Below are 56,221 nucleotides of genomic sequence, written 5' to 3'. Positions count from 1 at the left end.
ACCGCTCCGCCCGGGGCCAGCGTGCCGTGGAGCACCGCCAGGCTTCCCGCCTCGCCGAGCGGGTCGTCCAGCGGGCGGATCGTGGTCTGCCAGTCCTCGCGGGCGGGGCTGTCGGCGATCAGCTCGCTGAGTGGCCTGCCGGAGACGCCGACGGTCTCCTGCTCCAGTAGCGGCCCGAGGACCTTGAGCAGGGCGGGCACGCCGCCCGACCGGTGAAAGTCCTCCAGATATCCCGACCCGGCCGGCTTGCAGTCCACCAGGAGCGGCACGTCGGCGCCGATCACGTCGAAGTCCTTGAGCGTGAGCTCCACTCCGGCCCGCCGCGCGACGGCGACGAGGTGGATCAGCGCGTTCGTGGACCCGCTCATCGCCGCGAGCACCCGGATGGCGTTGCGGAAGGCGGCCGGGGTGAGGATGTCGCGGGGGACGGGGCCGCCCGACCGGGCGAGCTCGACGGCGCGGCGGCCGGTCTCGGTGCCGTGCCGCAGGCGGGCGCCGGTGGCGGCCGGAGGGGTGGCGCCGCCGGGCAGCATCATGCCGAGGGTCTCGGTGAGGCAGGCCATCGTGGAGGCGGTGCCCATGACGGCGCAGGTGCCCGCGGTCGACACCAGTTCGTTGCGGACGCTGGTGATCTCGGTGGTGTCGAGCTCGCCGCCGCGGTGCCTGCCCCAGAAGCGCCGGCAGTCGGTGCAGGCGCCCAGCCGCTCGCCCTTCCAGCTGCCAGTCATCATCGGCCCGACCACTTCGAGCAGGACCGGCTTGTCGGAGGAGGCGGCGGCCATGAGCTGGGCCGGCACCGTCTTGTCGCACCCGCCGAGGAGGATCGCGGCGTCCATCGGCAGGGCGCGGATCATCTCCTCGGTGTCCATCGCCAGCAGGTTGCGGAACAGCATCGTCGTCGGGGAGGTCAGGATCTCCCCGAGCGAGATGGTCGGGAAGTCCATGGGCAGGCCGCCGGCCTCCAGGACGCCCCGCCTGACGGCCTTCAGCAGAGCCGGCATGTCGCGGTGGCAGGTGTTGTAGTCGGACTTGGTCACCGCGATGCCGATGATCGGCTTGTCGAGCGCGTCGTCGTCGTATCCGCTGGAGGCCAGGAAGGCACGCCTTAGATAGGTGCTGAAACCGTCATCGCCGTAGGACGTATGGTTCCGGTCGATGGCCGATTCAGTCGGTCGGGCGGGCATGGGACCTCCGGGGTCGGGCTGGTGGGGAAGATGAGGGCCGGCGGTGTCACGGGCGGAACGGCATGGCCAGCGGGCGCATGGGGGCACCGGTCGCGCCGCGCAGCTTCATGGCGGCGGCGACGAAGGCGAATTCGTAGAGCCGTTGGGCCGCGATCTGCTCGCAGTCGACGACCTCCATGATGGGGACGCCCGCCTCCCCCAGCAGATAGGTGTGGACGACCTGCCAGTTCTCCTCGTCCGCGGCGGGCATCTGTTCCAGGGCGAGGGTGTCGCCGCCGATGACGGACGCGCCCATCCGGGCGAGGAACCGGGCTCCCTCCAGGTTCAGTCCCGGGCTGTTGTCGATGTAGGCGTCGATCTCGGGCCAGGCGCGCATCCGGCCGGTGCGGATCAGCGCCACGTCGCCAGGCCGGAACTCGACGTTCTGCCGGCGCATGGCCTCGCGCAGGTCGTCCTCGCCGATCCCGTAGTTGTCGGGAAGGATGTCGGTGTCGTGCAGCGCCGCGATGTCGAACAGCACGCCGCGGGCGATGAGGGGGGGCATCTTGTCGGCGCCGCACTTGGTCCAGTGCCGGGAGGTGATGTGGTCCTCGGCGGAGAAGCCGTTCCAGATCTTGCCGTTGTAGCCGAAGTGGTTGAGGGTGTCGATGTGGGTGCCGCAGTGGGTGTACATCGAGATCGCGTCACCCGAGTAGGAGACCAGCTCGTTCTGCGCCCGACCCTTGCCGGTAAGGTCGTCGAGAATCGTACCGGCGGGGGTGTGCGTCATCCACTGCTGGAAGTTCGGGTCGCCGGCCTTGGTCCATGAGGGCATGCCGACGAAGTAGTCGACCGACAGGTCGATGACGCTGCCGCCGTCGGCCCGGCTCAGCACGTCACGCGAGATCTCGGGCGTGATGAGGTTGAGCATGCCGATCTCGTCGTCGGGGCCGAAGGGGCTGCGGGTGACCTCGCGGAACTCCGCGCAGTACGCCGCGATCTTGTTCCTGGTCTCCTCGCTGATGAGCGCAGGTCCACACATGGTGTTGTCAGCCTTCCTGTGCGATCCGGTCAATGGCCCGGAGCCATCGGGCGGGTGAGCTCGCCGTACATCTCGGGGCGGCGCCCGGCGAACACGGGCAGCTCGAACTCGCCCGGCTTCCTGATGAGCCGCTTGGTGCGGGCGGCCTGGACGTCGATCGCCGCCCAGAACAGCCCTTCGTCCTGGCCCGCGTCGGCCAGCACCTCGCCGGTGGGGGCGATGATCTGGCTGCGGCCCATGAAGCGGGTGCCGGCCTCGGAGTCGGCGCGGTCGGCGACCGCGAGGTAGACGAGGTTCTCCAGCGCGCGCACCCGCGTCATGTGGTCGGCCAGCATGTCCGAGCCCATCGGCCAGTTGGTGGGCATGGCGATGAGGTCGGCGCCCTGGAGGGCGAGCTCGCGGGCCGATTCGGGGAAGCGCAAGTCGAAGCAGATCATCACCCCGACGCGGCCGAAGGGGGTGTCGGCCACCCGGGGCGCTCCGTCGGCGCCCGGGTCGACGAACCGGTCCGCGCCGAGGTAGGGCAGGTGCTGCTTACGGTAACGGCCGAGGACGCCGGTGGGCCCGAGCACCAGGGCCGAGTTGTAGACCTGCTCGCCCGCGTCCTCCAGCAGGCCCACCACCGCGTGCACGGAGTGCTCCGCGCAGGCTCGTACGATGCGGCCGATCCTGGCGTCAGCCGAGCTGATCGCGGCGGCGCGCGTCTCGGCGCGGGAGCCGAACAGGTAGCCGGTGAGCACGCACTCGGGGAAGACCACGAGCTGGTGCCCGCTCGCCGCGGCGGCCCGCAGGGTCTCGATGACCCGGTCGACGTTCGCGTCCACATCCGTCCGGTCGACGCTGATCTGAGCGACCCCGACCTGGACGCCGCTCGCGGTAGGTGAGCAGGTCAAAACGTGCCATCCCTTATGTCCGGTGGTGGGTGAATTACCCGGCAGAGTGGCATGCTGCATGCTGCACGTCAAGTCATTGACATGCTGCACGCTGCATGCAAGTGTAGCCCCCCAGAATCGGACATTCCGTGGGAGAGGGGCTCAGTTGTGCCCGAAATAGTGATCGTCAGCGGCGCCGGAGGCGGCATTGGCGCCGCGACAGCGCGCGAGTGCGCGGCTGCCGGCGCGTCCGTCCTCCTGACGGATCAGCGCGCCGACCGCGTGGAAGAGCTCGCCGCCGAACTCCGGTCCAGCGGACACGACGCTCTGGCACTCGGACTGGACGTCACCGACGAGGACGCCGTCGCCGAGGCCGTCAAGACGGCCGTCGACCGATGGGGCCGCATCGACGGCCTGGTCAACTGCGCCGCCACGATCGTGGCGAAACCGCTGGTCGACACCACCTTGGACGACTGGAACCGGGTCATGACGGTCAACGCGACCGGGACCTTCCTGCTGTGCAAGCACGTGGTGAGCGCGATGCTCGCCCAGGGGACGCCTGGGTCGATCGTCAACCTCTCCTCGATCTCCGGCAGGGTCGGCCTGCCCGGCCAGTCCGCCTACTGCGCCTCCAAGGGAGCGGTGTTGCAGCTGTCCCGCCAGATCGCTGTCGACTACGCCGCCGCGGGGATCCGGTGCAACGTGGTCAGCCCCGGATCGGTCGTCACCGAGCAGCTGGCCACCTACCTCGGGTCCCAGCCGGACCCCGAGGCCGCCCGGCAGCGGCTCGTCGCCGGTCACCCGATCGCCCGCCTGGCGGACCCCCACGAGGTGGCCAAGGTGGTCGCCTTCCTGCTGAGCCCCGCCGCCAGCTTCGTCACCGGCGCGGACATGGCCGTGGACGGCGGCTACACCGCCATCTGACCGCCCCGCGGTCCCCCGCAGATTTCCAGGAAGGTACTCGTAAATGTCTCGGCGAACGTCCTTGCCCCCGGCCGAGCACGCCGGACCTGGCGGACTGCTCGACCTGCGGCGTCTGAAGGCCAGTCGCTTCACCTCCATCTGGCTGATCACGCTGCTGCTCTTCGCCGCCAGCCCACTCATCTCGCCCGGCAGCCTGTCCGCCTCCGCGGTGCTGTCCATGCTTCCGTTCGCGGCGGTGATGGCGATCGCCGCGCTCGGGCAGACCCTCGTCGTCGCCCACGGCGGCATCGACCTGTCGGTGCCCGGCGGGATGGCGCTGGCCGCGGTGCTCGCCACCAAGCTGCCCGCCGGGTCGGGAGTCCCGGTCTGGGCGGCCGTCGGGCTCGCGCTGGTCGCGGGGGCGCTGGGCGGCCTGGTCATCGGTTTCGCCGTGGTCCGGCTGTCCATCGCGGCGTTCGTGGCGTCGCTGGCGGTCAACTCCATCCTCATCGGCGTCGTCCTGCAGGTCTCCAGCGGCTTCCCTGCCTCGGCCAGCCCCGCACTGAGCGCGTTCGCGGTCGGGTCGGTCGCCGGCATCCCGAACCTGCTGCTGGTCGCGGTCGTGGTGGTCGGGCTCGCGCACTGGACCGTCCGGCACACGGTGCTCGGCCGGCGGTTCATCGCCGTCGGCGCCGGGCGACCAGCCGCGCGGCTGCTCGGCCTGCCCACCGGCGCCTACGAGATGGGCGCGTACGTGGCGGCGGGCATCTGCTACGCGCTGGCCGGAGTCCTGCTCGCCGGCTACCTGCGGACCCCGGACATCCTGCTCGGCAACACCTACCTGCTCCCGACCATCGCGGCGGTCGTGCTCGGCGGAAGCCTGCTGTCCGGCGGCATCACCAACCTGGCCGCCACCGCCGTCGCCGCGCTCTTCCTCACCCAGCTGGACCAGGTGGTCCTCGCCGCCGGCGCGTCCACCGCCACCCAGCTGCTCGTCCAGGCGGTCGTCCTCGCGCTGAGCGTGGTGGCCCGCGGCGTGTCCTGGGGCTCGCTTCGTACGCGACTGAGATCTCGCGCCCCCGACCCCGCGTGACCGCCGCGCGGCGAGGCTCCGCCCCCAGAGGCCCTGCCTATCAGTAACCCCCAGACAGGAGAACCCCCATGAAGTCCACCAGAGCCCGGCTCCGGGCCCGCGGCACGGCCGCGTTCCTGGCCCTCGCCCTCGGTGTGACGGCCTGCGCCGGCGGGCCGGGCACGCCGGAAAGTGGCACCGCGAGTGCTGTCGAGGCCGTCTACGACAACGAAGCCAAGATCGGTGACGTTTCCCAGCTCCGTCCCATGTCCGACTTCTGCGGCACCAAGCCGGTGAAGGTCGCGCTCGCGGACGGCACTGGCGACAACGCCTTCCGCAAGACGGCCCGCGCCGAGTTCGAGGACGAGGCGAGCAAGTGCCCGAACATCACCGTGCTGCCCTACGCCGACGGCCAGAACAACCCGCAGAAGGCGATCAGTGACATCAAGGCCCTGGTCGCGCAGGGTGTGGACGCCCTCGTGGTCTTCCCCGACGCGGGCGAGGCGCTGCTGCCGACGCTGCGTGAGGCGTACAAGGCGGGCGTGCAAGTGGTGCCGTGGACGGCGAACCCCGGCGGCAAGCCCGGCGAGGACTACACCACGTTCGTCGGCCACAACACCGTCAACGACGGGGTGACCTGGACCCGCTGGATGTGCGAGGCGCTCGGCGAGGAGGGCGGCAACGTCGTCTTCCTCGGCGGCACCCCGGGCAACACGCAGAGCATCACCGAGATGATCGGCATCGAGAAGGAGCTCAAGGAGAACTCCGACTGCGCGAACGTCAAGCTCCTGAACGAGCCGGGCAAGCCGATCGACACCAACTGGAACCCCGCCCAGATGCAGAAGGTCGTGGCCGGGCTGCTCACCAAGTACCCGACCATCGACGGCGTCATCACCGACTCGGGCGACGCGTCCCTGGGCGGCATCCGCGCCTTCCTCCAGGCCGGCCGGCCGCTGCCGAAATGGACCGCCAACGACAACAACGGCTTCGCGTGCACGTGGAAGGAGCACGCGGAGAAGCACCCGACCTTCCAGGCCGTGACCGTGTCGGCGCGTACCTGGATCATCCGTCTCGCGCTGCGCAAGGCCGTCGCCGCGTTCCAGGGGATCGAGAACGACGAGCCGGAGATCATCAACATCCCGATTTTCGAGGACACGCTCGACGAGAGCAAGCCCATGAAGTGTGACCCAGACCTTCCCGCCAGCGCTGTCCTGTCCTCCGAGCTCACGCCGGAGCAGCTCAAGCAGGCCTACAGCTGATCGCTTGTCGTCTTCCGCCGGGCGTACGCCCGGCGGAAGCGATGAGCCGAGTGAGGAGTGATCCTTCGCATGGTCGATTCGACAGCGGGCCTGGTGCTCCGCGGAGTGACCAAGCGCTTCCCAGGCGTCGTCGCGCTCGACGCGGTCGACTTCGAAGTGCGCCCCGGCGAGATTCATGCCCTGGTGGGAGGTAACGGCGCCGGGAAGTCCACGCTCATGGCGGTGGCGTCAGGGGCGCTGGTGCCCGACGCGGGCACCGTCGAGATCGCGGGCGAGCCGATGCGGCAGTCGTCCCCGATCGCCGCCCGGGAGCAGGGCCTCGCCATCGCCTTCCAGCATCCGGCGATTCTCCCCGACCTCACGGTCACTGAGAACCTGCTGCTGAGCGTGCCGGAGCGGCTGCGGCCGTCGTTCGGCGAGGCCCAGGAGTGGGCCCGGGAACGGCTGCGCCCGATGGGGATGGACATCGACCCCGCCGCCGTGGCCGGGCGGCTGACCCTGGCCGAGAAGCAGGCGCTAGAGATCTGCGGGGCCCTGGCCTGCGATCCCAAGGTCCTGATCCTGGACGAGCCGACCGAGCCGTTCATGGCGGCCGAGATCGAACGGCTTTTCGAGGAGATGCGCAAGGCCGCCGCCGGCGGCATGGCCGTGGTCTACATCAGCCACCGGCTCCCCGACGTGATGTCCCTGGCGGACCGTCTCACCGTGCTCCGCGACGGGCAGATCCGCGGCACCTTCCTCGCCTCGGAAGTGACCGAGGAGGAGATCGTCACCCGCATCGCGGGCCGCGAGATCGACGCGCTGTTCCCGCCGCGCCCCTCCTCGGTCGGCGACATCGTGATGGAGGTCCGCGACCTGCGCTCGGACCGGCTCCGGGGGATCACCACCACCCTCTCCCGCAACGAGGTCCTCGGCCTAGCCGGCGTGGAAGGCAACGGGCAGCGCGAGTTCATCCGCGCTCTCGGCGGCGCCGACCCGGTCACCGGCGGCACCGTCACCGTCGACGGCCAGCCCGTGGATCTCCGCAGCCCCCGGCGTGCCCGCCGGGCAGGCGTGGTGCTCATGCCCCAGGAACGGCACATCGAAGGCGTCGCGACCAAGCTCTCGGTCAAGGAGAACCTCGGCGTCGCCGCCACGGACCAGACCGCGACCGCCGGAGTGGTCAAGGGATCGGCCGAGAACACGCTGGTGGCCGAGGAGATCAAGCAGCTCGGCATCAAGGCGGCCTCGCCCGACTCCGCGGTGGAGCACTTGTCGGGAGGCAACCAGCAGAAGGTGGTGCTCGGCCGGTCGCTGCTGTCGGAGCCCAAGGTGCTGCTCTGCGACGAGCCCACCCAGGGCATCGACGTCGGCGTACGGTCCGACATCTATCACCGGCTCCGCGCCACCGCCGAGTCGGGGACGCCGGTGGTCGTGCTCAGCTCCGACAACGTCGAGCTCGCCGGGCTGTGCGACCGGGTGCTAGTGTTCTCCCGCGGGCGGGTCGTCCGCGAGTTGACCGGCGACGAGATCACCGAGCACGCCATCACCGAGGCGTCGCTGACCGCGGCGAACTCCGGCCAGGGCCCGGCGTCGGCCCCGTCGGCCCGGCGCGCGGGCCCGTTCGACAAATTCCGCCGCCTGCTCTCCAGTGAGCAGGCGCCCAGCGTGTTCCTCGCGACGGCGATCGTGCTGCTGGCCCTGGTGAGCGCGACCAGGAGCGACCGCTTCCTGTCCGAGTTCAACATCGCCAGCATGCTGGGCCTGGCGGGGCCCGTGCTCTTCCTCGCCGCCGGGCAGCTCATCGTCATGCTCACCGGCGGCATCGACCTGTCCGTCGGCCCGCTGAGCGGAACCCTCGTGGTCATCGCCTCGTTCTACGTCCTCGACGGGTACGGGGCGGGGTGGTGGATCCTCGGGCTGGTGCTGATGATCCTCGCGGCGGCGGCCGTGGGCGTGAGCAACGGCATGATGGTCAGATACGCGCGGGTGACACCGGTGGTGGCCACCTTGGTCACCTATACCGCGCTCCAGGGGTTCTCCCTGGTCATGCGGGACTCGCCCGGCGGCACGATCTCCAGCGCCGTCACCGAGGCCCTCGGGGCGCGCATCGGCCCGATCCCCTACGCGGTGATCGCCGGCGCGGCCGTCCTCATCCTGCTGGAGGTGATGTCCCGGCGTTCGATGATGGGGCTCCGGCTGCGGGGCACCGGCTCCTCCGAGCAGGCCGCGCGGAACCGGGGCATCCCGGTGGCCCGCGTCCACCTCGTCGTCTACATCGCCAGCGCGCTGCTCACCATGCTCGGCGCGCTGCTGCTGATGGCGCAGATCGGCGTGGGCGACCCCACCGCGGGCGTCAGCTACACGATGGCCAGCATCACCGCCGTCGTGCTCGGCGGGGCCTCGATCTTCGGCGGCCGGGGCAGCTTCATCGGCGTCCTGTTCGGCGTCGTACTCCTGCAGCTCATCCAGAACACCACGGTGTTCCTCGGGATGTCACAGGCGTGGCAGTACTGGATGCTCGGCCTGATGGCGCTGGCCGCGACGGCCGTCTACTCGCAGGTCCGCGTGGCCCGGGCGGCGTAAGGAGGATCTCCTCCCGCGAGGGTGACCTGCTTCTGGTGTGACCTTGGAAAGGACGATGTGATCATGGCTGGGACTGTGGACGCCACGCTTCGCGAACGGGCGCGCCGGGTCATTCCAGGAGGGATGTACGGGCATCAGCGGGCGGGCCTGTTCCCGGAGAACTTCCCGCAGTACCTCGCCCACGGCGAAGGGGCCCTGATCCGGGACGTCGACGGGCGCGAGTTCGTCGACCTGCTCTGCGGATACGGGCCCATCGTCCTCGGCTACCAGCACGCCGGGGTCGAGGCCGCGGCGGCGGCCCAGCGACGGCAGGCCGACTGCCAGAACGCCCCCTCGCCCAGAATGGTGGAGCTGGCCGAACTGCTGGTGGACGTCGTCGACCACGCCGACTGGGCCTACCTGGCCAAGAACGGCACCGACGCGACGACCACCTGCCTGACCATCGCCCGGGCCGCCACCGGCCGGTCCATCATCCTGGTGGCCCGGGGCAGCTATCACGGGGCCGCCCCCTGGTGCACTCCCGGACTGGCGGGGGTGCTGCCGTCGGACCGCGCCGCCCTGCGGTACTTCGAGTACAACGACCTCGCGAGCCTGCGGGCGGCCGTGGACGAGGCCGGCGACGACCTGGCCGGCATCATCGTCACCCCGTTCAAGCACAACGACGGGGAAGATCAGGAGCTGGTCGACCCGGCCTTCGCCCGCGAGCTCCGGCAGGTGTGCGACGCCAGAAACGCGGTGCTGATCCTGGACGACGTCCGCTGCGGCTTCCGGCTGAACTACGGCGGGAGCTGGGAGTATCTGGGCATCCAGCCCGATCTGAGCGCCTGGGGCAAGGCGGTCAGCAACGGCTACACGGTCTCGGCGGTCCTCGGCATCGAGTCCCTGCGGGACGCCGCCACCCGCATCTTCAGTACGGGAACGTACTGGTTCGCGGCTGTGCCCATGGCCGCCGCCATCGCGACGATCCACGCGATCCGCGACGAGGACGGCATCGCCAGGATGGAACGAGCGGGCGAACGGTTCAGGACCGGCATCGTGGAGCAGGCCGAGGCGCATGGCCTCGCCATCTCCTACACCGGGCCCGCGCAGATGCCCTACTTCCGGTTCCTGGCCGACACGGACTTTGAGCGGATGATGCACTTCGCCCGGGTGGCGCTCGACAGCGGCGTCTACCTGCACCCGAGGCACAACTGGTTCGTCAGCGTGGCGCACACGGACGAGATCGTGGACCGGGCGCTCACCGGCACCGAGGCGGCCTTCCGCGCGGTCCGCGGCCGGTTCGGCGAGGGGTGAGAAGCCGGTTTACCGGCTGCGGCGGCGGGACCAGAGGGTGATCGCGGCCGCCGCGATCGCCAGGACCGCGAGGATGTCCACGAGCGGGTGGGCGAGCAGGGTGCTGCGCTCCTGCAGCCACGCCTGGGCCGCGACGGGGAGGAGTGCGGGGGCGTCGACGAGGCCGTTCGTGGTCCAGAACAGCACGCCGGCGCCGAGGATGAGCGCCCCCGTGAGCATGGACGTGGTGTGGAGTTCCCGGCCGAGGACGGTGAAGGCCCGGCCGCGCAGGAGGCGGCGCCGCGCGCCGAGGCGGCGCCACCCGGCGGCGATCAGCAGCAGCGGCACCACCATGCCGGCGCCGTAGACGGCCAGCAGCGCTCCGGCGGAGACCGCGTCTCCGCGGGCGGCGGCGAGGGTGAGCACCGCGCCGAGGATGGGGCCCGCGCAGAACCCGGCGACCCCGCTGGCCGCGCCGAGCAGCAGGGTCTTCAGAATGCCGGTCGCTCCGGCGGCACGGCTGCGGAGCTCGCCCGCGCCCGGCAGCAGGCGTGCCGGGTCGAAACCGAACCCGAGCAGCTGCGCGCTCCCCAGGACGACCAGCAGCACGGAGGCGGCGAGCACGATCTCCTGCCGGTGGGTGGCGAACAGGGCGCCCAGCGCACCCGCCCCCACGCCCAGCGGCACCAGGACCAGCAGCAGGCCCGTGAAGAAGACGGCGCCGTGGGCGAGCAGGCGGGGGCCGCTCCCGGCGGTGGAGGCGAAGAAGGCGGGCATCAGCAGGGCCGCGCAGGGGCTCAGCAGCGCGAGCGCGCCGCCGAGGAACGCGGTGACCAGGCCGACGTCCATCCTCGTCACCGCGCCTTGGCGAGAGCCTGCTCGAAGGCGTCGGTGAACACCTGCTTGGGCTGGGCGCCGGCGATGGGCTGCCCGCCCATCAGGAACACCGGCGTCGAGGGGACCCCCAGTTCCAGGCCGAGCCGTTCGTTCTCGCCGATCTGCTGGGCGGTCTTGTCCGCGGCCAGGTCGGTGCCGAAGCGGCCGGTGTCCAGGCCGAGCTCGCCGGCCAGCGCGATGAGGGCGTCCTCGCTGAGGTCGGACTTGGCGCGTTTCTTGCCGTCCTTGAAGAGCGCCCTGTGGTACTCCCAGAACTTGCCCTGGAGCGCGGCGGCGTAGGAGGCCCGGGCGGCGCGTTCGGACTCCGGGCCGAGGATGTTCACGTCGCGCCATTCGATCCGCAGGTCACCGGCCTCGGCGTGCTTCATCATCGCGGGCAGGGTCTCGTGGCTCCACTGGGCGCAGAACGGGCACTGGTAGTCGGAGAAGACGATCAGCGTCACGGGCGCGTCGGCCGGGCCCGCGGCCAGGGGGTCGTCCGGGTCGCGGCGTTCGACGGAGGTGAGGTCCGGCTGGCCGGAGGCCTGGGTGGGCGCGGGGGACGGCTCGGCCGTCGCGACGGGGGCGGGCCTCTGGGCCATGGCGACCACCAGCGCGATGAGCAGTGCCGCCATGGCGACGATGACGACCGGCACGATCCACGGCCGCTTGGCCGCCTGCCCGGTTCCCGTACTCACTGATTTTTCTCCATCTTCGGCGTGACATCAGTCCGATCGACTATGCCACATAGTCGACTATGCAAGATAGTAGGTCTCGTGCATGATGGGGGTCATGGCGTTTCTCACCCTCTCGTCGTGGCCGCAGACCGTCCGGCTGGCGGTGCGCGGGCTGCGGGGCTGGACGGCCCGCCAGGTGTGGGTCGCGGCGGGTACGGCGGCGGGCTTCGGGCTCCTCCTCGGCCTGGCGACGGTGCTGATCCCCAACGCGTTCTTCGGCCGCGACATCCCGCCGGTGTGGTGGAACTATCCGGTGTGGGTGCTCACGTCCGTCCTCGTCGGCATGCTGGTGGCCACCTACGTGCAGGACAGCGGGCAGGAGAGGGACCGGCGGACGAGCCGGCTCGGCGTCCTGGGAGGGGTGCTCGCGTGGTTCGCGGTCGGCTGCCCGGTGTGCAACAAGCTCGCGCTGCTCGCCCTGGGCTACTCGGGCGCGATCACCTGGTTCGCCCCCGTGCAGCCGTTCCTCGCGCTCGGGGGGCTCGCCCTGACCGGGGTCGCGCTCGTGTGGCGGTTGCGGGGACAGGTCGCCTGCCCCGTGCCGGGCGAGGAGGCCGTACGGTGAGCGAGCCGCCCCGCCTGGGCGCCCTGGAGACCCAGGTGATGGACGTGCTGTGGGATCACGGACCCCGCACCATCCGGGGCATCATCGACCAGCTCCCCAAGCAGCCCGCCTACACCACGATCGCCACCGTACTGACCAACCTCGGCCGCAAGGGCCTGGTCACCGCGCGCCGGGAGCAGCACTCCACCTGGTACGAGGCCCGGATACGCCGCGAGGAGCACGTGGCGTCCGTGATGCGGCACGCGCTGGAGACCAGCCGCGACCGCGCCGGGACGATCCTGCACTTCATCGACACAATCCCCGCCGACGACCTCGACCTGCTCCGCGACTACCTGCGGCGGCGCGACGACGGAGACACCTCGTGACCGCGGGGGCCCTCGTCGTGCTCCTGGTGGCGGCCCTGGCCGTGTCCGCGCTGGCCGGGCCCCGGCTGCTGCGGCACGCCGCCCCCGCCCTCACCCGCCTGCCGCGGGTCGCGGCCGGGCTGCTGGCGGGCGGCACCCTGGCGTGGGTGTTCACCGCGCTGGCGCTCGGGCCGCTGCTGGCCTGGGTGGTCTCCGGCCCGGCTCTGCTGCCCGGCCACGCCGCCGAGGTCTGCCGGCGGTGCCTCGCCGCGGCGAACCCGTTCTCCGGCACGCCCCTCTACACCGCCGTGCCCGCCCTTCTGCTGCTCGTCCTGCCCGCGCTCGCGGCCACGGTCCTGGGGGTGGCGGTCGTACGGGAGATCCGGCGGCGCCGCCGGGCGACCGCGCACACCGGGCGGCGGCTGCGTGACCGGGGCGAGCCCCGCACGGTCCTCGGCCATCGGGTCCTCGTGATCGACGACCCGCGCCCGTTCGCGCTGACCCTGCCCCGGCGCCACGGCGGCATCACCGCGTCCACCGGCGCCCTGCGCGCGCTCGCGCCCGACGAGCTGGCCGCGGTCCTCGCGCACGAACACGCGCATCTGAGCCAGCGCCACCACCTCATCACCACGGTCATGGCCAGTGTCTCCCGGCATCTGAGCTGGGTGCCTCTCATAGCCGCCGGTCAGGCGGCGCTGGGCCACTACCTGGAGATCGCCGCCGACGACGCCGCCCGCCGACGGGCCGGGACCCCCGCGCTGGCCAGGGCGCTGCTCACCCTCGGGGAACACGCGCCCGCCCCGCTGGACGGCGCCCTGCACATGCTCGGGCCGGACCGCATCCGGCACCTCGTGCGGCCGTCCACCGGCGCGTCCGGCGTGCTTCCCGCCCTCGCCGCCACCGCCTACCTGACCGGCCTCGTGCTGCTGGCGGGCATCGTGCACGTGCCGTACGTCGTCGCCGCGCTGCAAGGATGCGCCTGAAGAGGCGGCGGGTGACGTGCGGGGGGTGTTCTCCCGTAGGCTGCCAGCACGCTCTCGGTGCAGGAACCCGGTGAGATTCCGGGGCGGTTCCGCCACTGTGATCAGGCCCGTACGGGTCTGCAGCCAGATACTGGCCGAGGGCGATCCGACCGCTATACGGGGCGAGAACCCCGGAGGAGGAGCCTGGCCATGGCCGCGTCCGCACGTCTGTGCCTGTTGTCGACGTCCGACACCGATCTGCTCTCCGCGCGGGCCAGCGGGGCCGCATACGCGCTGGCCAATCCGGCGCGCGACGGCGACGCCGCTCTCGAAGCCTGTGTGGCGGGCGCCGATCTCGTCGTCGTGCGGCTGCTCGGGTCGCCGCACGACCTGTGGCCGGGGCTGGCGGACGTCCGCGCCGCCGGGACGCCGGTCGTCGTGCTGGGCGGGGAGCAGCAGCCGAACGCGGAGCTGATGGAGCTGTCCACCGTGCCCATCGGGGTCGCGGCGCAGGCCCACCGCTACCTGGCCGAGGGCGGGCCGGTCAACCTGTCCCAGCTGCACGCCTTCCTGTCGGACACGGTGCTCCTGACCGGGGAGGGGTTCGAGCCGCCGGCGGCGATTCCCGCCTGGGGGTTCGCCGAGCGTGCCGCGCCGGTCGACGCCTCCCTGCCGCGGGTCGGCGTCCTCTACTACCGGGCCCACGAGGCCAGCGGCAACACGGCCTTCGCCCACGCGCTGGCCGACGCCGTGGACGCGACCGGCGAGGCCGTCGGGGTGCCGATCTTCGCCGGTTCGCTGCGCAGCGCGCCCGACGACCTGTTCGAGGCGCTCGGGACTCTCGACGCGCTGGTCGTCACCGTGCTCGCCGCGGGGGGCAGCGTCCCCGCGTCGGTGAGCGCGGGCGGTGAGGACGAGACCTGGGACGTGGAGCGGATCGCCGCCCTCGACATCCCGGTGCTGCAGGGCCTCTGCCTGACCGGCGGCCGGGCGGAGTGGGAGGCGAGCGACGACGGCGTCACCCCGCTCGACTCCGCCAGCCAGATCGCGATCCCGGAGTTCGACGGGCGGATCATCACCGTGCCGTTCTCCTTCAAGGAGATCGACGCCGACGGTCTCCCCCGCTACGTCGCCGACCCGGAGCGCTGCCGCCGGGTGGCCGCGATCGCGGTCAACCACGCCCGGCTGCGCCGGGTGCCCAACGGCGAGAAGAAGGTGGCGCTGGTCCTGTCGGCCTACCCGACCAAGCACGCGCGGATCGGCAACGCGGTCGGCCTCGACACCCCGGTCTCCACGGTCCGCCTGCTGCGCCGGCTGCGCGACGCCGGCTACGACCTGGGCCCGCCGGGCGCGGTGCCGGGCCTCGACCTCGGCGACGACACCGAGGCGGGCGACGCGCTGATCCACGCGCTGATCGCGGCGGGCGGCCAGGACGAGGAGTGGCTGACCGCGGGGCACCTCACCGGCGCCCACGTGCGGATCGGCGCCGGGCAGTACGCCCGCTGGACGGCGGATCTCCCCGCCGCGCTGCGCGAGAGGATGGCCGAGGCGTGGGGTGAGCCGCCCGGCGGCCTGTTCGTCAACGACGCGGGCGAGATCGTGCTGGCCACGCTGGTCGCCGGGAACGTGGCGCTGCTCATCCAGCCGCCCCGGGGCTTCGGCGAGAACCCCGTCGCCGTCTACCACGACCCTGACCTGCCGCCGACCCACCACTACCTGGCCGCCTACCGCTGGCTGGAGTCCCCCGAGGCCGACGGCGGCTTCGGCGCGCACGCGGTGGTGCACGTCGGCAAGCACGGGTCGCTGGAGTGGCTGCCCGGCAAGAACGCCGCGCTCTCCGCCGCGTGCGGCCCCGACGCGGTGCTGGGGAGCCTGCCGCTCTTCTACCCGTTCCTCGTCAACGACCCCGGTGAGGGCGCCCAGGCCAAGCGCCGGGCCCACGCCACGATCATCGACCACCTCGTCCCGCCGATGGCGCGCGCCGAGACGTACGGCGACATCGCCCGGCTGGAGCAGCTGCTCGACGAGTACGGCAACATCGCCGCGATGGACCCGGCGAAGCTGCCGGCCATCCGCGGCGAGATCTGGTCCCTTCTGCGGGCCGCGGAGATGCACCGCGATCTCGGCCTGGACGACCGCCCCGAGGACGACGCGTTCGACGACTTCGTGCTGCACGTCGACGGCTGGCTCTGCGAGATCAAGGACGTGCAGATCCGCGACGGCCTGCACGTGCTCGGCCAGGCGCCCACCGGTGAGGCCCGGGTCAACCTGGTGCTCGCGATCCTGCGGGCGTCCCAGGTGTGGGGCGGGGTGGGCGACGCGATCCCCGGCCTGCGCGCCGCGCTCGGCCTGCCCGACGACGCCCCGACGGCCACCGTCGACCTGTACGAGGAGCGGGCCCGCTCGCTCGTCACCGCGATGGAGGCGGCCAACTGGGACCTTTCCGCCGTGGACGCCCTGCACGACGACCCGGTGGTCCGTCAGGTGCTGGCCTTCGCCGCGGCCGAGGTGGTGCCGCGCCTGGACCGTACCGCCGACGAGCTGGACGCGCTGCTGCACGCCCTGGACGGCGGCTACGTCGCGGCGGGCCCGTCGGGGTCGCCGCTGCGCGGCCTGGTGAACGTGCTGCCGACCGGCCGCAACTTCTACACGGTCGACCCGCGCGCCATCCCGTCGCGGCTGGCGTGGCAGACCGGCCAGGCGATGGCCGAGTCGCTGGTGCGGCGCTACCTCGACGAGACCGGCGGCTATCCGGCCTCGGTGGGGCTGTCGGTCTGGGGCACCAGCGCGATGCGCACCGCGGGCGACGACATCGCCGAGGTGCTGGCCCTGCTGGGGGTGCGTCCCGAATGGGATGACATGTCGCGGCGGGTCAGCGACCTGAAGGTCATCGACCTGGCCGAGCTGAGCCGCCCGCGCATCGACGTGACCGTGCGGATCTCCGGTTTCTTCCGCGACGCCTTCCCGCACGTGGTGGCGATGCTGGACGACGCGGTGCAGCTGGTGGCCGGGCTGGACGAGCCCGACGAGATGAACTACGTCCGCGCGCACGCCCGCGCCGACCTGGCCGGGCACGGCGACGCGCGCCGGGCGACCACGCGGATCTTCGGCTCGAAGCCGGGCTCCTACGGCGCCGGGATCCTGCAGGCCGTCGAGTCGGGCACCTGGCGCGACGACCGCGACCTGGCGGAGGTCTACACGGTGTGGGGCGGGTTCGCGTACGGGCGCGGCCTGGACGGGGTGCCCGCTGCGGACGACATGCGCACCGCCTACCGGCGGATCAAGGTCGCCGCGAAGAACGTCGACAGCACCGAGCACGACATCGCGGACTCCGACGACTACTTCCAGTACCACGGCGGCATGATCGCCACCGTGCGCGCGCTGACCGGGTCCGATCCGAAGGCGTACGTGGGCGGCTCGACCTCGCCGGACGCGGTGCGGACCCGCACCCTCCAGGAGGAGACCAACCGGGTCTTCCGGGCGCGCGTGGTCAACCCGCGCTGGATCGGGGCGATGCGGCGTCACGGCTACAAGGGCGCGTTCGAGCTGGCCGCGACCGTGGACTATCTGTTCGGGTTCGACGCCACCGCCGGGGTCGTCCACGACTGGATGTACGAGTCGCTGGCCCGGTCGTACGTGCTCGACGCGACCACCCAGGAGTTCCTGCGCAGGTCGAACCCCTGGGCGCTGCGCGGCATCGTGGAGCGCCTGCACGAGGCCGCCGAGCGCGGCCTGTGGGCGGAGCCGGACGAAGAGACGATGAAGGCGCTGCAGCGGGTCTACCTGGAGGTCGAGGGTGACCTCGAAGACGGCGCGTGACGATCGGGGGACGGCGGTGACCACCCACGTGCACGTGGTGGGCTTCGGCATGGGCCCGCACCACCTGACGGGCGAGGGCGCTCAGGCCCTGGCGGCGGCCGATTACGTGCTCGCCGCGCGCAAGGGCGACGGCGACGCGCTGCTGGACGTGCGCCGCCGGATCTGCGCCGAGCACGGGCTGGACCTGGTCGAGGTCGCCGACCCGGAACGCGACCGCGACGACCCGGCCGACTATCCCGCCGCGGTGCGCGCCTGGCATGCCGCGCGCGTGGACGCGTACGCCCGGGAGCTGGCCGCCCGCGGCGGGACGGCGGCGTTCCTGGTGTGGGGCGACCCTTCGCTGTACGACTCGACGCTGCGGATCCTCGACCGGCTCGGCGAGCGGATGGACCTGACCTGGGACGTGATCCCCGGCATCAGCGCCCCGCAGGTGCTGGCCGCGCGGCACCGGATCGTGCTGCACGAGGTGGGCAGGCCGGTGCACATCACCACGGCGCGCCGGCTGCCGGAGGCGGTCGCGGACGGCCGGCGCGACATCGTGGTGATGCTCGGCTCCGAGCGGAACCTGGACGGCCTCCGGGAGTTGCCCGGCTGGCGGATCTGGTGGGGCGCCAACCTCGGCGCGGCCGGTGAGCGGCTGCTCTCCGGGCGGGTGGGCGACGTGCTGCCCGGCCTCCACGCGGCCAGGGAAGCCGCCCGTGAGGAGGCGGGCTGGGTGATGGAGATCTGTCTCCTGCGCGCTCCGGAGAGGGGGTCCGCGCCGTGAGCGGTCTGCTCGTCGCCGGGACCACCTCCGACGCCGGGAAGTCGGTCGTGGTCACCGGGCTGTGCCGGGCGTTCGCCCGCCGCGGCGTGTCAGTGGCGCCGTACAAGGCGCAGAACATGTCCAACAACTCGATGGTCTGCCACTCCCGCGACGGCTCGGCCGCCGAGATCGGGCGCGCCCAGTGGGTGCAGGCGCTGGCCGCCCGGGTGACGCCGGAGCCCGCTATGAACCCCGTCCTGCTCAAGCCCGGCTCCGACCGCCGCAGCCACGTCGTGGTGATGGGCCGGCCGGCAGGCGAGGTCGCGGCGACCGACTTCACCACCGGCCGCCGCCACCTCGCGGCGGCCGCGCACGCGGCCTACGACGACCTGGCCGCCCGGTTCGACGTGATCGTGGCGGAGGGGGCGGGCAGTCCCGCCGAGATCAACCTGCGTTCCAGCGACTACGTGAACATGGGGCTCGCCCGGCACGCGGACCTTCCCGTCGTCGTGGTCGGCGACATCGACCGCGGCGGCCTGTTCGCCTCCCTGTTCGGGACGGTGGCGCTGCTGGAACCCGCCGACCAGGCGCTGATCTCGGGCTTCGTCGTCAACAAGTTCCGCGGCGACCTCTCCCTGCTACGGCCCGGCCTCGACCGGCTGGAGTCCCTGACCGGGCGGCCCGTCCACGGCGTGCTGCCGTGGCATCCCGGCCTCTGGCTCGACTCCGAGGACGCCCTCGACCTCGACGGCCGGCGCGGCCCGGACGGCGCCCGCGTGCGGACGGCGGTCGTCCGGCTGCCGCGGATCAGCAACTTCACCGACGTCGACGCCCTCGGCCTGGAACCCGGCCTCGACGTCGTCTTCGCCTCCGCCCCGCGCGACCTGGCCGACGCCGACCTGGTGGTGCTGCCCGGCACCCGCGCCACGCTCGCCGACCTGGCGTGGCTGCGCTCACGCGGCCTGGACGCCGCGATCGAGGCGCACGCGCGGGCGGGCCGGCCGCTGCTCGGGATCTGCGGCGGCTTCCAGATGCTCGGCGCCGAGATCAGCGACCCGCACGGGGTGGAGGGCCCGGCGGGCACCCGGGTCCCCGGGCTCGGGCTGCTTCCCGTCACGACCTCGTTCCACCCCGGCAAAGTGCTGCGCCTGCCGTACGGGGAAGCGCTGGGGGCGACGGTCACCGGCTACGAGATCCACCACGGGCGGGTCACCCGCGCCGGCGACGTCGAGGAGTTCCTGGGCGGGGCCCGGTCCGGGCTGGTCTTCGGCACGATGTGGCACGGCGCCCTGGAGGGCGATGCGTTCCGGGCCGCTTTCCTCGCCGAGGTCGCCGGGCTGGAGCCCTCCGGGGCGAGTTTCGCGGCGGCGCGGGAACGCCGGATGGAGCTGCTGGCCGACCTGGTCGAGGAGCACCTCGACGTCGACGCCCTGCTCACGCTGGCCCGCACGGGAGCACCCGCCGGCCTGCCCACCCTGACCGTGGAGGCGGTGCGATGAGGGTCCTACTGCTGGGCGGCACCGCCGAAGCACGTGAACTGGCCCGTCTTCTGGTGGACGCGGGTGTGGACGTCACGTCGTCGCTCGCCGGGCGGGTGGCACGTCCCCGGCTGCCCGTGGGCCGGGTGCGGATCGGCGGGTTCGGCGGTGTGCCCGGCCTTCGCGCGGCACTCGCGGACTACGGTCTCGTGGTCGACGCGACCCACCCGTTCGCGCGCGGCATGAGCGCCAACGCGGTGGAGGCCTGTGCCGCGGAGCGGGTTCCGCTGCTCCGGTTGGAGCGGCCGGGCTGGGAGCCCGACCCGTCCTGGCGGTACGCCGCCACCCACGACGAGGCCGCCGAGCTCGCCGCCGAACTCGGGGAACGCCCCTTCCTCACCGTCGGGCGGCAGGAACTGGCCCGGTTCGTGCCGTCGCTGCGCGAGGCCGCCGTGCTGGCGCGGGTGGTGGACGCCCCCGGCATCGAGCTGCCTCCGGGCTGGCGTCTTCTCACCAGTCGCGGCCCGTACACGCTGGACGGCGACCTCGGGGTGATGCGCGGGCATGGCTCGGACGTGCTGGTCACGAAGGACTCCGGCGGCTCGTACACGTGGCCCAAGATGGAGGCCGCGGCCAGGCTCGGCGTCCCCGTCGTGGTGGTCGCCCGGCCGGAGCCGGACCCGAGGGCGCCGGTGGTCGGCGCGGTGGGCCCGGCTCTCGACTGGGTACTGTCGCACCGCTGAGCGAAAACGCGGCCGAGTGCGGTGAACAGCCGGGCACTGGTCTCGGGAGGACGCCGACCGGGCCGGAGCGCGGCGAACAACCGGGCGCTGACCTCAGGGGGACGCACCGCTGAGGTCAGTCGCGGCCGAGCGCGTCGAGGGCGGCGAACAGCCGGGCGCTGGTCTCGGGTGGGCGCACCGCGATGCGTACCCACGTGGCGTCGAGGCCCGGGAAGGTGTCCGCCCTGCGTACGGCGACGCCGCGCTCCCGTAGCGCCTCGCGGACGCCTGGGCCGGGGCGGGCCAGGACGAACGAGGTCCGTGAGGGCAGCACCTCGATGCCACGCGCGCCGAGGCCGTCCACCAGGGCCTCCCTCCACTCGGCGATCTCCTTGGCGCGGCGTGCAGCCTCGGCGGTCGCCTCCGGGGAGGTGCACGCGATGGCGGCGGCGATGGCCGGGGTCGACACCGACCACGGGATCTGCCTGGCCTCCAAGGCGGCGATGGAGCGGTCGCTGCCCACCACGTAACCGGCGCGGATGCCGGGGATCGACCAGTGCTTCGTGAGGCTCCGGATGACCAGCAGGCCGCGGCGGCGGTGACCGGCGAGCGACTCCGGCTCCCCCTCGACCGTGTCCATGAACGCCTCGTCCACGACCACCACCCGCTTGGGACGGCGCAGCCGCAGGATGTCCTCGGCCGGATGCAGGACTCCGGTCGGGTTGGTGGGGTTGCCCAGCACCACGAGGTCCGCGTCGGCGGGCACCGCGTCCGGGTCGAGCCGGTAGCCGTCCTCGGGGCGGCACTGCACCACGGTGACCTGGTGCCCGGCGCGTTCGAGGGCCGCGTGCGGCTCGGTGAACTGCGGGTGCACCACCACGGCATGGCGCCACTGCTTCCACCGGGCGATCAGTTCGAACGCCTCGGCGGCTCCGGCGGTGACCAGGACCTCGTCCGTACGGCGGCCGTGCAGTCCGGCGATCGCCTCGCGCGCGGGGGTGGCGTCCGGGTAGGAGACGGAGTCGCGCACCCCTTCGAGCAGCGCGGAGTCGAGCCACGCCGGTCGCGGCCCGGGGTAGACGTTGACGGCGAAGTCGATCAGCCCCGGCCCGGTCTCCCGGTCGCCGTGGTGGTGCAGGGGCTCGACGGGCGCGGGCTCGGGTGCCCTATCGCCCGTATGAAGCGACGCGGCTGTTTTAGCGCCGGTACGAGTCGACGCGGCCACCGGCTCAGGTGCCGTGTCGCTGGTACGAGCCGACGCGGCTTTATTGCCGGTACGAGTCGGCGGGGCAACCGGCTTGGCCACGGCCGCCGCCTCCGCGAACCGCTGGGCCAAGTGCGGGTGGCCCGCCCAGTGGACGTGCAGGTAGGAGGCGTGCAGGGTGGGCGAGGCGACGCCGATGAGCTCGCCGTCGATGTCCCAGGCCGGGGTCCAGCCGGACGGGTGGCGGGTCAGCGCGGTGCGGTGGAACTCGTGGCCGGTCACCTCCTCCCCTTCGCGCGACAGCAGGTCGTCGCCCACCGCCTTGGCCACCGGGTACCGCAGGGTGAGGCGGTCGGTCATGGTGGCGGTGGCGCCGATCGCTCCAGCCATCGGGGTGCCGTCGAGGGCGTCGAGCAGGTAGAGCAGCCCGGCGCACTCGGCCACGGTCGGCAGCCCCGCCGTGACCGCGTCGCGCACCTGGGTCAGCAGCGGCACGTTGCGGGCGAGCTGCCGGACGTGCATCTCGGGGAAGCCGCCGCCGAGCAGCAGCGCGCGGGTGCCGTCCGGCAGCGACTCGTCGGTCAGGGGGTCGAAGGGCACGACGCGGCATCCCGCCGCGGTCAGCAGTTCCGCCGTCTCCGCGTACAGGAACGTGAACGCGCGGCCCGCCGCGACCGCCACCACGGGCGCCTCCCCGCCGACGGGACGCACCTCGGCGGCCGGATCCCACGGCACGGCGTCCAGGCCGGGTGCCGTGCGGGCCGCTTCCAGTACGGCGTCGAGGTCGACGTGCCGGGCGACCCGCTCCCCCAGCCGGGCCACGGCGTCCGCGGCCCCGTGGCGCTCGGCCGCGGGCACCAGGCCGAGGTGGCGGGACGGCGCGGAGAGAGCGTCGTCGTGCGGGACGACGCCGAGCACCGGCAGCCGCAGGGAACGCTCGACCTCGGCGACGTTGCGGGCGGAACCCGCCCGGTTGAGGATCACGCCGACCACCTCCACCGCCGGGTCGTACGCCGCCGTGCCCGCGACGATGGCGCCCGCCGAGCGCGACATTCCGGCGATGTCGACGACCAGCACCACCGGCGTCCGGGTCAGGCGGGCGACGTGCGCGGTGGAGGCGAACCCGTCGGTGCCGAGCCGCCCGTCGTGCAGGCCCATCACGCCCTCGATCACGGCCACGTCGGCGTCGCGGGCGCCGTGCAGCAGCAGGGGGACGATCCGCTCCTCCCCCACCAGGTGCGGGTCGAGGTTGCGGCCGGGCCTGCCTGTGGCCAGGGCGTGGTAGCCGGGGTCGATGTAGTCGGGGCCGACCTTGTGACCGGAGACCCGCACGCCGCGGTCACGCAGCGCGGCCATGAGGCCGGTCGCCACGGTGGTCTTCCCCTGTCCGGTGGAGGGTGCGGCGACGGCCAGCCGCGGCAGGGTCACCATTCGATTCCTCTCTGTCCCTTCTGCCCGGCGTCCATGGGGTGTTTCACCTTGGTCATCTCGGTGACGAGGTCGGCGGCCTCCAGCAGTTCAGGCGCCGCCCGGCGGCCCGTGATGACGACGTGCTGGCGGCCGGGGCGGTCGCGCAGCGCGGTGACGACGTCTTCGAGGTCGATCCAGCCCCAGACGATCGGGTAGGTGAACTCGTCGAGCACGTACAGGTCGTGGGTCTCGGCGGCGAGCCGGCGCTTGATCTCCTGCCATCCTTCGGCGGCGGCGCGGGCGTGGTCCTCGTCGCCGCCCTGCTTCTTGGCCCACGACCAGCCGGAGCCCATCTTGTGCCATTCGACCGGCCCGCCCTCGCCCGTCTCCTCGTGCAGCTTGCCGAGGCGTTCGAGCACGGTCTGCTCGCCGATCCGCCACTTGGCGGACTTCACGAACTGGAAGACCCCGATGTTCCACCCCTGGTTCCACCCGCGCAGGGCGAGCCCGAAGGCGGCGGTGGACTTCCCCTTCCCGTCGCCGGTGTGGACCATCAGCAGCGGCCGGTTGCGGCGCTGCCGGGTGGTCAGGCCGTCGTCGGGCACGGTGAGCGGCTGTCCCTTGGGCATCAGGCCTCCTCTTCGAACGCTTCGGAGGCCCATCGGGCCACCTCTCCGATGACGGTGACGGCGGGCGGGCGGACTGCTCCGGCCGCGCGGGCGATGTCCCGCAGCGGCGCCTGCACCACCTCCTGGTCGGGGTGCCCGCCGCGCGCGACGACGGCCGCCGGTGTCGTCGCGTCCATGCCGTGTACGAGCAGCGCCTCGGTGATGGCGGCCAGGTTGGCGACGCCCATCAGCACCACGAGCGTCGTCCCGGAGGCGGCGAGCGCCGCGTAGTCCAGGCTGCTCTGCGGATGGCCGGGCGGGACATGGCCGGAGATCACGCTGAACCCCTGGACGAGCCCGCGGTGGGTGACCGGGACTCCGGCGAGCGCCGGAACGGCGATCGCGGAGCTGACCCCGGGCACGACGCGCACCGGCACGCCCGCCTCGGTGCAGGCGATGACCTCCTCCATGCCGCGCCCGAAAACGAACCCGTCCCCGCCCTTGAGCCGCACCACCCGCCGGCCGGCCCGCGCGTGGGTGATGAGGAGTTCGTTGATCCGCTCCTGCGGGGTGAAGGGGCCGCGGGGCATCTTGGAGACGTCCACGATCTCGGCGCCGGGGGCGGCCCACTCCAGCGCCCCGGCCGGGGCCAGATGGTCGACCAGCAGCACGTCGGCCTGTTCGACGGCGGCGCGGCCGGCGACGGTCATGAGCCCGGCGTCGCCGGGCCCGCCGCCGACGAGAACGACCGCCCCGGGGCTCAGGGCTTCGAGCGTGCCCATCAGGCGACCCGGCCGGTGACCACGTTCACGAGCCCGCCGGCGCTGACCCGGGCCATCGGCACGTGCTCGGCGCGCAAGTGGCCCGCCAGCACCTCGGCGAGGCCCAGCCTGAGCGGGCCGTCCTCGCAGTCGACGACGACGCTCGGCACCCCGAGGGCGGCCAGGCAGCCGGCGGCCTGCCGGGAGCGGGCCACCGCGTCGGCCCCTGAGGTGGCGCGGCCGTCGGTGACGAGAACCAGCAGCGGGCGCATCCGCGCGTCGCGCAGCCGTTCCCTGCGCAGCACCCGATGGGCCTCCACCAGGGCCTCGGCCAGCGGTGTGCGTCCTCCGGCGGGCAGTTCGTCCAGGAGAGCGGCGGCCACCTCCACCGACCCGGTCGGCGGCAGGGTGAGTGCGGCGCCGTCACCCCGGAAGCTGATCAGCGCCACCTTGTCGCGGCGGCGGTAGGCGTCGGTGAGCAGGGAAAGGATCGCGGTCTTGACCTGGACCATGCGACGCCGCGCCGCCATCGACCCCGAGGCGTCCACACAGAAGAGCAGCAGATTGGCCTCCCGCCCCTCCCGCACGGCGACGCGCAGGTCAGCGGGGAGCAGCACGACCCGCCTGCCGGTCCTGTCGCCGACGTCGCGGCACTCGGCGGCTGCACCCTGGGCGGCGTGCCCCTGGGCGGCGTGGCGTTCTGCGGCGGCGCGCAGCGTCTCGACCAGGTGGAGCGGGCCGGTGCCCGTGCCGCTGCCGACGCGGCGTCCGCTGGAGCCCAGGGCTCTGCTGCGGCGACCGGGGCTGCCCTGGCCTACGCCGTCGACGGTGAAGAGCCGGGGCCGGTACGCCGCCTGGGCCCGATCGACGGTCTCGCCGCCCGGGGCGGCGGGCTGTCTGGAACGCTCGGGTTCCCTCGGGGATTCGGCTTCCGTGTCGGGGGCGGTGTCGGCGGGTTTGGGGCTGGTGTCGGCGGTCTCGTAGTCGGACGCCTCGGCCTGGTTCTCGACCGATGCCCCGCCGGGCGCGTCCCCGGCCTGGTCCTCGACCGGCGTCTCCCCTGCTCGCTCCTCGCCCGGTGCGTCCTCGGTCGGTGCTGCGCCGGGTGGGTCTCCGTCCGGCGGCTGCGGGGGTTGCGGTAGTTCGTCGTCGCCGAGTACGCGGTCGAGCAGGTCCTCGTCGATGCCGGGGGCGTCGAACGGGTTCCGGCGGCGGCGGTGCGGCAGCGCCAGCAGGGCCGCCGCCCGGATGTCGTCGCGGGTGACGTGCCGGCGGCCCGTCCAGGCGGCGTGGGCGACGGCGGTGCGGGCCGTGACGATGTCGGCGCGCAGGCCGTCCACCTCGAACGCGGCGCACACTTCGGCGATCTTGAACATGGCGGCGTCGCCCAGCAGCACGCCGCCGAGCCGGGCGCGGGCGTCGGCGATCCGGCGGGTCAGGTCGTCCTGCCGGTCGGCGTAGCGGGCCGCGAAGGCCGCGGGGTCGCGGTCGTACGCGAGGCGCCGGCGCACGATCTCGACGCGCCGGCCTGGGTCGCGCGGGGCGGCCGCCTCGACGGTCAGGCCGAACCGGTCGAGCAACTGGGGGCGGAGCTCGCCCTCCTCGGGGTTCATGGTGCCGATCAGTACGAAACGAGCCGCGTGGCTCAGCGACACCCCGTCGCGCTCGACGGTGACGCGGCCCGTCGCGGCGGCGTCCAGCAGGAGGTCCACCAGGTGGTCGTGGAGCAGGTTGACCTCGTCCACGTAGAGGACGCCGCGGTGCGCGCGGGCCAGCAGCCCCGGCTCGAACTCGACGGCTCCCCTGGTGAGCGCCTTCTCCAGGTGCAGCGACCCGAGCACTCTGTCCTCGGTCGCTCCGACGGGCAGTTCGACGAGCCGCACCGGCCTGCCGGCCACCTCGGCGCCGGAGCCGAAGGGGCCGTCCGGTGACGACTCGGCCGGATCGCGCGGGTCGACGGAGAAGCGGTCTCCCTCGTACACCTCGATCCACGGAAGGACGTCGGCGAGGCCGCGGACGGTGGTGGACTTCGCGGTCCCCTTCTCGCCGCGGACGAGGACGCCGCCGATCTCCGGGCTGATCGCGGTGAGGACGAGGGCGAGGCCCATGTCGCCGAGGCCGGAGGCCGTCGAGGGGTCGTACTCGCAGCCGAGGATGGCAGAGAAGGGGTATTTCGTTGGCACGTGTGAGGCTCCCGCTCGCTAGGCCAGACGTCATCGACACGCGAGGCCGGTCTTCGGACTTGTCGAGTCGCTCACGAGGAGTGCTCGATTCACCGCAGCGGGCCTGTGCCGGAATCTCACCGGCTTCCCAGATTCTCCCCGTTGACCTTCCCCACCGTTTCCGATGGCTGGGCGCGGGGGCACCTCACGTTGACCACCACGATAGCCTCCCTTGACGTGCCAGTCTCCACAGGCCCTCTGCTGACCGTCGTCGGCGTCGGCGCGGACGGGCGGCTCGACGAGACCGCCGCCGCGCTGGTCCGCGACGCCGAGGTGCTGCTCGGCGGCCGTCGTCATCTGGCGGCCGTCCCCGAGGTGGCGGGTCAGCGGCGGCTGCCGTGGCCGTCGCCGCTGGCGGAGGGGCTGCCTGAGCTGCTGGACGGGCTGCGGGGGCGCCGCGTGGTGGCCCTGGCGTCCGGTGACCCGATGCTGTCGGGCGTCGGCACGACCCTGGTCCGTCTGCTGGGGGCCGGCGGCGTGCGGGTGCTCCCCGCGGTCTCCTCGCCCGCGCTGGCGCGGGCGCGCATGGGCTGGTCGGCCGAGGAGTCGGTGGTGGTGACCCTGGTGGGGCGGCACGAGGCCCGGCTGCTGCGGGAGGTCGCCCCGGGGCGGCGGCTGCTCCTGCTGACCTCCGGCCCCGGGACGCCGGCGGTCGTGGCCGGGCTGCTGGTGGACTCCGGCAACCCGGACGCGGTCGTCACGCTGCTCGGTGATCTGGGGAGCCCGGAGGAGTCGCGGGTGACCCGGACGGCCCGTGAGTGGGTGGACGTGCCCCCCGGCGAGGTTCCCGCCCTGCACGTGCTGGCCGTCGAGATCCCGGCGGCGAGCATCGGCTGGTCCTCGGCCTGGGTCGCGGGCCTGCCCGATGACGTCTTCGAGCATGACGGGCAGCTCACCAAGCGTGATCTGCGCGCCTCGGCGCTGGCCCGCCTCCGGCCCGCGCCCGGTCAGCATCTGTGGGACGTCGGGGCGGGGGCGGGGTCGGTCGGCATCGAGTGGCTGCGGGCGCATCCGGCGTGCCGGGCGACCGCCGTGGAGGCCGATCCGGCGCGTGCCGCGCGGATCGTGCGCAACGCCGTCCGGCTGGGTGTGCCGGACCTCCGCGTGGTCGAGGGGCGGGCGCCGGAGGCGCTCGCGGGTCTCGACGCCCCCGACGCGATCTTCGTCGGGGGCGGGGCGAGCAGGCCCGGTGTGCTCGACGTCTGCCTCTCGGCTTTGCGGCCGGGCGGGCGGCTGGTGGTGCACGGTGTCACGCTGGAGACCGAGCAGGTGCTGGCGGAGGCGTTCCGTGCCCGCGGCGGGGAGCTGACCCGGATCGCGGTGGAGACCGCCCGCCCGGTGGGGACGTTCACCGGGTGGACGCCGGCGCGCACCGTGACGCAGTGGAGTCTCAGTCTCTGAGCTTCGCCGACCGGTCCCGTCCGGCGCTGTAGAGGTAGGACTCCCCTCCGCCTCTCTGGTCGAGCGCCCGCCCGACCATGATCACTGCCGCCTGCCGGAGCCCGGCCTCCTCTACCTGGTCCGCGATCGTGCCGACCGTCCCGTGCAGGACCAGTTCCTGCGGCTGGCTGGCGCGGTACACGACGGCCACCGGGCAGTCCGGGCCGAGCACCGGCTCCAGTTCCGCCATCAGCTCGCGGGTCCGGGTGATCGCGAGGTGGAGCACGAGGGTCGCGCCGGTCGCCGCGAACGCGGTCAGCGACTCGCCCTGCCCCATCGGGGTGGAGCGGGCGCGCGTACGGGTCAGCACCACCGACTGGGCGACGAGCGGCACGGTCAGTTCGCTGCCCACCCGAGCGGCGGCCGCGGCGTACGCGGGGACGCCGGGGGTGACCTGCCAGGAGACGCCCGCCGCGGCCAGGCGGCGGGTCTGTTCGTGCAGGGCCGAGTAGAGCGACGGGTCGCCCGACGTCAGCCGCACAATCCGGCGGCCCGCCCGCGCCGCGTCCACGAGGAGTGGGGTGATCTCGTCCAGGTTCAGGTGCTGGGTGTCCACGAGTTCCGCTTGCGGGCCGCAGTGCGCCAGCACGCCGGGGTCGAGGTAGGTGCCGGGGTAGAGGACGAGGTCGGCCTCGGCGAGCAGCCGCGTGGCGCGTACGGTCAGCAGGTCGGCCGCGCCCGGCCCGGCGCCGACGAAGTGGACGGTCACCGGACGTACCTCGGGGTCCAGACCCCGGCGGCGGAGACGCGGGTGGACGAGGCGCCCACGATCAGCAGGCATCTCATGTCGATGGCCGCCGGGTCCAGTTCGCCCAGCGTGGTCACGGTCAGCGACTCCCCGGCGCGGCCCACGTCGCGGCCGACCACGACGACGGTGCCGGGGCCGCGGTGCTTCAGCAGCACGTCACGGGCGGTCGCGATCTGCCGGGTGCGGCTGCGCGAGGCCGGGTTGTAGATCGCCAGGACCAGGTCGGCCTCGGCGACGGCGCGCAGTCTCCGCTCGATGACCTCCCACGGTTTGAGCCGGTCCGACAGGCTCAGCACCGCGAAGTCGGCGCCGATCGGAGCTCCGGCGCGGGCCGCCACCGCCTGGACGGCGCTGACGCCGGGCAGGACGCGCACGGTCACCTCGGCGAAGGCCGGGTCCTCGGCCGCCTCGAAGACGGCGGCGGCCATCCCGAAGATCCCGGCGTCGCCGCCGGAGACCACCGCGACCTTCTCGCCGCGCCGGGCGAGGTCGAGGGCGAACCTGGCCCGCTCCACCTCGACGGTGTTGCCCGACGCGTGCCGGTTCAGGCCGGGGCGCTGCGGCACCCGGTCGACGTACGGGCCGTAGCCGACGACGTGGTCGACCTCGGCGAGCGCGGCTGCGGCCTCGGACGTGAGCCAGTCGCCGGGGCCGGGGCCAAGCCCGACGACAAGCAGCTCAGCCACCCCGGCGGCGGAGGTCTCAGCGGCGGAAACCCCCGCCTCGGCCGCCCCGGCGGCGGACATCTCGGGCGTCTCCGTGGTGTTCCGGGAGCGTGGGCCGTTGAGGCTGTCTCCGGTGACGACGATCAGGGAGAAGTACGGGACCTTCGTCTCGTCCACCTCGGTCACCGGCTGCCACCGCTGCTCGGGCATGGAGGCGCGCTCGACGTACAGGGCGTGGTCGAGGCGGCCGGCGGCGGTCAGGGCGCGGCGTACGGCGGGGAAGGTGCGGCCCAGCTTCATGATGATCGCGCCGTCGGTGCCGGCGAGGCGGCGGGCGAGTTCGGGTTCGGGCAGGGTGCCGGGCAGGACGGTCAGCACGTCGGTCTGGCGTACGAGCGGGCTCCCGGTCAGCGCTGTGGCGGCGAGGAAGGCGGGGACGCCGGGCACGATCTCGGTCGGGTATCTCTCGGAGAGGCGGTCGTGCATGTACATGTACGACCCGTAGAAGAGCGGATCGCCCTCGGAGAGCAGCACGACGTCCCGTCCCTGGTCGAGGTGGGCGGCGAGCCGGGCCGCGGACTCCTCGTAGAACTCCGCCAGCGCCCCGGTGTAGCCGCCGGGATGGTCGGTGGAGTCCGTGGTCACCGGGTAGACCAGCCGCTCTTCGATGACCTCGGTGGGGAACAGCCCGGCGGCGATCCGCCGCGCGTTGGACTGCCTGCCCCGGGCGGAGTGGTAGGCGATCACGTCGGCCTGCCCGATCAACCGAGCGGCTTTGAGGGTGAGGAGTTCGGGGTCTCCGGGGCCGACGCCCACCCCGGCGAACCTGCCGGTGCTCATTCCGCCTCCTGGGCGAGGGCGTTGAGCGCGGACGACGTCATCGCCGAGCCGCCGCGGCGGCCCCGCACGGTGACGAACGGGATGTCGATGCCGTGGCCGGCGGCGAAGTCCTGCAGCGCCTGCTTCGACTCGGCGGCGCCGATGAAGCCGACCGGGCAGCCCACGATCGCGGCCGGGCGGGGCGCCCCGTCGATCAGCAGCTCCAGGAGGTGGAACAGGGCGGTCGGGGCGTTGCCGATCGCGACCACGGCCCCTTCGAGGCGCGGCTCCCAGAGCGAGACGGCGGCGGCGGTGCGGGTGGTCCCCCACTCCTCGGCCAGGCCGGGCACCCGCGGGTCGCCGAGGGTGCAGATCACCTCGTTGCGGGCGGGCAGCCGGCTGCGGGTCACGCCCTTCACGACCATCGTGGCGTCGCAGAGGATCGGCGCTCCCGCGACGAGCGCGGCGCGGGCGGCGGGCACCAGGCGCGGGTGGATGACGAGGTCGTCGGTCAGGTCGATCTGGCCGCTGCCGTGGATCATCCGGACGGCCAGCTTCTCGGCGTCGGCCGGCACCGCGGACAGATCGGCCTCGCGCCGGATCGTCGCGAACGAGTCGAGGTAGATCTGGGGTCCGCGGTCGACGTACGCGTAGCGGCGGTTCGGCCGGCGCGGCAGGGTGTCGGGTATCGGGTTCATCGGGTTTCCTCGGGGATCAGGACGCCACGCCAGGGGGTGACGACGAGTTCGGGGGCTGCGGCGCAGAGCCGTGCCACGGCGGCGCGGTCCAGCCCTTCCTCCGGCACCTTCCGGTGAACGCCTCCGGGGACCGGGCCGAAGGGCAGGGGCGGGGCCGCGGCGGGGACGTCACGGGATCGGGCGACCGGTTGGATCAACGGTTCAGGTAGTTCGGCGACGTGCCAGGGAGCCTCCGGGCCCGTGCCGCGTACGTCGAGAAAGCGCCGGGCGAGGTCGGCGAGGTGCGTGTGAGCCTTCCGCAGAGGAACGACAGGGCACCACCCGTCACCGGCCCGGAGCTGGGCCGACCCGTCGCCGAGCGCCACCAGGCCCAGGTCGCACGGGCGGTCCAGCAGGTCCCCGCGGCCGTCATCCAGGACGAAGAGGAACCGGCCGGGCAGCCGCCCCAGCTCGGGGTCGCCGCAGAGCGCGGCGTCCAGAGCGGCGACCACGGGACGCAGGTCGGCCCGGCCGCCGGCCAGCCCGGTCTGCGGGGACGCCAGCACGTTGCGCGCCAGGTCGTGCGCGCGGCTGGGCAGCAAGCCGGTCGCCTCCAGGGCGGTGATCACCTCGTCGGGGAGGCGTCCGGTGCCGGGCATCGCGCGTAGTTGCAGGTTGGCGCGGGTGGTCACATGAACGTGCCCGTCCCCGTACCGCTCCGCGACCCCGGCGAGGGCGTGCAGCGCCGTCGCGGAGACCCTGCCGCCGGGGAGACGCAGCCGCACGAGCAGCCCGTCGGCGGCGGGCCAGGGGCGGAGCACGCCCGGGCAGCGGTCTGGTCGGAACCGGTTCATGTCACCTGGCCTCCCGGGCGTATATCGGGCCGGTCTCGATCCACAGCCGTCCGTCCGCCCGGCGGAGGGCGACGGGTGGGGTGGGTGCAGGAATCATGAAGGGCCTTCCTGGTCGGGGTGGACGCTGATCTGCGGGACGCCGGTGCGGGGGTGGGCGTGGACGTCCGCCGTCACCTCGTACACCTCGGCAAGTAACGCCGGGGTGAGGACCTGGGCGGGCGGGCCGTCGGCGACGACCTGACCGGCGTGCATCACGCAGATCCGGTCGCAGAAGGCGGCGGCGAGGTTGAGGTCGTGCAGGGCGATCACGGCGGTCACGCCCAGGCCGCGCACCAGCCGCAGCACGTCGAGCTGGTGGCGCAGGTCGAGGTGGTTGGTGGGCTCGTCGAGCACCAGCGTGCCGGTCTGCTGGGCCAGGGCGCGGGCGATCAGGACGCGCTGTTTCTCCCCGCCCGACAGCCGGTCGAACGGCGCCTGGGCGAGCGCGGTGACGCCGAGCGCGTCCAGGGCGTCCATGATGATCCGCCGGTCGCCGTCGTCGTCGCCTTGAAAAGCCTTCTTGTACGGGCTGCGGCCCATCGCCACGACCTCGTACCCGCTCAGCTCGAACTCCCCGGGCGGCTCCTGCACGACGGCGGCGAGGCGGCGCGCGAGCCGGCGGCCGCTCATCCGCCAGATGTCCTCGCCGTCCAGCAGCACCCGCCCCGAGGTGGGGCGCCGTGCGCGGTAGAAGGTGCGCAGCAGGGTGGACTTGCCCGCGCCGTTGGGCCCGGTCAGCGCGACGACCTCGCCGGGCGTCAGGTCGAGGACGGCGTCGCGTACGAGGTCGCGGTCCGCGACGGCGACGCCCACCCGCTCGGCGCGCAGGTGACCGGGCGTCATGAGGCCGCCTTCCGCCGCATCAGCCAGAGGAAGAACGGGCCGCCGGCGAGCGCCGTCAGGATGCCGACCGGGATCTCCTCCGGCGCGATCACCGTACGGGCCGCCAGGTCGGCGGCGATCAGGAAGGCCGCGCCCAGCAGCGCGGCGGCCGGGAGCGCCCGCCGGTGCCCGGCGCCGGTCAGCAGGCGCACGATGTGCGGGAGCATCAGCCCGACGAACCCGATGGCGCCGCTGACCGCGACGACGGCGCCGACCATCAGGGCGACGAGGACGAAGAGGCAGGCGCGGAAGCGGTGCACGTTCAGCCCCAGGGAGGCGGCCGCCTCCTCCCCCGCCAGCAGCAGGTCGAGCGGGCGGGACACGCCGAGCAGCGCCACCGTGCCGAGCAGCACCGCCGCGGCCGGGATCGGGACCAGGTCCCAGGAGGTGCCGCCGAAGCCGCCCAGCATCCAGCGCATCGCCGACTCGGTCTTGCGCGGGTCGCCGGAGGTGACGATGAGGTAGCCGGCGATCGCCGAGAGCACTTCGGCCGTCGCCACCCCGGCCAGGATGAGCCGGACCGTGGTCATCCGGCCGCCGGAGCGGGCCAGGACGTACACCAGCGTCAGCGCGCCCAGCGCCCCGATGAACGCGGCCAGCGGCAGCGAGAACGCGCCGAACACCGTGAGGTTGAGGACCAGGACGAGCACCGCGCCGACGCTCGCCCCGGACGAGACGCCCAGCAGCATCGGGTCGGCCAGCGGGTTGCGCACGAGGGCTTGCAGGGCCATCCCGCAGACCGACAGCGCCGCCCCGGCGACGCCGCACAGCAGCACGCGCGGCGCCCGCACGTCCAGCACGATCGTCTCCCTGACCGGCGGCCAGGTGGGGTCGACCAGCGCGGGCACGGCCCGGTGGGCGAGGATGCCCCACACCTCGCCGGCGGCCAGCGGGACGGACCCGGCCGCGATCCCGGCCGTGGCCGCTGCCAGGACGAGGGCGGCGAGCAGGGTCAGGACCAGCGCGTACGGCAGGCGGGGCACGGCGGCGGCGAGCGCGGTCACGAGAAGCGGTCCGGGTGGAGCTGCCCGGCCAGCGACTCGACCCCTTCCGGCACCCGGACGCCGAGCACCGTGGCCGACAGCGGCAGCACCGCGAACCGCTGCTGCTTGATCGCCGGGACGTCCTTGAGCGCCGGGCTGGACAGGAGGAACCTCTTCTTGTCCGCCACCGGCCGGTCGCCGTAGTCGTAGATGACGATCGCCTCGGGCGCGCGGTCGGCCACCTGCTCGAACGACACGTCGCCGAACGCCTTGCCCAGGTCGGCGAAGAGGTTCACGCCCCCGGCCCGGCTGATCATGTCGTTGCCGATGCCGGCCCCGCCCGCGGTGAACGCTGTCTTGTCGCCGCTGTCGTACACGAACACCTTGACCGGCTCGGCGCCCCGCACCTTCTCCTCGACGCTCTCCAGCACGGCGCGCATCTCCGCGACGCGCCGTTCGGCGCGGTCCCGCACGCCGAAGATCCGGCCGATGGTACGGATCTCCTCCTCCAGGAGATCCACGGTCACCGGGCCGTCCGGGCAGGCCTCCAGGCTGAGGTACGCGTCGATCCCGGCCTTGGCCAGCGCTTCCCTGCTGCGCCCTCCCTCGTCGAAGGCGCTGCGGAACCCGCCGTACACGAAGTCGGGCTCGGCCGACAGCAGGACCTCGTACGACGGATACTCCTCCGCGAGCACCTTCACGCTGTCGTAGGCGGCTCGGTACTCGGGCGGGATGCGGTCATCCAGGAAGGCGGTGCCGGCCATCGACCTCTCCAGCCCGAGGGCCAGCATGATCTCGGTGACGTGCTGGTTCATCGTGACCGCCCGCTGCGGGGGCCGCTGGTACGTGGTGGTCACCCCGCAGTTGGTCACCGTGACCGGGTAGCCGGCGGCGGTGGGCCGGGGCGGGGAGACCTGCGCGGTGCCGCATCCAGTCATCAGCGCGACGACCAGCAGGATCGTGAAAGGGAGCGAGCGTGAGCTCGTCATGGGCGGAGCCTTTCCTGACCGGCGTGACAGGGCGGGATCGGTCAAGCAGGCGCCCACGCCGAGCAGGGGAAATGGCGTCGTGTCGGCATCGTGGCATGGCGGCCACCGTCCTCTCTTGGGGAGATCCGCCCCAATTTCTTCGAGGAGGCGACCGCGTGAGTCTCCTGGCTCCCGGGTCAGCGCTCGCCCCGGCCTTCCCACCCGCACGGGCAGTGGCGTGTTCGGGGTCCGCTCGCCGGTCACAGTGGCGGGACCGCGCCGGATTCACACCGGCTTCCTCGTTCCGCCGTCGCCTACGTCCGGCATCGTCTCATAGATGTTCCTGCACCTTCGGAACAGCCTGGGCACATTGACGGGGACGGGGAGAAAGGATACGTTCCGGTGGATTTCACGGTTGTCCAAGGGAAATCCGGTGAGAAGCCGGTGCGGACGCGCCACTGTATCCGGGACGCAGATCCCGGGAGCCAGGTCGCTTGGCAGCCGTGACCTCGGTACATGGGACGCGTCAACCCTGAGGAGGATCGATGAGCGGGCTGTCCACCCCGTCTGCCATTCCCTTTCCACGGCTCGGCCCCTGGCTGCTCGCCGTGCCTGTGCTGCTGCTCGTGGCGTACCTCGTCCTGATGGACAACGGCGCGGTCTCGCAGACGGGCGCCTTCCTGCACGAGCTGATGCACGACGGGCGGCACCTGCTCGGCGTGCCGTGCCACTAGGGGACGGCGTGGTACGGACCTTCGTGGTCAGGGGCCTGCTCCTGGGGCTCCTGGCCGGACTGATCGCGGGCGGATTCGCCTTCGCCTTCGGGGAACCGCAGGTGGACGCGGCGATCGCGCTGGAAGAGGCCGCGGACGGGCACTCGCACGGCCACGGCTCGGAGGCCGAGGTCAGCAGGCCGGTGCAGAAGGCGGGGCTGTTCCTCGCGACCGGGCTGTACGGGGTGGCCGTGGGCGGGATCTTCGCGCTGGTGTTCGCCGGGCTGCGCGGGCGGGTCGGGCCGCGGTCGGACGGGCTGCTGGCGCTGGCGGCGGCGGGGACGGCGTTCGTCGCGGTCATTCTCGTCCCATTCCTGAAATATCCGGCCAACCCGCCTGCCGTCGGCGACCCCGAGACCATCGACAGCCGGACCTTCCTGTACGTGGTGATGGTCCTCGTCGGGCTGGCCGCGGCGGCGATCGCGGTGGCGACGTCCCGCCGCGTCCACGCCGGACCGTGGCCCCGATGGCTCGCCTCCGTGGTGGCGTTCCTCTTGCCGGTGGTGGCCGCCTGGGTGCTGCTGCCCACGGTCGACGAGGTGCCCGACGGCTTCCCCGGCACGCTGCTGTGGGAGTTCCGGCTCGCCTCGATCGGCACCCAACTCGTCTTCTGGGCGGCCTTCGGCGCGCTCTTCGGCTGGGCCTGCGACCGGGCGGCCCAGCGCGGCGCGGCTCCGGTGGGCGCCGCCGCGCCAGGCTGACGTGCTGTTCATCCGGCACGCCACCACCCCGGGTACGCGCGGTTCCTGCTTCCCCACGGACGAGGACGCGGACCCCTCCAGCCTGACCCGGGCCGTCGTCGTGGCCTCGGCGGGGTTCGCCGGGGTCACGGCGGCCTGGGTCGCTCCGGTGAGCGCCGCGCGGCAGACCGCCGTTGCGCTGGGGCTGGCGGTGCGTGAGACGGCCGCGCTCGCGGAGGCGGACTGCGGCCGGTGGGGCGGTCTGTCGTACGAGCGAGTCGCGGAAGAAGAGCCGGACGCGCTCGCCCTGTGGCTGTCAGACCCCGGCGCCGCTCCGCACGGCGGTGAGCCGCTGACCGCGCACGCCGCCAGGGTGGCGCGCTGGCTCGACGGCGTGCGGGAGGAGCCGGACGGAGTCGTGGTCTGCGGTGTCGGCACGATCCGGGCGGCGCTGGCTCACGCGCTCGGGCTCGGCCCGCTCGGCGCCGCCCGCTTCGACCTGGCTCCCCTGTCCACCACCCGGCTTACCGTCACCAGGGACGGCTGGCGGGTCGCCCACGTCAACCGCCCGTTGTGATCACGCGTTGCCCAGCACGCGAGTGACCTCGATCTCCAGGACCACCCTGGACGGGTTCGGCCGGGGCGGCTTGTAGCGGGCGGCGTAGCGGCGCTCGGCGTCCGCGACCTGCTCGGGTTCGGTCCGTACCACGGCCCGGCCCTCCAGCGTCGACCACCGGCGGCCGTCCACCTGGCACAGCGCCACCGGCGCGCCGGTCTCCCCGATGAGCCTGGCCTTGTACGAGGTCCCGGAGGTGATCACGCGGGCGATGCCGGTCTCCAGATCCAGGGTCGCCCCCACCGGCACCACGTGCGGCGGCCCGGCGGAGCGGGCGGTCGAAAGAGTGCACAGGTGCCGCTCCTGCCAGAACGCGGCGAACCCCTCCCCCTGCTCGGCCAGGTTCACGACCCTCCTCAGCTGCTCCGCGAGAGCAGCATCGTACATCCGCAGCTGGTGACGCGGCTGTCCGGCATCGGCGTGAAAGGTTCACGACCGGTGTGCCCTCAGCCTGCGGCGACTCACCGCGTACCGCTCCGTACAGGCTTCGCGGGGTGTCAGCGGCACGCCTGCGTGGAACGATTGGCACGTGCATGTCGGCAGGCCCCTCCTACGTGCCTTGCGTGCCACGGTGTTCGCCGTGGCCTGCGTCCTGGTGTCGGCCGGGATGCACGTTCTGGCCGGTGGCGCCGCCATAGCGCCCGGTGTCCTGGTGCCGGCGCTGATGCTGACCTGGGCCGGGGCGTACGCCATCGGAGCCTGTCAGCGCGGCGGGGGCGTGCTGCTCGCCGCCTGCTCGGCCGCCCAGTACGGCATGCACTGCCTGTTCACCGTCGGCGCCGAGCCGGTGCCGGTTCCGCTGACCCATGTCCATGGCGACAGCGGGGTGGGCATGTTCCTGGTCCACGCGGCGGTGGCTCTGCTGTCGTCGTGGTGGCTGGAGCGCGGCGAGGCCGCCCTGGCCATGATCGCGCACCTGGCCGTCACCTCGCTGAGCGTGCTCTGGGCCCGGCTGCTGCTCCTGCTCGCCGTCCCGCCGGTCACCGGACGGCAGCCGCTCCGCCCCCGGGTGGATCACGAGCCTGCCCGGCTGCGGCGGCTCCTGCTCGCCGCCAGCCTGCGCCGCCACGGGCCTCCCCCGTTCGCCGCCGCTCTCTGACAGGGCCGTAAGCCCGTTTCACGGCCGCGGCCGGCCGCCCCGTTTCCCCGCCGTCCCCACGTACGGCCGAACACACCTTCTCGCGGCGGCGCGCACCCGTCGTGGCGCGCGCCCTTCCACGGAGACCCCATGACTTCTACCGAAACACGCCCTGACGCCGCCCCCGAACCCTCCCCCGGCCCGTCGCCGGTCTGGGCCTCACTCAAGCCGCTCATCCTCCGCCTGCATTTCTACGCCGGAATCCTCATCGCCCCTTTCCTGCTCGTCGCCGCCTCCACCGGCCTGCTGTATGCCGCTTCCCTCCAGATCGAGCAGGTCGTGCACCGCCACGAGCTGACCGTTCCCGTAGGCGAGCAGCGGCTGCCGCTCACCCGGCAGGTCGCCGCCGCGCAGACCGCGCGTCCTGACGGGAAGGTCACCGCGGTGCGCACCCCGGGCGGGGCGAACGAGAGCACACACGTCCTGATGGACGTGCCCGGCCTGCCGGAAAGCACCCAGCTGGCCGTCTTCGTCGATCCCTACACGGGCCAGGTGCGCGGCACGCTGGAGAGCTACGGCGGCGCGGGCGCTCTCCCGGTCCGCGCCTGGATCTCCAACCTGCACCGTCACCTGCACCTGGGCGAGCCGGGCCGGCTCTACAGCGAGCTGGCGGCCGGTTGGCTGTGGGTGGTCGCGCTGGGCGGCCTGGCGCTCTGGGTCACCAGGCGCCGCCGTACCCGCCGGCTGCGCAGCCTGCTCGCCCCCGACCGGTCGCTGTCGGGGGCGCGCCGGCGCCTGTCCTGGCACGGGTCCGTCGGCCTGTGGGCGGTGCTGGGCCTGCTCTTCCTGTCGGCGACCGGCCTGACCTGGTCGAAGTACGCCGGGGAGAACGTCGGCGAGGTACGTGCGGCGCTCGGCTGGACGACGCCGGTGCTCAGCACGTCCTCCGGCGACCACGCCGCTCATGCCGGTGAGGGCACCGGCCACCAGCACGGCGGCACGACCGCGGACGTCGACCAGGTCACCCGGGCCGCGGCGGGCGAGGGCCTGTCCGGCCCGCTGGAGATCGTGTGGCCCGCCGAGCCGGGCGCGCCGTACGTGGTCAAGGAGATCGACAAGACGGTCCCGCAGCGCCTCGACCAGGTCGCCGTCGACGCCGGCTCCGGTCAGGTCACGGACGTGCTGCGCTTCGCCGACTACAACCTCGCCGCCAAGCTCACCCAGTGGGGCATCGACGGGCACATGGGCCTGCTGTTCGGCCTGGCCAACCAGATCGTGCTGATGCTGCTGGCGGCCGGGGTGATCACGCTCATCGTGCTCGGGTACCGGATGTGGTGGCAGCGCCGTCCCACTCGGGGTTTCGGCAGGCCGTATCCGCGCGGCGGCTGGCGCCGGCTGCACTGGGCCGTCCTGGCGCCCCTGGTCCTCGTCGTCGCGGCCGTGGGCTGGTTCCTGCCGCTGATGGGCCTGTCCCTGCTCGCCTTCCTGGCCGTCGACGTCCTGCTGGGCCTGCGTGCCCGCGCGGCCCGGGAGGAAGCGTGACCTTCCTCCCGGGCCGCGTCTGAGGCGATCAGCTGGTCAGCTGGGTGGCGAGGAGGCGGGTGTAGGCGCCGGAGCGGGTGAGGAGTCCGGCGTGGGTGCCGGTCTCGGCGCCGCGGCCGTCGCCCAGGACGACGATCCGATCGGCGGTGCGGATGGTCGACAGGCGGTGGGCGATGACCAACGTGGTGCGGTCGCGGCGGGCGGCGGGAGATGTAGGTTCTCGGACGTGAGCGATATTCGCCTTCTCGGTCCCGAGGACCTGCCTCTGTGCAAGCGGCTCGAAAGCGATCGCGGCTGGGCCACCGACGAGGCCAAATGGCGGCTGATGTTCGAGGCGGGCGAGGTCTACGCCGTCGCCCGCGGTCCGCGTGGCCACCCCGGACGACCACGCCGCCCTCCTCGCCCTGGACGCCGAGGTCACCGGCGCCGACCGGAGCAAGGCGCTGACCGCCCTGCTGTCCTCGGCCGAGCGCGCGGTCGTCACCGACGGCGGCTACGCCGTGGCCCGGAACGCCGGCCCCCACCGCGTCATCGGCCCCGTGGTCGCGCCGTCGGAGGAAGCCGCCCGCGACCTCATCCTGGCCGCCGCCCACGGCGCCGACCGCGACGTACGGATCGACCTGCTCGACGCCTACCCCGGCCTGCGTCCCTGGATCGCCGGGCTGGGGCCGGTCCAGGGGCCCTCGGCTCTGCCGACGATGGTCTACGGCGCCGGCCGGCCCCCGGGCGACCGCGGGCGTTACGTCGCGCCCATCCTCATCTCGATGGGCTGACCGGCCCGTCTGTTACCACGTCCGCCCGGGCCGGTAGGCGTCGTTGACGTCCACGGGGGCGGCGCCGGCCGCCGTGCCGCCACCGGGGATGTGGATCGTGCCGCCCACGGCGACGGCGGCGGTCCCGTGCCGGGGCACCGGCATCGGGACCAGGCGCACCCAGCGGTCGCGCGCCGTGTCGTACGCCTCGGCCTCGGCGAAGACCGTGTTGGGGTTCGTCCCGTCGTGCCGACCCTCGCCGCCGAACGTGTAGATCGTGCCGCCCACGGCCGCGGCGGCGATCCCGCCCCGGGCCGTCGGCATCGGCGCCCGCTCCGACCAGCGGCGCGTACGCAGGTCCAGCGCGTACACGGTGTCGCGCACGTTGACCTGTCCCCGGTCGCGCCCGCCGAGCACGTAGAAGGTCCGGCCGACGACGGCGCCGCCGACGTGGTCGCGCGCCTGCGGCAGGCTGGGCAGGGTCTCCCACCGGCCGGTCGCGACGTCGTACGACGACACGAGGTCCACGGTGTCCTGGAGGCCGCCGGGGCCGGGCGTCAGCGTGCGCATGCCGCCCGCGAGATAGATCTTCGTCCCTCGTACGCCCATCGCGGCGCTCCCCCGCTCCAGGCCGGCCGGCATCGGCGGCAGCGGCGACCACCGGTCGGTACGCGGGTCGTACACGAAACTGTCACGCAGGGCCTCCCAGGACGCGCCGCCGGACAGCCCGCCGAGCACGTAGATCCGGCCGCCGACCGTCGCCACGTTGGGGTGGTTCATCACGACGGGCAGCGGGGCCGCCTCCGACCAGGTGTCGCGCCGGGTGTCGTAGACCTCCATCCGCCCGGTGGTGACGACGCCGTCGCCGTCCGGGACGATGCCGCCGATGAGGTAGACCCGGTGGCCGACCGCGGCGACGCTGTGCTCCTGGCGGGGACCGCCGCCGATCGCCGCCCGCGCCAGCCACCCCTTCCCGTAGGTCGGTTCGGACGCGACGGGGGTCGTGGTGGGCGCCGGATGGCCGGGGTGCGCGTGCGCGGGGAGGCTGGGGCCCGCGGCCAGGGCCGCGCCGAGGAGCAGGGCGATTCCGCGTCTCATGACGTCTCCTTGTTCGGTGATCCGTACGGTTCACGCTCGCCGGGAGACGGACCCCGGGCCAGGGCTGCGTTCACCCAGGGGTCGGCGGCCCCTGGCTACGACCTGCCGCCGGGGTCACGATGGAGAGGTGAACCTCCGCGAACTCGCCGCGTTCCTGAAGACCCGCCGCGCCCGCGTCCGGCCGGCCGACGTCGGCCTGCCCGCCGGCCCCCGCCGCCGGGTGCCCGGACTGCGCCGGGAGGAGGTCGCGCAGCTCGCGAGCCTGTCGGCGGACTACTACACCGAGCTGGAGCGGGGACGCGGAGCCCAGCCGTCGGCGCAGACGCTGGCCGCGCTCGCCCGCGCGCTGCGGTTGGAGGGCGACGAGCGCGATCACCTGTTCCTGCTCGCCGGGCGGCCTGTCCCGGGGGCGCACGGCCCGACCGCGCACGTCCAGCCGTCCATGCTGGCCATGCTGGACCGGCTGACCACCACACCCGCGATGATCATTACCGATCTGCACGAGACGCTGGTGCAGAACGAGTTAGCCGCCGCGCTGATCGGCCGGCATCCGATGCGGCGCGGCCCGGAGGCCAGCTACGTCTACCGGTGGTTCACCGATCCCGCCGCCCGCGCCCTCTACCCGGCGGACGAGCACCCGCACCACTCCCGGGTCTTCGTCTCCGACCTGCGCGCGGTCACCGCCCGGCGCGGCGGCGACGCCCAGGTAGGGCGGATGGTGGCGGTGCTGCGGCGGCGCAGCGCCGAGTTCGCCGCCATCTGGGACGCCCATGACGTGGCGCTGCGGCGGGCGGACCACAAGCGGCTGGTCCATCCGGAGCTGGGGATCATCGAGGTGGACTGCCACAGTCTCTTCAGCGAGGACGGCCGCCAGCGGCTGCTCTGGTTCACCGCGCCGCCGGGCAGTCAGGGGGCGGCTCAGCTGGAGTTGCTGTCCGTCATCGGCACCCAGGACCTGGGCCATGACGCGGTGAACTCCTTCACCGGGTGATCAGGCACGTACGACGGTGGGCCGCATACAACCGCGGCCCACCGTCATGTCCACGGGAGGCTATCGGTCAGGAGTACCAGCTGATGATCGGGTACCAGATGACCCCGGTCCGGGCCAGGAGCCTGACATCCCAGTACAGGAAGGTGAAGACACCCGCCACCAGGAGCGCGGAGGCGGTCAGCATCGCGGCGCGCCCCGGCCTGGCGGCCATCCAGCGCTGCACCCGGCCACCGGCCACGACCGTCAGGATGAGGAAGAGGAGCGCGAGGATGACGATGTTGCCCACGGACTGCATCATGAAGGACACCGCGCCGTAGAGCGGGTTGTGGCTGTCGGCGACGTCGCGGAACAGGTGCCGGTAGAGGCCGAACGGCCTTCCGACGAGGAACGCGCCGATCAGCACGCCCATGAGGACGGAGCGGGCGTGGGGGTGACGCCGGGCGATGTTCGCCATGGGATCCTTGACGATGCCCAGTGCCGCGAGTCCCAGGTAGCACAGGATCAGCCCGATGATGCCGAAGACCACCATCGACTGGATCAGCCGCGGCGACAGGCCCGAGGCGACCGTGGCGGTCGAGTACTGCGGCATGTGGGTGCCGAACAGGGCCGCGACGACTCCGTAAGCGGCTGAGACGGAGGCCATGCCCGCCACCAGCCAGGCCAGCGGCGGCAGGGCCATCAGCACCCGGCCCTTCACCGACTGCTTCTGCCCCAGCAGCGGGGCGACGGCTCCCAGCGCCGCGATGTTGCAGGCGGTGAGCGTGCCGCCGAGACCGCTGGCGAAGGCGAAGAGAACACCGGACATGATGCCCGCGATGGGGGCGTCCGTTTCGTGGCCGATGATGGCGCTGGTGACCCCGTCGCCGATCACCCGGTCGACGAACGGCGCCGACCACAAGACGGTCAGGGCGAAGCCCGCCAGCACGCTGAAGAGAATCGTCCGCCCGCGTCGTAATGTGATGGCCGGCTCCGAGGCGAGGCGGGTTTCCGTAGTTGTCACGATCCTTGCTCCTTTCGGGTTATGGAGAAGGCGGACGGACGGCCGCCCGTCCGAACGTCTTGAGAAGGAGTCGGACTCAGTCCCGCAGCACGTGCGCCGACCCCATCGCTGTTGCGCGGAGTTCAGCGCTTCGGCGATGAAACTCTTCGGGAAATATGCGGCGAGCAGCGCACCGGCGGAATAAATCAGCCGGCGCGGCCTTGGAGACATTCACCGACGACTTTAGCGAGCTGAGTAACAGGAATTACTTCCAGGATGCTGGTCAGGATCAATATCTACGCTTCGGCCGTGACCAGCCGTCTTCACCGCGTGATGTCGGCCACCGACACCACCGTGCGCTCCGGAAGGTCGGCCACTCGCGTCAGCGCACCCGTACGGATGTTCCACGCCAGAAGCCTGCTGCGCTCCGACCCGTCAGAACGGTAGATCAGGCTGTGGATGAGGACGGCGTCGTCACCGAGCCACCCTTTCACCGGGCAGCCCCCGACTCCGCACCGCGTGTGGGAGGTCGAGTCGCTCCACGGCAGCTCGAGCGCCCGGACCAGCCGCCCGCTCCGGACGTCCGCCACGATCACGACATCGGCCTGCCCGTCCGCGCCGTCGACCCGTACGGTCTGAGCGACCAGCTCACCCCGCCGCCAGCCCGTCCCCCACACACTGCCGCTGAGCATGACTGTGCTTCCAGGAGCGATCTGTTGTAGGGGGACGGTCGTTTCGGACACGCGTTCCCCGCTCGACGTCCATACGGTCAGCTTCGCATCCGGGGTCATCCGTACGATCCCAGACGATGACGGCGTCGGCCTGGGGCAGGGCCGCCTTCGTGCCGTCCGGGCTCAGCGACGCGGAGCTGAGCGCGGTCATCTCGTTTCCTCCTGCGTCCCGCACGGGCTCCGGTTGCAGCTCGTCGATCACCCGCATCCGGCCGTCGGTGCCCAGAACGTATATAGGTACATCTGTCCGTATGTGTTGGAAGAGAGCAAGAGCGCCGGGTACAGGCAGGCCGGACAGCTTCGCCGCGCTGCCCGGGTCCACGGCGATCCGCTCCGGCAACGCCGACGAAGTGCGGGGCAGCCGCGCCTCATCCTCGGGGATCGGTGCTCTGTCGATGGCTGTAGTGATCGGCACGGACGCCATGTGAGGGCCTTCGCCGGCGGGCTGCAGGGCGACGATGCCTCCCAGAAGCCCCGCGAGGCCTGTCACAGCAACCCCGTACGCGACGACCCTGGCGCGCATCCTCCGCCGCTCCATGCCAGACTCTCCCCGCCTCGTACATCGGCCACGGATGCTGCTGGCGTCAGCGTCACATATCCGGAATGCTCGCACCAGCCCTCCGAGTGCTGCACCGCATGGACGCGGCGAGCCGGGGCAACGTCCTCGTGGTCGCGGAGGTCAGGACTGTGCCGCGCCGGCGGCGAGCTCTCGTACGGTCTCCATGTCGTCGAAGTGCACCTTGCGGTCGCCGACGATCTGATACGTCTCGGCACCCTTGCCCGCGATCAGGATGACGTCGTCCGGCGCGGCCACGGCGAGTGCCCGCGCGATGGCCGCCCGCCGGTCGGGGACGCGCTCGTAGCCGGTGCCGGTCGAAACCAGTCCAGGGATGATCTGGTCGATGATGGCCTCGGGGTCCTCACCGCGCGGGTTGTCGCTGGTGACGATCACGTAGTCCGAGCATGTGCCCGCGACCTCACCCATCGGGGCGCGCTTCGTCGCGTCCCGGTCGCCACCGCAACCGAACACCGTGATCACGCGGCCGGCGGCGAAACCCCGGATGGTCGTGAGCACCTTTTCCAGGGAGTCGGCCGAGTGGGCGTAGTCCACGATCACCGACACTCCGGCCGGGGTCCGGTACGGCTCGAACCGGCCCGGGATCGAAGGCAGCTGCCTCAGCGCCCCCAGGACGGCCTCCAGGTCGTGCCCCAGCAGATGGCAGGTGGCGATCACGGCCAGCGAGTTGTGGACGGCGAACCGACCGGGGACCGGTACGCGTGCCTCGTACTCGCGGCCGGCGTGGTGCAGGACGAACCGGGTTCCCGTGGCGTCGATGACCAGGTCCGTCGCCCGGAAGCCGGCGGCAGCGTCGTCCAGGCCGTACGTGGTCGTCGCGCCCGGCATCAGCTGGACGATGTCCCCGGTGACCGGGTCGTCCGCGTTGGCCACCGCCCGCTTGCACAGGCCGCCGAAGAGCAGCAGTTTGGCCTGCGCGTACGCCGCCATGGTGCCGTGACTCTCCAGGTGGTCCGGCGTGAGGTTGGTGAAGATGCCGACGTCGATGTCCGCGCAGTCCACCCGGTGGAGCTTCAGCGCGATGGAGGACGCCTCCATGACGACGGTTCCGGCCCCCCGGTCACGCATGCGGCGCAGGATGTGGTGCAGGTCGGCCGACTCGGGGGTGGTCGGGGTGTTCTTGTCCACCTGAATCGGCTCGGAGGCGACGCGGTAGCCATCCGTGCCCATCACGCCGACCCGTTGTCCGGCCCCGAGGCGCAGCACTGCCTCGACCATGTAGGAGATCGATGTCTTGCCGTTGGTGCCGGTGACGGCCACGACGTCCATCTCTCGGGCGGGCTCCCCGAAGTAGCGGGAGGCTACGGCGGGAACCGCCGCCCGGGTGTCGGCCACCTGCACGACACACACATGCGACGGCACTGTTTGCCCGATCGGCTGTTCCACCAGAATGGCGACGGCGCCACGCTCGACGGCGTCCTGAATGTACCTGTGCCCGTCCAAGCGGGTGCCCCGCATCGCGATGTACATGGCCCCCGCGGTCATCCGCCGAGAGTCGTAGGCGATGCCGGCCCGGACGACTGTCGCCTCCGGGTCGCCCTGGACGACGTGGTGGTCGTATCCGGCGAGAAGATCACTGAGTTTCATGCGGCCCCCCTGATGGGGGTCAGCCTGCCCGAGCACGTGGGCCTGTGTCCGGGCAACGCGCGGCAGTGCCGCGACAAAGTCGCCAAGAGAAGGATAAATAAGGCAATGGCGATACATCGCCACAGTTAATGATATTTGCCGCAAATGCTGCCGGATCGCGAAGTCGCTTCATTCTGATACGACCCTCCGTAACATCTCTTACGGTAGTCGCGATCTCACAGAGCAGGCTCACCAGCCGGGCAACATAGCGAGTTTCGCCTTTCGGAGGGAAATGTGAAGGTCGGCATCAGCGGGGAAGGCGGTCAAGGTCTCGAAGAACTCCACCAGGACCTGATCAAAGCCTTCACCAGAATCCTCGGATTAGTGGAGAACGCCGAACTCCTCGGCGTCCAGGGGGATCTGAAGGACAGCAGGTTCCGCCAGGATCTCAAAGCGCATCTGGACTCCGTACGAGATCTTCAACTCCTCATGCCGATCGTCGCCCCGATGAAGGCCGGCAAGTCGACGCTCATCAACGCCATCGTCGGCTACCAGCTGCTGCCGGCGCGAGCGAATCCCATGACCACGCTGCCCACCAAGATCTTCCTGGTGGAGGGCATGGATCTGGACAGACCCGAGCTACGCATCCCCGAGACGACACGCAAGCTGTACGCCGGGTTGGAAGATGCCGTAGGCGACAAGCTGCGGCAGGGCTGGGAGGTGCCGCGGCAGCACTCCTATCTGGACGACCTGGCCAGGAGCCTGCAACACGGGACCGTTCCACGGCTCGCCTCCGAATACGTCGGCAGGGACGAGGTGCACCGGATCCTCGCGCGGCTCAACGACGAGATGCGCCTGGGCACGCTCGCCGCCGACGAGCAGGACTTCCTGGGCGCCCTCACGGACCTGCCCGAACTGAGAACCGGGCACTCGCACTCCTTCTCCGCCGGCCAGGCCAAAGGCGGTCAGCTGGTCATCATCGACACGCCGGGCCCCAACGAGCACGCCATCGCCGCGCGGCTCGGCCCCGCGGTGGAGAAGCAGCTGGCCGACTCCCATATCGTGCTCGTCGTACTCGACTACACCCAGATGGGCGGGGACGCGGCGGCCGACATCGAGAGCCGGCTGTCCCGCCACCTGAAGGTCATCGGCCCGGAACGGCTGTATGCCGTGGTCAACAAGGTCGACGCCCGGAAGTCGAGGGACGACCTGAGCGTGGCCGACACCCGCGAGGCCGTTCAGCACAGTCTCGGCCTGACCGAGGAGCAGGCCGGCTCGCAGCTGTTCGAGGCGGTGGCGCACTGGGGTCTGATGGGCTCCAGGCTCCTGGCGGAGATCCGCTCGCAGGGCGACGACTTCCAGCCGGAGCGCAGCGAGGCGGCGAGGGCGGTGCTTCGCGAGCTGCACCCGCTCGACGACGAAGAGGACCTCGCCGAACGCCTCGCGCGGGTATCCCTGGAGGAGCTGACCCGCGATGGAGAGCGGTTCCAGCGGAAGAGCCAGATCACGACGTTGATCAACGCTGCGATCACCCGGCTGCGCCGGAACGCCGCACCGCAGGTGATGGATGCCGGAATCCGGCGGTACGAAGCGGCCATCGGCGACATCGCCGACCTGGTCGCGCTGGAGCGCAGCGCGGCGGAACGGGAAACGGGGGTCATCGAGGAACAGCTGGCCACCCTCAACGCGGAGATGGAGCTGCTGCGGACCCATCGGGACAACCGCCCGAACGTCGAGGAGCTGCAGCGACGTTTCCAGTCGGAGATCGACAAGTTCGCCGGCCAGCTCGGCGCACAGGGGAACCAGATCATCCAGGTCCTTCGCGCCAAACCACCTCGCACGGCGGAACCGCCCAGCGGCTGGGAGCCGGTGAAGGCGTTCCGCCGGTTCATGAAGGCGACCGTCGATGTGCTCTTCTCAGGAAAGCCGGCGACCGACGAGTACGAGTTCCACGACCTGGCCGAGGCGAACAAGTTCAAGGACGAGCTGGCCGGCGTGGCGACCGAGCAGCTTCGTCAGCTGATGGACCTGGGAAAGCGGCAACTCGACACGCGCGTGGACACCATCACGGCCGCGATCGTCATGGAGCAGGAGAACAAGGTACGCGGTCTCATCGACCGGGCCGCGAAAACCCTGTCCACGGCCTTCGATGTCAAGCTCCGGCCGCCGAGAGCGGAGATCGGGGGCGTTTTCCACGGCAAGGTCGCGGATCCTGTGCACCGGGTGACCGAGGAAACAGAGGAATACGAGGAGACGACGACCAAGCGGACCTGGTACACGCTCTGGATCGGCAAGAAGGACGTGACCGTCACCAAACAGCGACACGTCACGATCCACACGTACGTGGTCTCCCGCGAGAGCGTGGTCCAGCAACTCACGGATGCCTTCAGCGCCCAGATCGAGCAGGTACGCCTGATGTTGCGGGAGTACGTGGCCAACCACCTGACCAGCGAGGTCACCGCGTACTACGACGGCCTGAGCGACTACCTGCAGGGCTACCACGACGCCTTGACCCGCTCGCTGGAGATCAAGAAGAAGGACGAGGCCAAGCAGGCCGAGCACCACAACGCCTTCGTCACGCTGGAGAAGAACCTGGCCGGCGAGCTCAAGCTGCTGCACGACTACCGCCTGCGGCTTGAGTGATCCGTGGACCAGTTCACGGAGATCCGGGCCTGGATCGAGGAAGCCCGTCCAGCGGTCGACGACCTCCAGGATCTGAGAGCTCGCGAACCGCGCATCCGGGCAAGCATCCAGCGGCACCGGCGCACGGCGGCGAACGCCACGAGCCGTCTCCGGCAGCAGAGGGAAACGCTCCAGGCCGACCTGGCGAAGGTCCGGGAAGGCCTGGAACGTTGCGATGATCTGCTCACCGGCGCGGCGCCCCTGGAGCATGCCGTCCGCCGGCGGCTCGACGACGTGGTGACCCGGATCGTCATGGGGCAACATCGGGTGGCGGCCGAGGAACTGGCCCTGGCGGCGCAGCGCGGCCTCGCAGGACGCCGGCGACCGGCCGGACGCGACGAACGGCTTACCCTGCTGCGTTCGTCCGACGCCGCACGGCTCGCGCGGGATTTCGTCGCCGAGATCGGGCAGCGGGCCGAGCAGTCGTTGGCGGACGCCGTCGTGGACGCGGAAGCTGACATCGCCGCCGTCGTGTCCTGGCTGAGCGAGTTCGAGGCGCGGCTTCAGCGGCTTCACCTCGACCACCCACAGAGCCTGGGGCAGGCCGTCCCGCCGGTCCTCGGCGGGGCGATGCCCGGCTCGGTCGAATGGCCACCCGGACCGGCTTCGACCCTGGCCGAGGCCGCCGAGCATTCGGTCCAGCCGCTGTCGGCCCGGCGCGGATGGCGGCTGTGGCCTCTGTCGCCGCACTCGTACCGGAGAGATCTGCCCACGGTGTGCGGGCTCAGCGGCTACCTCGTCGAACGGAAGACCCTCCTCGCGCGGGTCCTCGACAGCTGGCACGGCTGGCTGGCCTCGTACGAAACGGCCACCCGTTCCCACCTTCGGGAGGTAGTCCTGAAGGCCTTCGCCACGCGGCTGGACGGCCACCGGCGCACCCTCAAGGAATGGACCGCCCTGCTGGCAGCGGCCGAGTCCGAGGCCAGGAGCAGGCTGTCGCGCGCAGCCCGGGAGGCCGCCGCCTGGGAACGCCTTCCGAGCGACCTCGATCACCTGGACCGGGTTTGGTCGGACGTGCACCGGCCGGACCGGCATGGCCTGAGTCAGGTGACGCGGGCGGCGTTGCCGGCACTCGCCGAAGCGGCAACCCCCTGGCTCGGCCCGGCTCACGTCACCGATCTGCTGCGACTGTCCGGCGGGCGGCGCGTCGAGGTCCGGATCCCGGTCCTGGCGCCGATGAACGCCGGGAAGTCCACGCTGCTGTGCGCCCTCCTCGGTCACGAGGTTCTGCCGCGCCGGGCGCAGGCGATGACCGTCCTGGCCACCCGGCTCGTGACAGGCGGTCCGGCGGTTTCCACCCCGCTGTTCCGGCTTGAGCCCGAGTTGCTTGAGCAGGTGGACGACCTGGCGGACCGCCTCAGAACCCGGCTGACCGGCGGCGCCCCGGCCGAGTTGCGGGGACACCCCCACCTCGCCCGGCTCGCCGGCGCCCTGATGGCGGGCGGCCCCGTCCTGCGGAACGAGACGAGCGGGGCGGAGGCGGTGGAGCGGTGCCTCTTCTGGCTCAACGACTTCGCGCGGCTGGCCATCCTGCTCCTGCCCGAGCTCCATACGAGGCGGTTGGTGGACTGGCTACCCGAAGTGCGCGTCCCAGGTGAGGGGCATCTGGTGTTCGTGGACACGCCCGGCAGGAACGAGACGATCGGCACATCCCTGCTGGACGACATCGCGCTGAAGCACCTCGCGACCGCACACGCCTGCCTGGTGCTGCTCGACTACACCCAGCTGGGCAGCACGTCGGAAGCCGCATTCGCGGAACGCATCCGCCCCGCGCTGGACGTACTCGACGACACACTGGTGTGGCTGGTCGTCAACCGGATCGACCGACGCCGCGACTCGGCCGATCTGGATCAGGAGAGCACCGCCGCGGCCGCCCGGCGGCTGTTCGGCCGCGACGGCGTCGCGGTCTTCGAGACCTCGGGCCTGCTGGCCGGAACCGGCCTCCGAACCCGCGAACGATCCGGCATCGAGCCGCTACACAGAGCGGTGACGTGCCGGCACCCTCATCGGACTGTGCTGCGGGCGGCTCTCGCCCGGATCGGCGCCTCGCCGCCGGCGCGGCTTCGTCCGAGCCTCGCAGATCTGGTCTGGTCAATGGAGAGGACGACGAGTGTCAGCGATCAGTGATGACGTCCGCCGGATGGCGCGGCGGCTCCCCGGCGTAACGGACCGCACGCTGCTGGAGCTGGTGAACGGGCTGGGCGTGGCACGCGGCGTGGCCGCCGACAGCGCGGAGCTCGGGGTGATCGGCCGGCTGGTCGCCGAGCTCACCGGCCGGAGGCACAAGGCGCAGCTGCTGATCTTCCAGTCGCTGATCAACGGCCAGCTGGCGCTCACGGACCTCGCCACCGAGTCGAACAGGCGCAGCGCCGTCACGGACCTGGCGCTGGCGCGCGTCGCCGACCACCTGCGACAGGTCAAGGAGACGGCGGCCGCGACCCGGATCGCCCAGCAGCGGCTGTCCTTCGAGGTCTCCGAGCTCACCGTCCTCGTCGGCGAGTACATCCAGGTTTGTGATGAACGATTCCGCGAACTCGAGGATTGGAGGGCCTCGATCGACCTGAAGCTGGCGGCCGATGACTTCCTGGCCGACGCCGTGGCCCGAGCGGACGCCGCGTACGCGGGCGTGCCCTGGCCGTATCAGGCCATCCTCATGGCCCGGCACCTCGCGAGCGGGTCATGCGGCCGATGGGACGCCCTCCGTACGAACGAGACCTACCGTACGAGGGTCACCGAAGCGATCTTCGGCGTGCTGGGCGAGGTCCACGCGGCACCCGATCGAGGGGTGACGTTCGTGGCGGTACTGGATGATTCGTGGCGCAGACTCCACTCCGCCGACCAGCGCTGGCTCATGGCCGAACTCCTGGACGCCGGGCTCCGGCCCGAACTGGCGCTGGACCGCAAGCCCCCTGGCCAGCATCGCCGCCCTGACCATGGAGCTGGCCTCGCTCCCCGAGGAGTCACGGCCCGAACACCCCGCGCGGACCGCCCTGGAGCTGAACCGGCGGCGCGCCGGCTGGATCGACGGTGGCGCCACCCGCAAGCGGTTCGTCGAACTCGTGGTGGCCGAGCAGTTCGACCTCGCCGCCTCGGCCTGGCAGCGCCTGGAGGCTGAGAACTGATGGCGAGGACCGGGCTGGTCCTGGCCGGCGGCGGCGCCAAGGGCGCGTACCAGGTGGGCGTCATCGAGTATCTCGCCGAAAGAGACGTCCGCGTCGCCGCTGTGGCTGGCACCAGTATCGGGGCGCTCAACGGAGCCGTGCTCACCTCATCGGACTCTCTCCGCGCCGCAGCCGTACGATTGCGCGCCCTCTGGGACGAGGTGGGCCGGACGGCCGACGCCGGTGGCAGGCCTGCCACGCTGGTCGAGGTTGCCAGGATGGCGACCGGCCCCGTAGTGCGGCCGGACTTCGTCGAAGACCTCATGGAACATCACGTCGACCTCGGCCGCCTGCCCCTCGATCTTCCCTTCTGGGTCACCATGTTCCCGGCGCTGCCGCCCATGCCCTTCCACCCCGACGGCGGCTGGCTGGCCGACCTCGCCCGAGCGGCTTCCGGCGCGCAGGCGCACTGGGTCAAGCTCAACGACCTCCCCGTCCCCGAACGGCGGCAGGCCGTGCTGGCCAGCGCGGCACTGCCGATCATCATGCCCGGCCGCTGGGTCGGCGGCACCTTTTACCGTGACGGCGGCCTGGGCGGCATGTACGCCAACGCACCGGCCGGCCCGCTGGTCACCGAAGGAGAGCTGGACCTGATCCTCGTCACCCACCTGACCCGAGGCGTGCTCTGGGACGCCCAGCGCTTCCCGAACGCCACGATCCTGGAGATCCGCCCGTCCGAGGCCCTCAACGGACCCGGCCTGCTCAACAGTACGGCGGGACTGCTGGACTTCTCCGCCCGCCGTCTGGAGGGTCTGCGTGAACAGGGCTACCAGGACGCGCGACGCACCCTCGAAAGGGCCGGCGACGTCCTCGACGCCGCGTACGTCGCCCGCGAGGCCCAGGACGTGATGCTGGACGCTGTCGGCAAGCTCGACGACGACCTCACCGAAGAGCAATAGTTCCCGTCCGATGGCGAAAGTCTGTGGCGGTTGCGGCAGCCGGGGCCGCCACCCGTGACCGAGGCCTCGCTGGACCACTGGGCGCTTGGACGTGAGCAGGCAAAGTGATCGGGCCTGGTACGCCTCGTTCACCCCGCCCCGGTGCAACCGGCCCTGCCCGGGCTGGACCGTACGGGCCGCAACCGGCCCGCGAGGTGCGTCAGTGGCCAGCGCCCGCGCGGGTGTGGCGCCGGGCGAAGAGGATCCAGGCCGCGGTGGCGGCCAGCGCGGCGAGGACGATGACGCCGATCTTGAGGGGGGTCCCCATCGCGCCGTCGTCGTCCCCCGCGGTCGTCGCCGCGGCGGCCCCGTTCCCCACGGAGGCCTGGCTCGTCGGCTGGTCCTGGGCGGGAAGGGCCGCGACGGCGGGCGTAGCGGCGACCACGCCCGCCTTCACCCGTACTGTCGCCTTCGCCTTGGACGGTTCGGTCGCGGTCACGGTGACCCGCCACTCCCCGCTCGGCAGCGGCTCGGCGGCGTGGTAGAGGTTCTGGCCCTCGGGCGACGACCTGAGCGGCACCGGCCCGAAGGACCGGCCGTCGGTCGAGGTCGCCTTCAGCGTCGCCTCGACGATCTCCGTGACGGGATGGCCGTCGTTCTTGTATGTCACCAGCACGTTGACGTTGTCGGCGCCGTCTCCTGTCACCTCCAGCTTGATCGGCCCGCCGTGGGCCGCGGCGGCGGGTGCGCCGAACACCAGCGCGAGCGCGGCCAGCAGGACGGTGAGGACGTAGGTTTTCACGGGTGGTGACTCCCCTCGGGTGCGGTGTCGGGGGTGAGCGCCCCTTCGCCGGGTGATGTGGGCAGGAACACGTGCTGGTGGCCGTTGCCGGCGTCGACGTTCACGGCGTCGAGGGCGGTGGCCCCGATCGACCAGGTGAAGAGCGCGTCGGCGCGTTGCCGTGCGGCCAGGTCGAGGGCGGCGGCGCGGGCCGGTCCGGTGAGGTCCCGCGCCATCGCGTAGGTGTCGACGGTGGTGGCGAACTGCCGCACGGCGGAGGCGAGACTCGACCGCGCCACGTTGGTGGCGGTCTCGCCGGACGGCGGGTCGGCGAAGCCCTGGACGGCCGCGTCGGCGGCCTGCCGCCACTTCTCGACGTCGGCGGCGGTCACCGCGACGGGTCCCGCGGCGCCGTCGCCGGGCAGGGCGAGGGCGAGCCCGTCGAGCACGGGGAGGAGCCGGGTCCGCGTGTCGCGGGCCAGCTCCGTCAGGGTCCTGATCTGGGTCTGGTCCCGCAGCGCGGACTCGGCGCGGAGGCGGTCGGCCGCCTGCTCGATCGAGCTCGGCCGGGTCACGCCGAACACCACGCCGCCGGCGACGAGCGCGCCGAGCGCGAATGCGAACGCGAGGGGGAGCATGCGGGCGAGCACGCGGCCCCGCGTCGCGGGCACGGCCTGGCCCCGTGTCGCAGGCCGGACCGGGGCCGGCTGCCTGGGTCGGTTGATGGTGGACACCTCCTGGGGGCGCTCACGCCTCCTGGGACGCGCTCTGGCGGGCGATCATGATCAGCTTCTCGATGCGCCTGCGGCGCCTGGCGGCGTTCAGCCGGATGGCGAAGAAGGCGAGGACGAGGAGGGCGATGGAGCCGAGCTGCGGCCAGGGCAGCGCCCACACCGTGGTGCCGACCGCCGCCTGCTGGGCGGCGACGCCGGGCAGCGGCTCGCCCGCGGGCGAGGGGACCGCCGTGACGGTCGTGCCGATGGGGCCCAGCGGCCACGCGCCGGGCACCCGCGCGACGTACGTGCGGCTGCCGCCCGGCATGAGCTCCCTGGATCTGGCCGCGGACGGGTCGTTCCAGCCGTTCTCTCCCGCGAGCGTGGACGTCAGCACTTGGTTGTCCGTGACCAGCCGGACGTTGCCTTCGTTGGCCACGGTGTAGGTGACCTCGACGGATCCCGCGGCGAACGGGTTCCACGAGCCCACGTACTCGGCCCGTACGCCGGTCACGGCCACCTTGGCCACGTAGTCGCCGGTGACGCGGATGTTCAGGCGGACGCCCACCCGGTTCTGGACCCGTACCTGGCCGGAGACGGTCTCCAGGGACGCGGTCACGCCCGCGGGGTGGTCCCCCGGCGTCGCGTTCGGGGGGATCGACACCGTCACGGGAACGACGGAGGTGGCCCCGGCGGCGATGGTCACCTTCTCGGGGACCGTGATCCAGGCGCCGCCGTCGGTGGGCTCGGCGTCGGAGGGCCGCATGTCGAAGTAGCCCTTGGAGGTCAGGTAGCCGTCGTTGGCGTCGATCGCGAAGTCCACCGGCTCGGTGGAGCGGTTGATGACCGCCACGTGCTCGACGACCTGCTGGCCGCCGGCGAGTTCGAGGTCGATGACGCTGCGGCCGTCGGGACCGTCGGCGCCGGCCGGCACGACCGACCAGGTGGTGTCGGCGCCGGACGGGCCGGCGAACGCCACCATGGCGGCCAGCAGAGCGGGGAGGACGGCGAGGCGGGCGAGGACGCCTCGCGGGCGGCTTACGGGCAACAGGTCTCCAGTCTCGTCGTGGCCGTCCGGGGCCCGCGCCGGGCGGGCGCGGGCCCCGGACGGCCGGAGCGGGCGGTGGCGTCCTGCCTCCGGTTCAGGACCAGGTGAACGTTCGGGACCGGCCGCCGTTCAGGACTGGTTGAACAGGGAGAGCGTGACGGTCGAGTGGTACTCGCCGGCGGTGACGTCGGTGGGGGTGCGCAGTATGAGGTCGGCGTTGACCTGCCAGGTGCCGATCTCGTCGGCGGAGTTCGCCGTCGAGACCAGCAGTTCCTGGCCCTGCAGACCGACGGCCGGCGCTCCTGATCCGTCGGAGATGACACTGGATACGGGCTCGCCGGCCTCCACCGCCCCGGTGGAGGAGTCGGTCAGCAGGCGCGGCCGCCAGCCCAGGTACTCCGGGCCGATGGGCGGTGCGGAGCCGCTCGTCGCGGTGAACTCGCTGGCCTGGCCGACGACCGCCCAGAAGTCGCCGTCGGGGATCTCCTCGGGCGGGCGGGTGTCGGTCACCGTGACCGTCGGCAGGATGCCGACGAACTGGCGGGCGGCGGCGTTGGAGCCGTCCTCCTGAAGGGACACGCCGCCGTTGTCGGCGACGGTCATGGACACCTGGCCCGGAGCGCCGGGCTCGATCGTCACCGTGACGTCGATGCCCTGCTCGGGTTCGTCGTCCGCCACCGCGGGACCGGCCACGCCGGCGCCCGCGAGCGCGACGCCGAGCACCGCCGCGGCGAGCAGTTGCGTGGTCCTGTTGATTCTCATGTCTTCGCTCCCTTGCTGGGGGGCGGGGCCGGCCGGCTCCTCGGTGTTCTACACGCTGTCCACGGCCATCGGCCTCAACACCGACATCACCAAGGGCGTCTTCGACCGGCCCAGTTCGCCCGCCAAGGCACTCTTCC

The 56,221-nt window shown here is 72.4% G+C and carries 51 protein-coding genes and 4 riboswitches (1 of these 55 cut by a window edge); of the genes, 24 read left to right on the top strand and 27 right to left on the bottom strand.

Features of this window, described 5'->3' with window-relative positions; all coding sequences use genetic code 11:
• The 3 genes in view from AB0J42_RS24430 to AB0J42_RS24420 are tightly spaced (at most 46 nt apart) and all read right to left on the bottom strand, a layout consistent with a single transcriptional unit that may run on beyond the window.
• Positions 1-1,184, bottom strand: partial view of a dihydroxy-acid dehydratase gene (locus AB0J42_RS24430; protein ID WP_364298132.1) — the 5' portion only. It extends 511 nt beyond the left edge of the window; 1,184 of the gene's 1,695 nt are visible here — the first part of the coding sequence; the start codon lies at positions 1,182-1,184; its stop codon lies off the left edge, out of view.
• A gap of 46 nt (positions 1,185-1,230) precedes the next feature.
• Positions 1,231-2,205 (bottom strand): cyclase family protein, encoded by a 975-nt coding sequence (locus AB0J42_RS24425; protein WP_364298130.1) that lies wholly within the window; start codon positions 2,203-2,205, stop codon positions 1,231-1,233.
• A gap of 29 nt (positions 2,206-2,234) precedes the next feature.
• A complete protein-coding gene (locus AB0J42_RS24420; protein ID WP_364298128.1) occupies positions 2,235-3,098 on the bottom strand; it encodes a carbon-nitrogen hydrolase family protein in 864 nt (287 codons plus the stop codon).
• Between the two features lie 147 nt (positions 3,099-3,245).
• Between AB0J42_RS24420 and AB0J42_RS24415 the strand changes: the two genes are divergently transcribed.
• From AB0J42_RS24415 to AB0J42_RS24395, 5 genes are all read left to right on the top strand, one after another.
• Positions 3,246-4,001 (top strand): SDR family oxidoreductase, encoded by a 756-nt coding sequence (locus AB0J42_RS24415; RefSeq protein WP_364298126.1) that lies wholly within the window; start codon positions 3,246-3,248, stop codon positions 3,999-4,001.
• A 43-nt stretch (positions 4,002-4,044) separates the two neighbouring features.
• Complete coding sequence (locus AB0J42_RS24410) at positions 4,045-5,073, top strand: ABC transporter permease (RefSeq protein ID WP_364298124.1); 1,029 nt, start codon at positions 4,045-4,047, stop codon at positions 5,071-5,073.
• 68 nt (positions 5,074-5,141) lie between these two features.
• Positions 5,142-6,311, top strand: a complete 1,170-nt coding sequence (locus AB0J42_RS24405; protein WP_364298122.1) for a substrate-binding domain-containing protein — start codon at positions 5,142-5,144, stop codon at positions 6,309-6,311.
• A gap of 69 nt (positions 6,312-6,380) precedes the next feature.
• Positions 6,381-8,876, top strand: coding sequence for an ATP-binding cassette domain-containing protein (locus AB0J42_RS24400; protein WP_364298120.1), 2,496 nt, complete (start codon positions 6,381-6,383; stop codon positions 8,874-8,876).
• A gap of 63 nt (positions 8,877-8,939) precedes the next feature.
• The gene (locus tag AB0J42_RS24395) at positions 8,940-10,169 is read left to right on the top strand and encodes an aminotransferase class III-fold pyridoxal phosphate-dependent enzyme (protein ID WP_364298118.1); all 1,230 of its coding nucleotides are present in this window, start codon (positions 8,940-8,942) and stop codon (positions 10,167-10,169) included.
• Between the two features lie 9 nt (positions 10,170-10,178).
• On the opposite strand, the gene AB0J42_RS24390 is transcribed toward AB0J42_RS24395, so the two are convergent.
• Both AB0J42_RS24390 and AB0J42_RS24385 read right to left on the bottom strand, forming a co-directional pair.
• Complete coding sequence (locus tag AB0J42_RS24390; protein WP_364298254.1) at positions 10,179-10,997, bottom strand: cytochrome c biogenesis protein CcdA; 819 nt, start codon at positions 10,995-10,997, stop codon at positions 10,179-10,181.
• 5 nt (positions 10,998-11,002) lie between these two features.
• Complete coding sequence (locus AB0J42_RS24385; protein WP_364298116.1) at positions 11,003-11,722, bottom strand: thioredoxin domain-containing protein; 720 nt, start codon at positions 11,720-11,722, stop codon at positions 11,003-11,005.
• A gap of 94 nt (positions 11,723-11,816) precedes the next feature.
• On the opposite strand from AB0J42_RS24385, the gene AB0J42_RS24380 reads away from it, so the two are divergent.
• The 7 genes from AB0J42_RS24380 to AB0J42_RS24350 all read left to right on the top strand — a co-directional run bounded on the left by AB0J42_RS24380 (position 11,817) and on the right by AB0J42_RS24350 (position 20,417).
• Positions 11,817-12,326: a hypothetical protein gene (locus AB0J42_RS24380; RefSeq protein ID WP_364298114.1), complete on the top strand. Its 510-nt coding sequence runs from the start codon at positions 11,817-11,819 to the stop codon at positions 12,324-12,326.
• Positions 12,323-12,691 (top strand): BlaI/MecI/CopY family transcriptional regulator, encoded by a 369-nt coding sequence (locus tag AB0J42_RS24375; RefSeq protein ID WP_364298112.1) that lies wholly within the window; start codon positions 12,323-12,325, stop codon positions 12,689-12,691. The genes AB0J42_RS24380 and AB0J42_RS24375 overlap by 4 nt, the downstream gene beginning before the upstream one ends.
• Positions 12,688-13,653 (top strand): M56 family metallopeptidase, encoded by a 966-nt coding sequence (locus AB0J42_RS24370; protein WP_364298110.1) that lies wholly within the window; start codon positions 12,688-12,690, stop codon positions 13,651-13,653. Before AB0J42_RS24375 ends, AB0J42_RS24370 begins: the two co-directional genes overlap by 4 nt.
• 38 nt (positions 13,654-13,691) lie before the next feature.
• A riboswitch (cobalamin riboswitch) is annotated at positions 13,692-13,807 on the top strand.
• Between the two features lie 35 nt (positions 13,808-13,842).
• Entirely contained in the window at positions 13,843-17,451 is a 3,609-nt protein-coding gene (gene cobN / locus AB0J42_RS24365; protein ID WP_364298108.1) for a cobaltochelatase subunit CobN, read from the top strand.
• Positions 17,429-18,217 carry a precorrin-6A synthase (deacetylating) gene (gene cobF, locus AB0J42_RS24360; protein ID WP_364298106.1) on the top strand — a complete coding sequence of 263 codons (789 nt, stop codon included), beginning with the start codon at positions 17,429-17,431 and terminating at the stop codon, positions 18,215-18,217. Before cobN ends, cobF begins: the two co-directional genes overlap by 23 nt.
• The gene (locus tag AB0J42_RS24355; RefSeq protein ID WP_364298104.1) at positions 18,214-19,695 is read left to right on the top strand and encodes a cobyric acid synthase; all 1,482 of its coding nucleotides are present in this window, start codon (positions 18,214-18,216) and stop codon (positions 19,693-19,695) included. The genes cobF and AB0J42_RS24355 overlap by 4 nt, the downstream gene beginning before the upstream one ends.
• Positions 19,692-20,417 carry a cobalt-precorrin-6A reductase gene (locus tag AB0J42_RS24350; RefSeq protein ID WP_364298102.1) on the top strand — a complete coding sequence of 242 codons (726 nt, stop codon included), beginning with the start codon at positions 19,692-19,694 and terminating at the stop codon, positions 20,415-20,417. The genes AB0J42_RS24355 and AB0J42_RS24350 overlap by 4 nt, the downstream gene beginning before the upstream one ends.
• Positions 20,418-20,532: 115 nt before the next feature.
• Here AB0J42_RS24350 and AB0J42_RS24345 read toward each other — a convergent pair whose 3' ends face one another.
• Genes AB0J42_RS24345 through AB0J42_RS24330 form a run of 4 tightly spaced genes read right to left on the bottom strand, consistent with a single transcriptional unit; the run spans position 20,533 to position 26,562 of the window.
• Positions 20,533-23,031: a cobyrinate a,c-diamide synthase gene (locus AB0J42_RS24345; protein WP_364298100.1), complete on the bottom strand. Its 2,499-nt coding sequence runs from the start codon at positions 23,029-23,031 to the stop codon at positions 20,533-20,535.
• Positions 23,025-23,639, bottom strand: a complete 615-nt coding sequence (gene cobO, locus AB0J42_RS24340; RefSeq protein ID WP_364298098.1) for a cob(I)yrinic acid a,c-diamide adenosyltransferase — start codon at positions 23,637-23,639, stop codon at positions 23,025-23,027. The genes AB0J42_RS24345 and cobO overlap by 7 nt, the downstream gene beginning before the upstream one ends.
• The gene (cobA, locus tag AB0J42_RS24335; RefSeq protein ID WP_364298096.1) at positions 23,639-24,400 is read right to left on the bottom strand and encodes a uroporphyrinogen-III C-methyltransferase; all 762 of its coding nucleotides are present in this window, start codon (positions 24,398-24,400) and stop codon (positions 23,639-23,641) included. Before cobA ends, cobO begins: the two co-directional genes overlap by 1 nt.
• The gene (locus AB0J42_RS24330; protein WP_364298094.1) at positions 24,400-26,562 is read right to left on the bottom strand and encodes a VWA domain-containing protein; all 2,163 of its coding nucleotides are present in this window, start codon (positions 26,560-26,562) and stop codon (positions 24,400-24,402) included. Before AB0J42_RS24330 ends, cobA begins: the two co-directional genes overlap by 1 nt.
• 26 nt (positions 26,563-26,588) lie before the next feature.
• Positions 26,589-26,761: riboswitch (cobalamin riboswitch) on the bottom strand.
• A gap of 17 nt (positions 26,762-26,778) precedes the next feature.
• Between AB0J42_RS24330 and cbiE the strand changes: the two genes are divergently transcribed.
• Positions 26,779-28,002, top strand: a complete 1,224-nt coding sequence (gene cbiE / locus AB0J42_RS24325) for a precorrin-6y C5,15-methyltransferase (decarboxylating) subunit CbiE (RefSeq protein ID WP_364298092.1) — start codon at positions 26,779-26,781, stop codon at positions 28,000-28,002.
• Here the strand turns inward: cbiE and AB0J42_RS24320 are convergent.
• From AB0J42_RS24320 to AB0J42_RS24290, 7 genes are all read right to left on the bottom strand, one after another.
• Complete coding sequence (locus AB0J42_RS24320; protein ID WP_364298090.1) at positions 27,992-28,750, bottom strand: SAM-dependent methyltransferase; 759 nt, start codon at positions 28,748-28,750, stop codon at positions 27,992-27,994. The two genes, cbiE and AB0J42_RS24320, sit on opposite strands and share 11 nt — an antisense overlap.
• Positions 28,747-30,294, bottom strand: a complete 1,548-nt coding sequence (locus AB0J42_RS24315; protein WP_364298088.1) for a precorrin-2 C(20)-methyltransferase — start codon at positions 30,292-30,294, stop codon at positions 28,747-28,749. Before AB0J42_RS24315 ends, AB0J42_RS24320 begins: the two co-directional genes overlap by 4 nt.
• A complete protein-coding gene (locus AB0J42_RS24310; RefSeq protein WP_364298086.1) occupies positions 30,291-30,971 on the bottom strand; it encodes a precorrin-8X methylmutase in 681 nt (226 codons plus the stop codon). The genes AB0J42_RS24315 and AB0J42_RS24310 overlap by 4 nt, the downstream gene beginning before the upstream one ends.
• Positions 30,968-31,804, bottom strand: coding sequence for a nitrite reductase (locus AB0J42_RS24305; protein ID WP_364298084.1), 837 nt, complete (start codon positions 31,802-31,804; stop codon positions 30,968-30,970). Before AB0J42_RS24305 ends, AB0J42_RS24310 begins: the two co-directional genes overlap by 4 nt.
• 93 nt (positions 31,805-31,897) lie before the next feature.
• Positions 31,898-32,686 carry an ABC transporter ATP-binding protein gene (locus AB0J42_RS24300; RefSeq protein ID WP_364298082.1) on the bottom strand — a complete coding sequence of 263 codons (789 nt, stop codon included), beginning with the start codon at positions 32,684-32,686 and terminating at the stop codon, positions 31,898-31,900.
• Positions 32,683-33,729 (bottom strand): iron chelate uptake ABC transporter family permease subunit, encoded by a 1,047-nt coding sequence (locus AB0J42_RS24295; RefSeq protein ID WP_364298080.1) that lies wholly within the window; start codon positions 33,727-33,729, stop codon positions 32,683-32,685. Before AB0J42_RS24295 ends, AB0J42_RS24300 begins: the two co-directional genes overlap by 4 nt.
• On the bottom strand, positions 33,726-34,697 hold the full coding sequence (locus tag AB0J42_RS24290) for an ABC transporter substrate-binding protein (RefSeq protein WP_364298078.1): 972 nt from the start codon (positions 34,695-34,697) through the stop codon (positions 33,726-33,728). Before AB0J42_RS24290 ends, AB0J42_RS24295 begins: the two co-directional genes overlap by 4 nt.
• Positions 34,698-34,828: 131 nt before the next feature.
• A riboswitch (cobalamin riboswitch) is annotated at positions 34,829-35,022 on the bottom strand.
• 37 nt (positions 35,023-35,059) lie between these two features.
• Positions 35,060-35,189: riboswitch (cobalamin riboswitch) on the top strand.
• Between the two features lie 32 nt (positions 35,190-35,221).
• Between AB0J42_RS24290 and AB0J42_RS24285 the strand changes: the two genes are divergently transcribed.
• The 3 genes from AB0J42_RS24285 to AB0J42_RS24275 are packed head-to-tail and all read left to right on the top strand — an operon-like array spanning position 35,222 to position 36,706.
• Positions 35,222-35,410 (top strand): CbtB-domain containing protein, encoded by a 189-nt coding sequence (locus AB0J42_RS24285; RefSeq protein ID WP_364298076.1) that lies wholly within the window; start codon positions 35,222-35,224, stop codon positions 35,408-35,410.
• A gap of 8 nt (positions 35,411-35,418) precedes the next feature.
• Positions 35,419-36,150: a CbtA family protein gene (locus AB0J42_RS24280; protein ID WP_364298074.1), complete on the top strand. Its 732-nt coding sequence runs from the start codon at positions 35,419-35,421 to the stop codon at positions 36,148-36,150.
• A 1-nt stretch (position 36,151) separates the two neighbouring features.
• Positions 36,152-36,706, top strand: a complete 555-nt coding sequence (locus AB0J42_RS24275; protein ID WP_364298072.1) for a histidine phosphatase family protein — start codon at positions 36,152-36,154, stop codon at positions 36,704-36,706.
• Here the strand turns inward: AB0J42_RS24275 and AB0J42_RS24270 are convergent, their stop codons facing one another.
• Entirely contained in the window at positions 36,707-37,132 is a 426-nt protein-coding gene (locus tag AB0J42_RS24270) for a pyridoxamine 5'-phosphate oxidase family protein (protein WP_364298070.1), read from the bottom strand.
• 172 nt (positions 37,133-37,304) lie between these two features.
• Between AB0J42_RS24270 and AB0J42_RS24265 the strand changes: the two genes are divergently transcribed.
• Together AB0J42_RS24265 and AB0J42_RS24260 are read left to right on the top strand one after the other, a co-directional pair.
• Positions 37,305-37,844: a hypothetical protein gene (locus tag AB0J42_RS24265; RefSeq protein ID WP_364298068.1), complete on the top strand. Its 540-nt coding sequence runs from the start codon at positions 37,305-37,307 to the stop codon at positions 37,842-37,844.
• A gap of 129 nt (positions 37,845-37,973) precedes the next feature.
• Positions 37,974-39,365 (top strand): PepSY domain-containing protein, encoded by a 1,392-nt coding sequence (locus AB0J42_RS24260; RefSeq protein WP_364298066.1) that lies wholly within the window; start codon positions 37,974-37,976, stop codon positions 39,363-39,365.
• A 28-nt stretch (positions 39,366-39,393) separates the two neighbouring features.
• Here AB0J42_RS24260 and AB0J42_RS24255 read toward each other — a convergent pair whose 3' ends face one another.
• The gene (locus AB0J42_RS24255) at positions 39,394-39,546 is read right to left on the bottom strand and encodes a hypothetical protein (protein ID WP_364298258.1); all 153 of its coding nucleotides are present in this window, start codon (positions 39,544-39,546) and stop codon (positions 39,394-39,396) included.
• Positions 39,547-39,733: 187 nt separating this feature from the next.
• Here AB0J42_RS24255 and AB0J42_RS24250 point away from each other — a divergent pair, with 187 nt between their 5' ends.
• The gene (locus AB0J42_RS24250; protein ID WP_364298064.1) at positions 39,734-40,138 is read left to right on the top strand and encodes a hypothetical protein; all 405 of its coding nucleotides are present in this window, start codon (positions 39,734-39,736) and stop codon (positions 40,136-40,138) included.
• A gap of 12 nt (positions 40,139-40,150) precedes the next feature.
• On the opposite strand, the gene AB0J42_RS24245 is transcribed toward AB0J42_RS24250, so the two are convergent.
• Positions 40,151-41,215 (bottom strand): kelch repeat-containing protein, encoded by a 1,065-nt coding sequence (locus tag AB0J42_RS24245; RefSeq protein WP_364298062.1) that lies wholly within the window; start codon positions 41,213-41,215, stop codon positions 40,151-40,153.
• Between the two features lie 127 nt (positions 41,216-41,342).
• Between AB0J42_RS24245 and AB0J42_RS24240 the strand changes: the two genes are divergently transcribed.
• Entirely contained in the window at positions 41,343-42,206 is an 864-nt protein-coding gene (locus tag AB0J42_RS24240; protein ID WP_364298060.1) for a helix-turn-helix transcriptional regulator, read from the top strand.
• Between the two features lie 67 nt (positions 42,207-42,273).
• Here the strand turns inward: AB0J42_RS24240 and AB0J42_RS24235 are convergent, their stop codons facing one another.
• The 4 genes from AB0J42_RS24235 to AB0J42_RS24220 form a co-directional block, all read right to left on the bottom strand.
• The gene (locus AB0J42_RS24235) at positions 42,274-43,206 is read right to left on the bottom strand and encodes a hypothetical protein (RefSeq protein WP_364298058.1); all 933 of its coding nucleotides are present in this window, start codon (positions 43,204-43,206) and stop codon (positions 42,274-42,276) included.
• 302 nt (positions 43,207-43,508) lie between these two features.
• The gene (locus AB0J42_RS24230; protein WP_364298056.1) at positions 43,509-43,877 is read right to left on the bottom strand and encodes a hypothetical protein; all 369 of its coding nucleotides are present in this window, start codon (positions 43,875-43,877) and stop codon (positions 43,509-43,511) included.
• The gene (locus AB0J42_RS24225; RefSeq protein ID WP_364298054.1) at positions 43,834-44,439 is read right to left on the bottom strand and encodes a hypothetical protein; all 606 of its coding nucleotides are present in this window, start codon (positions 44,437-44,439) and stop codon (positions 43,834-43,836) included. The genes AB0J42_RS24230 and AB0J42_RS24225 overlap by 44 nt, the downstream gene beginning before the upstream one ends.
• A 156-nt stretch (positions 44,440-44,595) precedes the next feature.
• A complete protein-coding gene (locus AB0J42_RS24220) occupies positions 44,596-46,080 on the bottom strand; it encodes a UDP-N-acetylmuramoyl-L-alanyl-D-glutamate--2,6-diaminopimelate ligase (protein ID WP_364298052.1) in 1,485 nt (494 codons plus the stop codon).
• A 273-nt stretch (positions 46,081-46,353) separates the two neighbouring features.
• On the opposite strand from AB0J42_RS24220, the gene AB0J42_RS24215 reads away from it, so the two are divergent.
• From AB0J42_RS24215 to AB0J42_RS24200, 4 genes are read left to right on the top strand one after another with little or no spacing between them, the layout of a single operon-like run.
• Entirely contained in the window at positions 46,354-48,702 is a 2,349-nt protein-coding gene (locus AB0J42_RS24215; RefSeq protein WP_364298050.1) for a dynamin family protein, read from the top strand.
• A 3-nt stretch (positions 48,703-48,705) separates the two neighbouring features.
• Complete coding sequence (locus tag AB0J42_RS24210) at positions 48,706-50,868, top strand: dynamin family protein (protein ID WP_364298048.1); 2,163 nt, start codon at positions 48,706-48,708, stop codon at positions 50,866-50,868.
• The gene (locus AB0J42_RS24205; protein ID WP_364298046.1) at positions 50,852-51,856 is read left to right on the top strand and encodes a hypothetical protein; all 1,005 of its coding nucleotides are present in this window, start codon (positions 50,852-50,854) and stop codon (positions 51,854-51,856) included. The genes AB0J42_RS24210 and AB0J42_RS24205 overlap by 17 nt, the downstream gene beginning before the upstream one ends.
• Positions 51,857-51,862: 6 nt before the next feature.
• Complete coding sequence (locus AB0J42_RS24200) at positions 51,863-52,801, top strand: patatin-like phospholipase family protein (protein WP_364298044.1); 939 nt, start codon at positions 51,863-51,865, stop codon at positions 52,799-52,801.
• Positions 52,802-53,000: 199 nt separating this feature from the next.
• Here the strand turns inward: AB0J42_RS24200 and AB0J42_RS24195 are convergent, their stop codons facing one another.
• The 4 genes from AB0J42_RS24195 to AB0J42_RS24180 all read right to left on the bottom strand — a co-directional run bounded on the left by AB0J42_RS24195 (position 53,001) and on the right by AB0J42_RS24180 (position 56,084).
• Positions 53,001-53,582 carry a hypothetical protein gene (locus tag AB0J42_RS24195; RefSeq protein WP_364298042.1) on the bottom strand — a complete coding sequence of 194 codons (582 nt, stop codon included), beginning with the start codon at positions 53,580-53,582 and terminating at the stop codon, positions 53,001-53,003.
• Positions 53,579-54,232 (bottom strand): hypothetical protein, encoded by a 654-nt coding sequence (locus AB0J42_RS24190; protein ID WP_364298040.1) that lies wholly within the window; start codon positions 54,230-54,232, stop codon positions 53,579-53,581. Before AB0J42_RS24190 ends, AB0J42_RS24195 begins: the two co-directional genes overlap by 4 nt.
• A 76-nt stretch (positions 54,233-54,308) precedes the next feature.
• Positions 54,309-55,322, bottom strand: coding sequence for a hypothetical protein (locus tag AB0J42_RS24185; RefSeq protein ID WP_364298038.1), 1,014 nt, complete (start codon positions 55,320-55,322; stop codon positions 54,309-54,311).
• A gap of 129 nt (positions 55,323-55,451) precedes the next feature.
• The gene (locus AB0J42_RS24180) at positions 55,452-56,084 is read right to left on the bottom strand and encodes a hypothetical protein (RefSeq protein WP_364298036.1); all 633 of its coding nucleotides are present in this window, start codon (positions 56,082-56,084) and stop codon (positions 55,452-55,454) included.
• Positions 56,085-56,221 lie beyond the last annotated feature (137 nt).

This window comes from Nonomuraea sp. NPDC049649, assembly GCF_040675175.1.
Classification (GTDB): Bacteria; Actinomycetota; Actinomycetes; order Streptosporangiales; family Streptosporangiaceae; genus Nonomuraea.
Note: the sequence above shows the minus strand (reverse complement) of the source record. Positions and strands in the feature narration are given on the sequence as shown.

What these genes read in the sequence shown, in the direction of transcription:
- AB0J42_RS24315 (WP_364298088.1), bottom strand. Translation starts at nt 30,294, where the DNA reads ATGAGCACCGGCAGGTTCGCCGGGGTGGGCGTCGGCCCCGGAGACCCC.
- cobN (WP_364298108.1), top strand. Translation starts at nt 13,843, where the DNA reads ATGGCCGCGTCCGCACGTCTGTGCCTGTTGTCGACGTCCGACACCGAT.
- AB0J42_RS24310 (WP_364298086.1), bottom strand. Translation starts at nt 30,971, where the DNA reads ATGAACCCGATACCCGACACCCTGCCGCGCCGGCCGAACCGCCGCTAC.
- AB0J42_RS24290 (WP_364298078.1), bottom strand. Translation starts at nt 34,697, where the DNA reads ATGACGAGCTCACGCTCGCTCCCTTTCACGATCCTGCTGGTCGTCGCG.
- AB0J42_RS24345 (WP_364298100.1), bottom strand. Translation starts at nt 23,031, where the DNA reads ATGGTGACCCTGCCGCGGCTGGCCGTCGCCGCACCCTCCACCGGACAG.
- AB0J42_RS24300 (WP_364298082.1), bottom strand. Translation starts at nt 32,686, where the DNA reads ATGACGCCCGGTCACCTGCGCGCCGAGCGGGTGGGCGTCGCCGTCGCG.
- AB0J42_RS24305 (WP_364298084.1), bottom strand. Translation starts at nt 31,804, where the DNA reads ATGAACCGGTTCCGACCAGACCGCTGCCCGGGCGTGCTCCGCCCCTGG.
- AB0J42_RS24380 (WP_364298114.1), top strand. Translation starts at nt 11,817, where the DNA reads ATGGCGTTTCTCACCCTCTCGTCGTGGCCGCAGACCGTCCGGCTGGCG.
- AB0J42_RS24245 (WP_364298062.1), bottom strand. Translation starts at nt 41,215, where the DNA reads ATGAGACGCGGAATCGCCCTGCTCCTCGGCGCGGCCCTGGCCGCGGGC.
- AB0J42_RS24405 (WP_364298122.1), top strand. Translation starts at nt 5,142, where the DNA reads ATGAAGTCCACCAGAGCCCGGCTCCGGGCCCGCGGCACGGCCGCGTTC.
- cobO (WP_364298098.1), bottom strand. Translation starts at nt 23,639, where the DNA reads ATGCCCAAGGGACAGCCGCTCACCGTGCCCGACGACGGCCTGACCACC.
- AB0J42_RS24270 (WP_364298070.1), bottom strand. Translation starts at nt 37,132, where the DNA reads ATGTACGATGCTGCTCTCGCGGAGCAGCTGAGGAGGGTCGTGAACCTG.
- AB0J42_RS24425 (WP_364298130.1), bottom strand. Translation starts at nt 2,205, where the DNA reads ATGTGTGGACCTGCGCTCATCAGCGAGGAGACCAGGAACAAGATCGCG.
- AB0J42_RS24225 (WP_364298054.1), bottom strand. Translation starts at nt 44,439, where the DNA reads ATGCGCGCCAGGGTCGTCGCGTACGGGGTTGCTGTGACAGGCCTCGCG.
- AB0J42_RS24400 (WP_364298120.1), top strand. Translation starts at nt 6,381, where the DNA reads ATGGTCGATTCGACAGCGGGCCTGGTGCTCCGCGGAGTGACCAAGCGC.
- AB0J42_RS24395 (WP_364298118.1), top strand. Translation starts at nt 8,940, where the DNA reads ATGGCTGGGACTGTGGACGCCACGCTTCGCGAACGGGCGCGCCGGGTC.
- AB0J42_RS24260 (WP_364298066.1), top strand. Translation starts at nt 37,974, where the DNA reads ATGACTTCTACCGAAACACGCCCTGACGCCGCCCCCGAACCCTCCCCC.
- cobA (WP_364298096.1), bottom strand. Translation starts at nt 24,400, where the DNA reads ATGGGCACGCTCGAAGCCCTGAGCCCCGGGGCGGTCGTTCTCGTCGGC.
- AB0J42_RS24350 (WP_364298102.1), top strand. Translation starts at nt 19,692, where the DNA reads ATGAGGGTCCTACTGCTGGGCGGCACCGCCGAAGCACGTGAACTGGCC.
- AB0J42_RS24200 (WP_364298044.1), top strand. Translation starts at nt 51,863, where the DNA reads ATGGCGAGGACCGGGCTGGTCCTGGCCGGCGGCGGCGCCAAGGGCGCG.
- AB0J42_RS24390 (WP_364298254.1), bottom strand. Translation starts at nt 10,997, where the DNA reads ATGGACGTCGGCCTGGTCACCGCGTTCCTCGGCGGCGCGCTCGCGCTG.
- AB0J42_RS24410 (WP_364298124.1), top strand. Translation starts at nt 4,045, where the DNA reads ATGTCTCGGCGAACGTCCTTGCCCCCGGCCGAGCACGCCGGACCTGGC.
- AB0J42_RS24285 (WP_364298076.1), top strand. Translation starts at nt 35,222, where the DNA reads ATGAGCGGGCTGTCCACCCCGTCTGCCATTCCCTTTCCACGGCTCGGC.
- AB0J42_RS24220 (WP_364298052.1), bottom strand. Translation starts at nt 46,080, where the DNA reads ATGAAACTCAGTGATCTTCTCGCCGGATACGACCACCACGTCGTCCAG.
- AB0J42_RS24230 (WP_364298056.1), bottom strand. Translation starts at nt 43,877, where the DNA reads ATGCTCAGCGGCAGTGTGTGGGGGACGGGCTGGCGGCGGGGTGAGCTG.
- AB0J42_RS24180 (WP_364298036.1), bottom strand. Translation starts at nt 56,084, where the DNA reads ATGAGAATCAACAGGACCACGCAACTGCTCGCCGCGGCGGTGCTCGGC.